Raw genomic sequence first — 54,542 nt, forward strand, 5'->3', positions numbered from 1 at the left:
TTTGCGGCCGTTGGCTTCGAGGATGTTCACATCGCCGGCGTCTTTGGATTTGAATTTGTTAATCATGTATAAGCTCCTCAAGTTGGTCAGACAGGCCATTATGGAAAATTATGGAAAGTTTTTGAACCTGTGTATGTAGGCAGGTTTCACTTCCTGGGGCCGTGGGGCTTTGCAGGTGCGGGCGCGGGGCGGGCCGCGCGGCTCAAGCAAAATAGCGGCCTATGTTCAATATCGCCACTGTCCCCAAGTCGGCCCGCCAGGCGCTCAGCCAGGACGGCCTGAGCCTGCTGAACCCGGCCGAGCTGACGGCCACGCTGGAACTGGGCGCGGCCTGGGCGCCGGCCTGGAATGCGCTGACGGCTTCCTGGGACAGGCTGCCGCCGGACGCCCACCTGAAGGACGGCGGGCATTACCGCAAGCGCCGGCATTCGTGTTTTGTGCAGGAGCTGGCCGCGGGCACGCTGGTGCAGACACCGCACCGCGCGCACTGGCAGCCGACGGATTACAACGCGCTGCACGGCGGCTTTGAGCGCTGGTTCGAGCCTGTGGAGCCTGCCGTGGCGGGCGCCACGGCGTGGACCGACCTGATAGCCGGCCTGGGCAAGCTGTTTGCCCAGGTGCAGCCGGCCGAGCGCTGGCACATCGAGGCTCACCAGTTCCGCATCGACACGGCGGGCGGCGTGGGCCGGCCGACGCCGGAGGGCGCGCACCGCGACGGCGTGGACTTTGTGGTGGTGATGATGGTGGCGCGCCACGGCGTGAAGGGCGGCGAGACCCGGGTGTTCGATGCCAACGGCCCGCACGGCGTGCGTTTTGTGATGCGGGAGCCGCTGACGGCGCTGCTGCTGGACGACGCGCGGGTGATCCACGAGACCACGCCGATACTGCCGGCCGACGACCAGCCCGATTCAGGCTACCGAGACACGCTAGTGCTCACTTACCGCGCGGCAGCCTTTCAGGCACCCTGAGCGCCGGGGCCGGGCTCCCGGTCCACCACTTGCCTTCCCGTCACAAAGTCTTGCAGGCCTTGCGGTAAAACCCGCTTGACGGATTTAGTTTAAACCTAAACAATTAAGGCAAGATTAATCCAGAGAGTACGCTTTCATGCACATTCTTTGCCTGGGCGGTGGTCCCGCAGGTTTGTATTTCGCCCTGCTGATGAAGCTGCAGAACCCGGCCCACCAGGTGACGGTGGTGGAGCGCAACCGGCCTTTCGACACCTTTGGCTGGGGCGTGGTGCTGTCGGACCAGACCCTGGGCAACCTGCGCATAGCCGACCCGGTCAGCGCGCAGCTGATCGGCGATGCCTTCAACCACTGGGATGACGTGGAGGTGTTCTTCAAGGGGCGATCCGTGCGCTCGGGCGGCCACGGCTTTTGCGGGATCGGGCGCAAGCGCCTGCTGAACATCCTGCAGGAGCGCTGCATCGCGCTGGGCGTGGACCTGGTGTTCGAGACCGACGTGCAGGACGACCAGGCGATCGCGGCGCAGTACAAGGCCGACGTGGTGATCGCGAGCGATGGCCTGAACAGCCGCATCCGCAACCGCTATGCGGAGACCTTCAAGCCCGACGTTGAGCTGCGCGCCTGCCGTTTTGTCTGGCTGGGCACGCACAAGACTTTCGACGCCTTCACCTTCGCGTTTGAGCAAACCGAGCACGGCTGGTTCGCCGCGCACGCCTACAAGTTTGACGAGAACACCTCGACCTTTATCGTGGAGACGCCGGAAGCGGTGTGGAAGGCCCACGGCCTGGACCAGATGAGCCAGGAGGACGGCATTGCTTTCTGCGAGCGCCTGTTCGCCAAGTACCTGGACGGCAACGCGCTGATGAACAACGCCACGCATGTGCGCGGCTCGGCGATCTGGATACGTTTTCCTCGCGTGGTGTGCGAGCGCTGGGTGCATGACGCCACCATCGATGGCAAACAAGTGCCGATTGTGTTGATGGGTGATGCGGCGCATACCGCGCATTTCTCGATCGGCAGTGGGACCAAGCTGGCCTTGGAAGATGCGATTGAATTGACCAACTGCTTTGCCCAGCACGGCGATGCCACGGCAGCGCTGCAGGCCTATGAAGCGCTGCGCTCGGTTGAGGTGCTGAAGATACAGAACGCGGCGCGCAACTCGACCGAATGGTTCGAGAACGTGGACCGCTACAGCGGCATGGAGGCCGAACAGTTCTTTTATTCGCTGCTGACGCGCTCGCAGCGCATCAGCCATGAGAACCTGCGCGTGCGCGATGCGGCCTGGCTGCAAGGCTATGAACAATGGCTGGCCAAGAGCAATGCTGCCCATGCGCCGCCACCCATGCTGCTGCCGCTGAAGGTGCGCGAACTCAACTTAAAAAACCGCATTGTCGTGTCGCCCATGGCCACCTACAGCGCGGTGGACGGCGTGCCGCAGGACTTCCACCTGGTGCACCTGGGTGCGCGGGCGCTGGGCGGCGCGGCGCTGGTGTTTGTGGAAATGACCTCGCCCTGCCCCGAAGGCCGCATCACGCCGGGCTGCCCGGGTTTGTGGAACGACACGCAGGCCACGGCCTTCAAGCGCATCGTGGATTTTGTGCATGCCTCCGGTGCGGGCGCGAAGATAGGCCTGCAGCTGGGCCACAGCGGGCCCAAGGGCTCGACGCAGGTCGGCTGGGAAGCGCCCGACGAGCCGCTGCCGACCGGCAACTGGCCGCTGCTGGCGGCAAGCGCTGTGGCGTATGGCCCGACCAACCAGGTCCCGCAGGCGATGACGCGTGCCGACATGGACCGCGTGAAGGCGGAGTTTGTGCAAGCTACGCGTTACGCCGCCGAGGCCGGCTTTGACTGGCTGGAGCTGCATTGCGCGCACGGCTACCTGCTGTCGAGCTTCATCACGCCGCTGACCAACCAGCGCACGGACGACTACGGCGGCAGCCTGGAGAACCGCTGCCGCTTTCCGCTCGAGGTGTTCAGCGCCATGCGCGAGGTGTGGCCGGCGCACCGGCCCATGAGCGTGCGGATCTCGGCGCACGACTGGGCGCCGGGCGGCAACACGGCGGACGACGCGGTGGCGATTGCGCGCACGTTCAAAGCCGCGGGCTGCGATTTCATTGACGTGTCCTCGGGCCAGACCACGCGCGCGGCCAAGCCGGTCTACGGCCGCATGTACCAGACGCCGTTTGCCGACCGTATACGCAACGAGGTGGGCATACAGACCATCGCCGTGGGCGCGATCTCGGAAGTGGACCACGTCAACAGCATCATCGCCGCGGGCCGCGCCGACCTGTGCGCGATCGCTCGCCCGCACCTGGCCGACCCGGCCTGGACGCTGCACGAAGCGGCCAAACTGCAAAGCCGCCACGTGAACTGGCCCCAGCCCTACCTGAGCGGGCGCGACCAGCTTTACCGCGAGATCGCCAAACAGAAAGAGATGGCCGTTCAGGCCGCTCAAGCCGAGCGCGGCCAGGCCACCGCCGGCAAATAGCAATAGACAACAGAGATAGCAGGCAAAAGCCAACACCCAGGAGACCCCCATGGACATGGAAGCACGAGGCCATAGCGAACACCCCGAAGCATTGCGGCTCTGGCTGCGCATGCTGACCTGCACGCAGCTGGTGGAAAAGCAGGTGCGCACCCAGCTGCGCGAACAGTTCGACACCACGCTGCCGCGTTTTGACCTGATGGCGCAACTCGAGCGCAGCCCCGAGGGCCTGAAGATGAACGAGCTGTCACGCCGCATGATGGTGACGGGCGGCAAYGTCACGGGCATCACCGACCAGCTGGTGGCCGAAGGGCTGGTGGAGCGCGTGGATGTCGAAGGCGACCGCCGCGCCTACCGCGTGCGCCTGACGCCGCGCGGGCGCAAGCTCTTCGACGAGATGGCGAGCGAGCACGAAGCCTGGATCGTCGCGGCTTTCGAGGCCCTGTCGCCGCGCGAAGTCGAATCACTGCACAAGCTGCTGGGCAAGGTCAAGCAGCACCACAACCAACTCGCCGACACCAAACTGGAGACGACATGAAACACTACATCGGCCTGGCCAACCCCATGCGCGCGCATTTCGACGCGATGGCCCATTACCAGGCGGAGCATTTCGCCTACTCCTTCGATGCCGGCGTCGCGACGCTGACGCTGAACCGGCCCGAGCGCAAGAACCCGCTGACCTTTGATTCCTATGCCGAGCTGCGCGACCTGTTCCGCACGCTGAACAGTGCGACCGACGTGAAGACGGTGGTGATCACCGGCGCGGGCGGCAACTTCTGCTCGGGCGGCGACGTGCACGAGATCATCGGGCCGCTGACCAAGATGACCATGCCGGAAATGCTGGAGTTCACGCGCATGACGGGTGACCTGATCAAGGCCATGCGCCTGTGCCCGCAACCCATCATTGCGGYGATTGACGGTATCTGCGCCGGCGCGGGCGCCATGATGGCGCTGGCGGCCGACATGCGCCTGGGCACGGCCCAGGCCAAGACGGCTTTCCTGTTCACGCGCGTGGGCCTGGCCGGGGCCGACATGGGCGCCTGCGCGCTGCTGCCGCGCCTGATAGGCCAGGGGCGCGCCTCGGAGCTGCTGTTCACCGGCAGGGCCATGAGCGCGCAGGAAGGCCTGGCATGGGGATTCTTCAATGCGCTGCATGAGCCGCAAGACGTGCTGGCGCAGGCACAAAAGCTCGCGCAGGAACTGGCCGAAGGCCCGACCTTCGCGCACGGCATGACCAAGACCATGCTGCACCAGGAATGGGCCATGACGCTGGACCAGGCGATCGAAGCCGAGGCGCAGGCGCAGGCCATCTGCATGCAGACGCAGGATTTCACGCGCGCCTACAAGGCGTTTTCAGCCAAGAAAAAACCTGTGTTCCAGGGTGATTGAACATGAAATCGACGACCGCCCACCTGGCGCTGCCTTTTTTTGACGAGGTTCACCGCGAGCTGGGTTCACGCTTGGCCGGGTGGATGCCCCAGCAGCACATCGACGAGAGCGACGACCGCAAGGCCTGCAAGGAGTGGGTGAGCCTGCTGGGCGCCGAGGGCTGGCTGCGCTACTGCGTGCCGGCGGGCAAAGACGGCGCGCTGGGCGGCGCGCTGGAAAAACTCGATTCACGTGCGCTGGTGATCCTGCGCGAGACGCTGGCCTTTCATTCGCCTTTGGCCGACTTCGCCTTTGCGATGCAAGGACTGGGCAGCGGCGCCATCACGCTGGCGGGCACGCCGTCGCAGCAGGCGGCGTATTTGCCCTTGGTGGCCAGCGGCAAAAAGATCGCGGCCTTTGCCTTGAGCGAACCCGATGCGGGATCTGACGCCGGCGCCATGGCGACCGCGGCCACGGAAACCGGCGAAGGCTGGGCGCTGAACGGCAGCAAGACCTGGATCAGCAACGGCGGCATCGCGGATTTTTACGTGACCTTCGCCAAGACCGACCCGCAGGCCGGCACGCGCGGCATCACGGCCTTTATCGTCGACGCCGACAGCACGGGCCTGGACAGCAGCGAGCACATCGCCGTGATGGCGCCGCACCCGCTGGCCACGCTGAAGTTCGCACACTGCAAGTTGCAGAAGGATGCGCAGCTGGGCGCGCTGCACGGCGGCTTCAAGCTGGCCATGCAGACGCTGGACATCTTCCGCGCCTCCGTGGCGGCCGCCGCGCTGGGCATGGCGCGCCGCGCACTGGCCGAGGCGGTGCGCTTCTCCAAAGAACGCAAGATGTTCGGCCAGACCCTGGCGGACTTCCAGCTCACGCAGGCCAAACTCGGCGAAATGGCGGCGCTGGTCGACGCGGCCGCGCTGCTGACCTACCGCGCCGCCTGGATGCGCGACGAGAGCGAGCGCCTGGGCAGCGGTGCGCGCATCACCGCCGAGCCGGCCATGGCCAAGATGACGGCCACCGAGAACGCGCAAAAAGTCATCGACATGGCGCTGCAGATGCACGGCGGCCTGGGCGTCAAGGTGGGCACCAAAGTGGAAAGCCTGTACCGCGACATCCGCTCGCTGCGCATTTACGAAGGCGCGACCGAAGTGCAGCAACTCATCATTGGAAAGGCCGTACTGCAATCATGAGCACCTCTGTCTTCGACCCCGAGCTTCCTTCCGCTGAAACGATGCCCGCGGCGCCCTCCGCGCAGGCGGACCGCTTTGTGCACGACCGCCTGCCGCCGCCTGAACAGCTGCCGCGCATGGTGTATGCACTGCCCGAGCTGCGCGTCCCGGCGCGGGCCAACCTCGTGCAACACCTGTTCGACAAGGCCTTTCGCGAGGGGCGCGCGGACAAGCCGCTGCTGCGCTCGGACAAGATCACGCTGACCTACACCGACGCGCTGGAGCGTGTGAACCGGATTGCGCAGGTGCTGACCGAAGACTTCGGCCTCAAGCCCGGCAACCGGGTGCTGCTGCGCGGCGGCAATTCGATAGGCATGGCGCTGGCCTGGTTGGGCGTGGTCCAGGCCGGGCTGGTCGCGGTGGCGACCATGCCGCTGCTGCGCGCCAAGGAGCTTGGCGAGATCATCGAAAAAGCCCGGCCCGCGCTGGCCTTGTGCGATGCCGGCCTGCTGGAGGAACTGCAGGCGGCGCAGGCGCCGGGCGCCACGCTGCCCACCATTGTCCCCTTCAATGTGATGGACGCGCCGGGATCGCTGGCCGTGCTGTCGGCGCAGAAAGACGGGAAGTTCACGCCCTGCCCGGTGGCGGCCGACGATATCGCGCTGATGGCCTTCACCTCGGGCACCACCGGCAAGCCCAAGGCCGCCGTGCACACGCACCGCGACGTGCTGGCTGCCTGCGAAGCCTGGCCGCGCCATGTGCTCAAGGCGAAGCCTGACGACATCGTGGTGGGCTCGCCGCCGCTGGCCTTTACCTTCGGCCTGGGCGGCATGCTGATTTTTCCGATGTGGGCGGGCGCCTCCGTGTATTACCCTTCGATTGGCTACACGCCGGAAGCCATGGTCAAGCTCATCAACCAGGTCGGCGCGACGGTCTGCTACACCGCGCCCACGTTTTACCGGCAGATGGCCCCCTTTGCCAAACAGCACGGCGTGCCCGGCCTGCGGCTGTGCGTGAGCGCCGGCGAGAGCCTGCCGGACGCCACGCGCCAGCTGTGGAAGGACGCCACCGGCATCGAGATGGTTGACGGCATAGGCGCGACCGAGATGTTCCACATCTTCATCTCAGCTGCCGGCGCCGAGGTGCGCCGCGGCGCCATCGGCAAGGTGGTGCCCGGCTATACCGCCAAGGTGGTAGACGAGACGGGCGCGGAAGTGCCGCGCGGCACCATCGGCAAGCTGGCCGTCGTGGGGCCGACCGGCTGCCGCTACCTGGACGACGCGCGCCAGGGCAACTATGTGAAGAACGGCTGGAACTACCCGGGCGATGCCTTCATGCAGGACGCCGATGGCTATTTCTTCTACCAGGCGCGCGCCGACGACATGATCATCACGGCCGGCTACAACGTGGCCGGGCCGGAGGTGGAAGACGCGCTGCTCAAGCACCCGGCCGTGGCCGAGTGCGGCGTGGTCGGCCTGCCCGATGAAGACCGCGGCATGGTGGTGAAGGCCTTCATCGTGCTCAAGCCCGGCGAGGCCGCCGGCGACACACTGGCCAAGGCTTTGCAAGACCACGTCAAGGCGACGCTGGCGCCTTTCAAGTACCCGCGCCAGGTCGAATTTGTGGACAAGCTGCCGCGCACCGAGACCGGCAAGCTGCAACGCTTCAAGCTGCGCCAGCCATGAAGTTCAGCGCTCCCAAGCTCGTCCGCTTCCACCACTGCGACCCGGCCGGCATCGTCTTTTACCCGCAGTTCTTTTACCTGCTGCATGAGGTGCAGGAAGACTTTCTGGCGCACATCGGTTTTCCGGAGCACAAGCTGATCGCCGGCGGCACCGGCGTGCCCATCGTGGATCTGAAGACCGAGTTCCTGGGCATGTGCCGCAACGGCGATGTGCTCACGATCACGCTGGAATTGACGCGCATCGGTAACTCGAGCCTGGGCATGCAGTACGAAGTCCACGGTGAGGCCGGCGACATCAGGCTCAGGGCGCATGGCGTGGTCGTCTATTCCGAAGTTCCCCACGGCAAGCCTGTGCGCATTCCCGAAGCGCTGCGCAGCGCGCTGCTGCCTTATCTGCAACAAACATCCCCTGGAGACGCATGATCAAGAAACTACAACCCCCCGGCTGGGCCGAACCCAAGGGCTACGCCAACGGCATGCTGGCGCGCGGCGCGCTGCTGTTCGTGGGCGGCCAGATCGGCTGGAATGCGAAGCAGGAGTTCGAGAGCGACGATTTCATCGCACAGACGAAGCAGGCGCTGCAGAACATCCTGGCGGTGCTCCAGGCCGGCGGCGCCGGGCCCGAACACATGGTGCGCATGACCTGGTACGTCGTCGACAAGGTGGAGTATGTCGCCAGGCTCAAGGAGCTGGGCGGAGCCTACCGCGAGGTCATGGGCAAGAATTTCCCGGCCATGACCTGCGTCGAAGTGGCGGGCCTGGTGGAAGACCGTGCGCAGGTGGAGATTGAAGTGACGGCGGTGGTGCCGGACTGAGTGTTCGGTCTTTCGAGTGGCGATGCCGGCATCGCCGTTCGGGGACCATGAATCACGGCACGCATGAATGCGGGCCGGAAAGCAAAACGCCTGCTGATGCAGGCGTTTTGCTGTGAGTCCGGAGACTCACGTGTTGGTTGCGCGGGCAAGATTTGAACTTACGACCTTTGGGTTATGAGCCCAACGAGCTACCAGGCTGCTCCACCGCGCGGTATATCTGTATTGTAGCTTACTCTGCCTTGGCCGCGTCAGCGGTAGTGTCTTCCGACACTTCAGGACGGTCCACCAGTTCGACCAAAGCCATGGGTGCATTGTCGCCAACGCGGAAACCCATCTTCAGGATGCGGGTGTAGCCGCCTGGACGAGCTTTGTAGCGCGGGCCGATTTCAGCGAACAGCTTGACGACCATGTCGCGGTCGCGCAGGCGGTCGAATGCCAGGCGCTTGTTGGCCAGCGTGGGTTCTTTGCCCAGGGTGATCATGGGTTCCACCACACGGCGCAATTCCTTGGCCTTTGGCAGGGTGGTCTTGATGACTTCGTGCTGCAGCAGCGAGTTCATCATGTTGCGCAGCATGGCGAGGCGGTGCTCGCTGGTGCGGTTGAGTTTACGTAGTCCGTGTCCGTGGCGCATGATGTGTTTCCTTTTTTAAAATCCAGGCAGCCGTATCAGGTACTGCCCGTGCGAGACCCCGTTCAGGGATCTTGTTTCAATTATCGCTTATCGAGGCCGGCGGGGGGCCAGCTTTCCAGGCGCATTCCGAGCGTCAGGCCGCGGGAGGCCAGCACTTCCTTGATCTCGTTGAGCGATTTACGTCCCAGATTGGGGGTCTTGAGCAGCTCGTTCTCAGTGCGCTGGATCAGATCGCCAATGTAGTAAATGTTTTCCGCCTTGAGGCAGTTCGCCGAGCGCACGGTGAGTTCGAGCTCGTCGACAGGACGCAGCAGGATGGGGTCGAACTGCTGCGAGCTGCGCTGAACGGGTGCGTCAAACGCGGCCAGTTCGTTGCCTTCGAGCTGCGCGAACACCGCCAGCTGCTCAACCAGGATCTTGGCCGAGGCACGGACAGCATCTTCAGCCGTCACGGCGCCGTTGGTCTCGATTTCCAGCACGAGCTTGTCGAGGTCGGTGCGCTGCTCGACGCGGGCGCTTTCCACGATGTAGCTCACGCGCTTGACGGGCGAGAACGACGCGTCCAGCACGATACGGCCGATGGACTTCGGCGACTCGTCGCCGTAGCGGCGCTGGTTGCCCGGCACATAGCCGCGGCCGTTTTCAACCTTGATCTGCATGTCGATCTTGCCGCCGTGCGACAGGTTCACGATCACGTGCTCAGGGTTGATGATTTCCACGTCGTGCGGCGTCTGGATGTCGGCGGCGGTCACGGGGCCTTCGCCGTCCTTGCGCAGGCTCAGCGTGACTTCGTCGCGGTTGTGGAGCTTGAACACCACACCCTTGAGGTTCAACAGGATGTTGACGACGTCTTCCTGCACACCGTCGATGGACGAGTACTCGTGCAGGACACCCGCGATGGTGACTTCAGTGGCGGCGTGGCCGACCATGGAAGACAACAGTACGCGGCGCAGCGCGTTGCCCAGCGTATGGCCGTAGCCACGCTCGAACGGCTCCAGAGTCACCTTGGCGCGGTTGGCGCCAAGCTGCTCGACATTGATGGTTTTTGGTTTCAACAAATTGGTCTGCATGCAGTCTTCCTCTCAATACCCTCGGTTCGTTACACCGATAAGGCCGGCGAAGCACACCCTGGCGATACGGTGCCCCGTATCGCAGGAACGAAAAATTAGCGTGAGTACAACTCGACGATCAACGATTCGTTGACGTCGGCGGCAAACTCGTCGCGGTCAGGAACCTTCTTGAAGGTGCCTTCGCCCTTGTCGGCGTTCACATCGACCCAGGCGGGCAAGCCGACCTGTTTTGCGAGCTCGAGGGCTTCGGTGATGCGGGTCTGCTTCTTCGACTTGTCGCGCACGGCGATGATGTCGCCGGCCTTGACCATGTACGAAGGAATGTTGACCGAACCGCCGTTGACCGTGATGGCCTTGTGCGACACCAGCTGGCGTGCTTCAGCGCGGGTCGAGCCGAAGCCCATGCGGTAGACCACGTTGTCCAGGCGGCATTCCAGGATGAACAATAGGTTGGCGCCGGTGTTGCCCTTGCGGCGATCGGCTTCTTCGAAGTAGCGGCGGAACTGCTTCTCGAGCACGCCGTACATGCGCTTGACTTTTTGCTTCTCGCGCAGTTGCAGGCCGAAGTCGGAGGTGCGGGTACCGGAGGTACGGCCGTGCTGGCCTGGCTTGGAGTCGAATTTGGCCTTGTCGCTGATGGCGCGGCGTGCGCTCTTCAGGAACAGGTCGGTGCCTTCACGGCGGGATAGTTTGGCCTTGGGGCCTAGGTAACGTGCCACTTGAGTGTCCTTTTGTCATCTGCTGCATTTACATGCAGGAGCCGGAGGTCGTGACCTGCCGGCGGTGGGCTTGGTAAAAATGCCTGGTATCTGACGGACTGGAAACAACCCGTCGGACAGCCAGGCACGGGGGATTAAATGCGGCGGCGTTTTTGCGGGCGGCAACCGTTGTGCGGAACCGGGGTCACGTCGGCGATCGAATTGATCCGGATGCCGAGTGCGCCCAAAGCGCGGACAGACGATTCGCGGCCGGGACCAGGACCCTTGATTTCAACGTCAAGGTTCTTGATGCCCTGTTCAATGGCGGCGCGGCCTGCCACTTCCGAAGCGACCTGCGCTGCGAAAGGGGTGGATTTGCGCGAACCCTTGAAGCCCTGGCCACCGGAGGAAGCCCAGGACAAAGCATTGCCCTGGCGATCCGTGATGGTGATGATCGTGTTGTTGAAAGAAGCGTGCACGTGGGCGATGCCATCGGCCACGTTCTTGCGAACTTTCTTGCGAACGCGCTGTGCGGCGTTATTGCTTGGTGATTTTGCCATGACGACCTCTCAATTATTTCTTCAAAGCTGCGGCGGCCTTGCGCGGACCCTTGCGGGTGCGGGCATTGGTCCGGGTGCGCTGGCCGCGCATGGGCAGGCCACGACGGTGGCGGAAGCCGCGGTAGCAGCCGATGTCCATCAGGCGCTTGATGTTCATCGTGGTTTCACGACGCAAGTCACCTTCGATGGTGAACAGGGCGATCTGCTCACGGATTTTTTCCAGGTCGCCATCGGTCAGGTCTTTGACCTTTTTGGCGTAGGCGATGTCGCATGCTTCGCAAATTTTGCGAGCGCGCGTGCGACCGATGCCAAAGATAGCAGTCAAGCCGATTTCGGCGTGCTGCTGCGGCGGAATATTGATACCAGCGATACGAGCCATGTTCGTCCTCTAAAACTCTTGAAATCAGCCTTGACGCTGTTTGTGGCGTGGGTCCGTGCAGATCACACGGACAACGCCCTTGCGACGGATAACCTTGCAATTGCGGCAAATCTTCTTGACCGAAGCTGAAACTCTCATTTCTATTACTCCTAAACTTTCACTCTGTGCTTACTTGGCACGGAAAACAATGCGTGCGCGCGATAAATCGTAAGGCGTCAATTCAACCGTTACCTTGTCACCGGGGAGGATGCGGATGTAGTGCATACGCATTTTTCCCGAGATGTGCCCCAGTACAACATGTCCATTTTCCAGCTTCACCCTGAAAGTCGCATTGGGGAGGTTTTCTACAACCTCGCCTTGCATCTGGATCACATCGTCTTTAGACATATCCCATCAAATATCCAGTTAACCGCCCAGTGACGTCTTGAAGTTCGCCTTTTTAAGCAACGACTCATACTGTTGCGACATCATGTAGTTCTGCACCTGGGCCATGAAATCCATGGTCACCACGACAATAATCATCAACGACGTGCCGCCGAAATAGAAAGGCACGTTGTATTTCAAAATCAGAAACTCCGGCAGCAAACACACGAACGTGATGTAAACCGCACCTGCCAGCGTCAAGCGCACCAGGATTTTGTCAATGTAGCGAGCCGTCTGGTCCCCTGGCCGGATGCCGGGAATGAAAGCGCCGCTCTTCTTCAGGTTGTCCGCCGTTTCACGGCTGTTGAACACCAGGGCCGTGTAGAAGAAGCAGAAAAACACAATCGCGCTGGCATACAGCATCACGTAGATCGGTTGGCCGGGCGTCAGCGTGCTGGCGATGTCTTTCAACCAGCGCATGCTGTCACCGGCGCTGAACCAGCCCACCACCGTCGCCGGCAGCAAGATGATCGACGAAGCGAAGATCGGAGGGATCACGCCCGCCATGTTCAGCTTCAGCGGCAAGTGCGACGACTGTCCGCCGTAGACCTTGTTGCCCACCTGGCGCCGCGCATAGTTCACAAGGATCTTGCGCTGGCCCCGCTCCACGAACACCACAAAATACGTTACCAGCACAACCACGGCGACGATCAGGATGGCGATCACGATGCTCATGGCGCCGGTTCGCACCAGCTCCAGCAAGCCGCCCATCGCATTCGGCAGGCCGGCCGCGATACCCGCAAAAATCAGGATCGAGATGCCGTTGCCCAAACCACGCTCGGTCATYTGCTCRCCCARCCACATCAAAAACATAGTGCCGGCCGTCAGGCTGAAAACCGCCGTCATACGGAAGCCGAAACCAGGCACCAGGACCAGGCCCGGAGAGCTTTCCAGTGCCACGGCAATACCCATGGACTGGAACAATGCCAAAGCCAGCGTGCCGTAGCGCGTGTACTGGGTGATCTTGCGGCGGCCGCTTTCACCCTCTTTTTTCATCTGCTCGAACGTCGGAACGACGTAAGTCATCAGTTGCATGATGATCGAGGCCGAGATGTACGGCATGATGCCCAAGGCAAACACCGTGAACCGCGACAGGGCACCACCCGAGAACATATTGAACAGGTTCAATATGCCGCCTTGCTGGCCCTTGAAAAGCTCTTTCAGCTGGCCAGGGTCAATCCCCGGCACCGGGATGTGCGCGCCGATGCGGTACACCACCAGGGCCAGCAGCAAAAACACAAGCCTGTTGCGCAGATCACCGTACTTGCCGGTTTTCGCAATTTGAGCCGAGTTGGTTGCCACTGATGTATCCAGTCAGGTATTAAGCGACGAAGCCGCCGGCGGCTTCGATCACGGCCTTGGCAGCCGCCGTGGCGGAAATGCCGTTCAGCTTGACAGCCTTGGTCAGTTCACCGGTCTTGATGACCTTGACGTTCTTGGCGAGCTGGCCCACCAGGCCGGCCGTCTTCAGTGCCAGCAGGTCCACTTCGGCCAGGCCGAGTTGTTCCAGCGCACCGAGAGTGACTTCGGCGTTGAACTTCAGCAGATGCGACTTGAAGCCACGCTTTGGCAAGCGGCGCTGCATAGGCATTTGACCGCCTTCAAAGCCCACCTTGTGGTAGCCGCCCGCGCGGGACTTCTGGCCCTTGTGGCCGCGGCCCGACGTTTTGCCCAGGCCGGAGCCGATGCCGCGACCGACACGGCGCTTGGCATGTTTGGCGCCTTGGCCAGGCTTGATTCCGTTCAATTCCATGATGAGTCTCCGCTCAGACAATCTTGACCAGATAGCTGATCTTGTTGATCATGCCGCGTACTGCGGGCGTGTCCTGCAGTTCGCTGACGCTGTTGACGCCACGAAGGCCCAGACCGCGCACGGTGGCGCGATGCGATTCCTTGGTGCCAATCGGGCTGCGAACCAGCTGGACTTTTACTTTGGTTTCTTTGGTCATTTCAATGCCGCCTTAGCCGAAGATTTCTTCGACTGATTTACCACGCTTGGCCGCAATTTCAGAAGCGGTCGTGGAGTTGTTCAGTGCATCCATGGTGGCGCGCACCATGTTGTAGGGATTGCTCGAACCATGGCTCTTGGCCACGATGTCGGTAATGCCCATGACTTCGAAAACAGCGCGCATCGGGCCGCCGGCAATGATGCCGGTACCCTTGGGAGCCGGCGCCATCATGACGCTGGCTGCACCGTGGTGGCCGAAAACATTGTGGTGGATCGTGCCGTTCTTCAACGAGACCTTGGTCATGTTGCGGCGCGCTTCTTCCATGGCCTTCTGCACGGCTGCCGGCACTTCTTTCGACTTGCCCTTGCCCATGCCGACGCGGCCGTCACCGTCACCAACCACCGTGAGTGCGGCGAAACCGAGGATACGGCCGCCCTTCACGACTTTGGTCACGCGGTTGACCGCGATCATTTTTTCCTTCAGACCATCGTCTGGAGCGTCGTTGTTCGATTTTGCTTGAAACTTAGCCATACTTAATTCCAGTCTGCTTAGAACTGCAAACCAGCTTCGCGAGCCGCATCAGCCAGCGCTTTGACGCGGCCGTGGTACGCAAAACCGGCGCGATCAAACGCCACTTTTTCAACACCTGCCGCTTTTGCCTTTTCGGCAATGCGCTTGCCAATGGCTTGCGCAGCAGCAACGTTTCCGCCCTTACCCGAGGCGCCGATGTCCTTGCGCACTTCGACTTCCGCGGTGGAAGCGGCAGCCAGCACCTTGGTGCCGTCGCCAGAGATAACCGTGGCGTAGATGTGCAAGTTGGTACGGTTGACGGTCAGACGGGCAACACCTTGCGTGGCAATGCGAATGCGGGTCTGGCGTGAACGACGAAGGCGCTGCTCTTTTTTGGTCAACATGATGCAGCTCCTTATTTCTTCTTGGTTTCTTTGATCGTGATTTTTTCATCCGAATAACGGATGCCCTTGCCCTTGTAAGGCTCGGGAGGACGGACGGCGCGCACTTCGGCGGCGATCTGTCCCACACGCTGGCGGTCGGAACCCTTGATGATGATTTCGGTCGGCGTAGGCGTTTCCACCTTGATACCGGCCGGCATGTCCATCACCACCGGGTGAGAGTAACCCACCGTCAGGTTCAGCTTGGCGCCTTGGGCCTGGGCTTTGTAACCCACGCCGATCAGGCTGAGCTTTTTCTCAAAGCCCTTGGTCACGCCGGTCACCATGTTGTTCACGAGCTGGCGCATCGTGCCGCTCATGGCATTGGCTTCACGCGAATCGTTGGCCGGCACAAAGGTCAGCTTGCCGGCATCGTTCTTGATGGTGACAAGCGCGTTTTGCGTCAGCGCCAGGGTGCCGAGGGTGCCCTTGACATTGATCTGGTCTTCTTTCATGGCCACGTCCACGCCCTGGGGCACGGTCACTGGCATTTTTCCTACACGAGACATTTCAGTTTCTCCTCAATGCCGCCGTTAGGCCACGTAGCAAAGCACTTCACCACCGATACCGGTAGCGCGGGCTTTACGATCAGTCATGACGCCTTGCGGGGTCGTGACAATTGCCACGCCAAGGCCGTTCATGACCTGGGGGATGGCGCCATGGCCTTTGTAGACACGGAGACCGGGGCGGCTGACGCGCTCGATGCGCTCAATCACGGGGCGGCCTGCGTAATACTTCAGGGCGATTTCCAGCTGGGACTTGCCTTCGTCGGTCTTGACGGAAAAGCCATCGATGTAGCCCTCATCCTTCAGTACCTGCGCGATGGCAACTTTGACTTTCGACGACGGCACCAGCACAACAGCTTTTTCAACCATTTGTGCATTGCGGATGCGGGTCAACATGTCGGCGATAGGATCACTCATGCTCATTTTGTGGTTCTCCTATGCTTACCAGCTTGCCTTGGTGATACCAGGGATATCACCAGCAAAAGCCAACTCGCGAATCTTGGCGCGAGCCAGGCCGAATTGACGGAACGTACCGCGTGGACGACCCGTGATCGCGCAGCGGTTGCGCTGGCGGGTGGGGTTGGCGTTGCGGGGCAACTTTTGCAGCTCGAGGCGGGCCAGAGCGCGTTCGTCGTCCGAGCGCTTGGCGTCGTTGGACGTCGCCTTGAGTTCAGCGTATTTTTTGGCGAACTTGGCGGCGAGTTTCTCGCGCTTCAGTTCACGTTGCAGTAAAGCTTGTTTTGCCATGTCCCGCCTCAGTTCTTGAACGGAAAACGGAAAGCGGTGAGAAGTGCCTTGCACTCTTCATCGGTCTTTGCCGTGGTGGTGATGCTGATATTGAGACCGCGCAGGGCGTCAACCTTGTCGTAYTCRATCTCAGGGAAAATGATCTGYTCTTTCACGCCGATGTTGTAGTTTCCGCGGCCGTCGAAGGCCCGGCCGGAAATACCGCGGAAGTCACGCACGCGGGGCAGGGCCACGGTGACGAAACGATCGAGGAACTCATACATCTTCACGCCGCGCAGGGTCACCATGCAGCCGATGGGCAGGTCTTCGCGGATCTTGAAACCGGCGATAGCCTTCTTGGCCTTGGTCACGACGGGCTTCTGGCCGGCAATCTTGGTCATGTCGCCGACGGCGTTGTCCATGACCTTCTTGTCGGCAACAGCCTCGCTCACACCCATGTTGAGCGTGATCTTGGTGATGCGGGGAACCTGCATAGGCGAGGTGTAGCCGAATTTTTCAATCAGGCCGGGGGCGATTTTTTCGCGGTACTGGGCCTGCAGGCGAGCCTGCGGAGCAGCTTGTTGTACAGGTGCGGTCTTTGCCATGTTATGCAGCCTTGATTTCTTCGCCGCTGGACTTGAAGACGCGCACTTTTTTGCCGTCTGCCAGAAGCTTGATGCCAACGCGATCCGCCTTGCCGGTTGCGGCATTGAAGATTGCCACGTTCGACTGGTGAATCGGCATGCTTTTTTCGACGATGCCGCCGGTGGTGCCCTTGAGAGGGTTGGGCTTGGTGTGTTTTTTCACCAGGTTGATCCCGTCCACCAGCACGTAGCTGTCGTCTTTGCGCAGCGAAATCTTGCCGCGCTTGCCTTTGTCGCGACCGGCGATCACGATGATCTCGTCGCCTTTACGGATTTTGTTCATGGCGAGTCCTTACAGAACTTCAGGAGCCAGGGACACGATCTTCATGAACTTTTCAGTGCGCAGTTCGCGCGTCACTGGTCCGAAGATGCGGGTGCCGATAGGCTCCAGCTTGGCGTTAAGCAACACTGCTGCGTTGCCGTCGAATTTGACGAGGGAGCCGTCACCGCGGCGGATGCCCTTGGCGGTGCGAACGACCACTGCGCTGTAAACCTCGCCTTTTTTGACGCGGCCACGCGGAGCGGCTTCTTTGATGCTCACCTTGATGACGTCACCAACGCTGGCGTACCGGCGCTTGGAGCCGCCCAGAACCTTGATGCACATCACGGACTTGGCACCCGTGTTGTCAGCAACATCGAGCTTGGATTGCGTTTGAATCATTTAAATGTGTTCCCAACTTGCACCGGAAGGCAACCCCTTGGGATCACCAGCCAATCAGTCTTGGGCCTGTCGTCCACACCGCAAACCACTTGCGATGCTTCCGTTAGGCAGAATTCCTCGCCTTTTTAGAGCGAAGCCCACGATTATCACTAAATCACCCGGTACTGTCAACCGGCTGTTGTGAAAATATTCCCTTGGCGTTTCGGCAAGCGGCTTGGCCGGCCCCAAAGGCTCTGGAATCAGCCTGGTACCGGGCGTGCGAGGGGTAATTTTTCAGACATCAAATCCAGGCCAATTCCAATATAGGCATGGACGAGCAGCTATAAAAAATAGAGCAGCGATTCTATCCCGGCAGCAGAGACCTGGGCTTTTGCCACGCGCTTCGCCGGCTGCAACCGGATCAGTCAGGCAGGCTCAAGTACTGGCCGCAGAGCGTCAAAAACGCGTCCAGCTGCGGATCCACTCCGTTTTCCTGCTGCAGCAGGGTCGCCACTTCCGGCGCCAGGGTCCTGGCCAGCGCGGCATCGAGGAACAGCAGGCGGGAGCGGCGCGCCAGCACGTCTTCCACCGTGCGAGCATATTCATGGCGGGCGGCAAAACGCACCATGGCTTCCGTCAGGCCGCCGCCCAGTTCGCGGGCCGCTCCAGGCAGGCCGTCCAGGGCCGGCGCCTCGCTGCCATATAGATGAGCCCCAGGCGCCTCACTGATCTTGCGGCTTGAGTTGTGAGCGCCAACTAACTTCAAATGCGTGGTGGCGCTTGCGGCCCGCGCCGGGAGCAAGGCCGCGCCAAAACATTTGTCCAACACGTCTTCGGCCATCGCGCGGTAGGTGGTCCATTTCCCGCCCGTCACCGTGACCAGGCCGCTTTTGCTGACCAGCACCGTGTGCTCGCGCGACAGCGCCTGGGTGCTGCCGGCATCGTCGTCCGGCGGCTTGACCAGGGGGCGCAGCCCTACCCAGATGCTCTTGATATCCGCCGGGCCCGGGGCCCGGCTCAGATAGCGCGCGGATTCGCGCAGGATGAAATCGACCTCTTCCCGGAAAGGCAGCGGCTCGCGCGCCAGGTCGTGGCGCGGCGTGTCGGTGGTGCCCAGGATGGTTTTGCCCAGCCAGGGCACGGCAAACAACACCCGGCCATCGGCCGTCTTGGGTACCAGCAGGGCATGGTCGGTGGGCAAAAACGAGCGGTCGACCACGATGTGCACGCCCTGGCTGGGCGCCACCATGGGTTTGGCGTCCCGGCCTATGGCCTGGCCGTCCTGCAGGCGCAGTTGATCCACCCAGACGCCGGCGGCATTCACCACGCAGCTCGCCCGGATCTCGAAGGCCTGCCCGGTTTCCTGGTCGCGCGCATGCAGGCCGACCAGCTTGCCGCCTTCATGGATCAGGCCGGTGGCCGGGCAATAGTTCACCAGCAGCGCGCCCTGGCGCGCCGCCGTGCGGGCCAGCGCCAGCGCCAGCCGCGCGTCGTCAAACTGGCCGTCCCAATATTTGACGCCACCCTTGAGGTCTTGCGGCTGCACGTTCGGCAGGTAAGCCAGAGTTTCCTGGCGGTTGAGAAATTCTGTCGCGCCCAGGCCCGCCTTGCCGGCCAGCGCGTCATACATCTTGAGCCCTATGCCGTAAAACGGCGCCTCCCAGAACTTGTAGGAAGGCATGACAAAAGGCAGCGGCTGCGCCAGGTGCGGCGCATTGGCCAGCAGCGTGGTGCGCTCGTGCAAGGCCTCGCGCACCAGTGAAATATTGCCCTGGGCCAGGTAGCGCACGCCGCCGTGCACCAGCTTGGTGGCGCGCGAGGAGGTGCCCTTGGCAAAGTCGTGCGATTCCACCAGCACCACGGAAAAGCCGCGCGCGGCGGCGTCCAGCGCCACGCCGAGTCCGGTGGCGCCACCGCCAATGATCGCGATGTCATAGTGGTGCGGCTCGGCGAGCCTGGCCATCAAGTCCTGGCGCCGCGTCGCCGCAGGCGCTGATCCAGTTGTCATGGGCTTTGATTCCCGTTCCATACAAACCCATTTTTTAAAGTGCGCCCGAGCTTACCCCAGCGCCATGGCAACAGCCCCATGGGTCGCCGCCTCCAGTTTCAGCAAAAAACAGGCCGTGGGGGGGGTCTCGCCCTTGGGCTTTTCATTGGCCAGCTTGGCCCACGGGGCGGACTTGTCGCTCAGCCATTTCGCCGGATCGCCCTTGGGGTTGAGCTTGGGCGCGCACTTGGCCATGCCGGCGCGCTCCAGGCGGCCCATCACGTCGTCCATCTCGCCGGCCAGCGTGTCCATGGCGGCCTGCGGCGTTTTTTCACCGGTCACCGCCTGTGCCACGTTCTTCCACCACAGCTGAGCCAGCTTGGGGTAATCGGGCACGTTGGTGCCGGTCGGCGACCAGGCCACGCGGGCGGGGCTGCGGTAGAACTCGACCAGGCCGCCCAGCTTGGGCGCCATGTCGGTCATGGCCTTGGACTGGATGTCCGACTCGCGAATCGGCGTGAGGCCGACGATGGTCTTTTTCAGCGACGTGGTCTTGGAGGTGATGAACTGCGCATACAGCCAGGCTGCCGCCGTGCGGTTCTCGTCATGCGCGGCAAAGAAGGTCCAGCTGCCCACGTCCTGGTAGCCGTTTTGCATGCCCTGCTTCCAGTAGGGGCCGTTGGGGCCGGGCGCCATGCGCCACTTGGGCGTGCCGTCGGCGTTCACGACCGGCAGGCCCTTCTTGGTCATGTCGGCGGTGAAGGCCGTGTACCAGAAGATCTGCTGGGCGATCTGCCCCTGGGCCGGCACAGGCCCGGCTTCGCCGAAGGTCATGCCGGTGGCTTCCTTGGGCGCGTATTTCTTCATCCAGTCCACATACTTGGTCAGTGCGTAGACAGCGGCCGGCGAGTTGGTCGCGCCGCCGCGCGCCACCGAGGCGCCCACGGGCGTGCACTTGTCGGCCGCCACGCGAATGCCCCATTCGTCGATCGGCAGGCCATTGGGCGTGCCGATGTCGGCGGTGCCGGCCATGGACAGCCAGGCGTCGGTGAAACGCCAGCCCAGCGACGGGTCCTTTTTGCCGTAGTCCATGTGGCCGTAGATGGGCTTGCCGTCTATGGTTTTCACGTCATTGGTGAAGAACTCGGCGATGTCCTCATAGGCGCTCCAGTTCAGCGGCACGCCCAGTTCGTAGCCGTACTTCGCCTTGAACTTGTCCTGCAGGTCCTTGCGCGCGAACAGGTCGGCGCGGAACCAGTAGAGGTTGGCGAACTGCTGGTCGGGCAGTTGGTACAGCTTGCCGTCCGGGCCGGTGGTGAACTTGGTGCCGATGAAATCCTTGAGGTCCAGGCCCGGGTTGGTGTATTCCTTGCCCTTGCCGGCCATGTAGTCGGTCAGGTTCATCACCTTGCCGTAGCGGTAGTGAGTGCCTATCAGGTCGGAATCGGAAATCCAGCCGTCGTAAATCGACTTGCCGGACTGCATGGAGGTCTGCAGCTTCTCGACCACGTCGCCTTCCTGGATCAGGTCGTGCTTGACCTTGATGCCGGTGATTTCCTCGAAGGCCTTGGCCAGCGTCTTCGATTCGTATTCGTGGGTGGTGATGGTCTCGGACACGACCGAGATTTCCTTCACGCCCTTGGCCTGCAGCTTCTTGGCCGCGTCGATAAACCACTTCATCTCGGCCTGCTGCTTGTCCTTGGCCAGGGTGGAGGGCTGGAATTCGCTGTCAATCCACTTCTTGGCCTCGGCTTCGCCAGCCCAGCCGGGGCTGGCCATGGCACACACTGCGGCCACCGCCAATGCCGTATATCGCATCTTCATGACTTGTCTCCTCATTGGTTCACTCCCCGTGGTTGAAGGTTTGTTCGGCTCCGGGGAATATGAGCCGGGTTCCTTTTTCTCCGAACTTCTCTTTTCTTCGTGCCCGCTTGCTACCCCTTGCGCATGATCCATGCGAGCAAGACCAGGGACAGCAGAAAACTGATCCAGATCGAGGGGTCGGCCTCCAGCCCCAGCCAGCCGGCCAGCTTGCCGCTGATGCCGACAAAAATCAGGTTCACATAGGCCGCGCTGAGCAGGCCGATGAAGAGCCGGTCGCCGCGCGTGGTTTCCAGCGGCAGGAAGCCGCGCCGCAGCGTCGTCGGCGACTTGAGCTCCCACACCGTCATGCCCACCAGCATCAGCACGATGCAGCTGAAAAAAATCGCCACCGGCGTGGTCCAGGCCATCCACTCAAACATGTTGCTTCCTTTCTAGACCCTGCCCATGGCAAAGCCCTTGGCGATGTAGTTGCGCACAAACCAGATCACGATCGCGCCCGGCACGATGGTCAGCACGCCGGCCGCGGCCAGCGTCGCCCAGTCCATGCCCGAAGCCGACACCGTGCGTGTCATGGTCGCGACGATGGGTTTGGCATTGACGCTCGTCAGCGTGCGCGCCAGCAGCAGCTCGACCCAGCTGAACATGAAGCAGAAAAACGCCGCTACGCCGACACCGGCCTTGATCAGCGGCAGAAAGATACGCACAAAAAAGCGCGGGAAGGAGTAGCCGTCGATGTAGGCGGTCTCGTCGATCTCACGCGGGATACCGCTCATGAAGCCTTCCAGGATCCACACCGCCAGGGGCACGTTGAACAGCAGGTGGGCCAGCGCCACCGCGATATGGGTGTCCATCAGCCCCACCGTGGTGTAAAGCTGGAAGAAAGGCAGCAGGAACACCGCAGGCGGCGTCATGCGGTTGGTCAGCAGCCAGAAGAACACATGTTTGTCGCCCAGGAAGCTGTAGCGCGAAAAGGCGTAGGCGGCGGGCAGGGCCACGGTGATGGAGATCACCGTGTTGATGGCGACGTAGATCAGGCTGTTGATGTAACCCGAATACCAGGACGGGTCGGTGAAGATGGTCTTGTAGTTGTTCCAGGTGAAGTCCTGGGGGAAGAAGGAAAAGCTCGACAGGATTTCGCTGTTCGTCTTGAAGCTCATGTTGACCATCCAGTAGATGGGCAGGAGCGCGAAGACGATGTAGGCGATCAGGAACAGCGTACGCGCCTGGAATTTCGGCTGGTTCATTCCACGCCCTCCTTCTCCTGCGTGCCCACGCGCTGCATCCAGTTGTAGAGGATGAAGCACAGCAGCAGGATGATCAAAAAGTAAATCAGCGAGAAAGCCGCCGCCGGACCCAGGTCGAACTGGCCGACGGCTTTTTGCGTGAGGTATTGCGACAGGAAAGTGGTGGCATTGCCCGGCCCGCCGCCCGTGAGCACAAAAGGCTCGGTGTAGATCATGAAGCTGTCCATGAATCGCAGCAGCACGGCGATCATCAGCACGCCGCGCATCTTGGGCAGCTGGATGTAGCGGAACACCGCGAACTTGCTCGCGCCGTCTATGCGCGCGGCCTGGTAATAGGCGTCCGGGATCGAGCGCAGGCCGGCATAGCACAGCAGCGCCACCAGCGGCGTCCAATGCCAGACGTCCATCATCAGCACCGTCACCCAGGCATGGGTGGCATTGCCGGTGTAGCTATAGTCAAAGCCCACCTTCTGCAGCATGGCGCCCAGCAGGCCGATGTCGGCCCGGCCATAGATCTGCCAGATGGTGCCCACCACGTTCCAGGGGATCAGCAGCGACAGCGCGACCAGCACCAGCACCAGCGAGGCCTTCCAGCCTTGCGCCGGCATGGACAGCGCCAGTGCGATGCCCAGCGGAATCTCGACCGCCAGCACCGCCAGCGAGAACGTGAGCTGGCGCCACAGCGCCGCATGCAGGTCTTCGTCGCGCATCACGGCGGCGAACCATTCCGTGCCGACAAACACGCGGCGCTCGGGCGAAATGATGTCCTGCACCGAGTAGTTGACCACCGTCATGAGCGGCAGGATGGCGGAAAACGCCACGCAGATGATGACCGGCAGCACCAGCAGCCAGGCCTTTTGATTGACCGGTTTTGTCGTCGTGCTCATGCTTCCACCAGTTCGTCGTTAAGGTAAAGGCAGGTGTGCGGCCCCATGACCTGCAGCCAGACTTCCTCGCCCACCTGGGGCGGTCTTGCGGCCGGGTTCAGCCGGGCTTTGAGCGTGTGTTCGCCGATCCGGGCCGTCAGCATCAGGTGGGTGCCTATGTCCTGCACCAGCATGGCGGTGAAGGGCAGCGCCGCCGGGTCGCCGGGCGCGGTCTTCACCACGTATTCGGGGCGCACACCCAGCTTGAGGTCGCCGTCGGGCATGGCGCGCCCGGGCGGCAGCGCCAGCGGCCGGTCCGCGACGCGCAAAGCGCCGGCCGTCACCGTGGCGGGCAAAAAGTTCATGCCGGGCGAACCAATGAAGTGGCCCACAAAGGTGTGGCGGGGCCGCTCGAACAGCGCATCGGCCGAACCGGTCTGCACCGCGCGGCCGCGCGTCATCACCACCACCTCTTCGGCAAAGGTCAGCGCCTCCACCTGGTCGTGCGTGACGTAGATCAGCGTGAGCTTGAGTTCGTGGTGGATCTGTTTGAGCTTGCGCCGCAGCTGCCATTTGAGGTGCGGGTCAATCACCGTGAGCGGCTCGTCGAACAGCACGGCCGACACGTCGGGCCGCACCAGGCCGCGGCCCAGCGAGATCTTCTGCTTGGCGTCCGCCGCGAGCCCGGCCGCGCGCTGGTTGAGCTGGCCGCTCATGTCCAGCATCTCGGCGATTTCGCCCACGCGTTTTTTGATCTGCTCTTCCGGCACCTTGCGGTTGCGCAGCGGGAAGGCCAGGTTTTCGGCCACCGTCATGGTGTCGTAGATCACCGGGAACTGGAAGACCTGCGCGATGTTGCGCTGCTGTGGCGTCGCGCGCGTCACGTCGACGCCGTCGAATTTGACCGTGCCCTGGGACGGCACCAGCAGGCCGGACATGATGTTGAGCATGGTGGTCTTGCCGCAGCCCGAGGGGCCCAGCAGCGCGTAGGCGCCGCCGTCGCGGAAGCTCATGGTCAGCGGCAGCAGCGCGTAGTCGCTGTCTTCGCGCGGATTGGGCCGATAGGCATGGGCCAGGTCCAGGTCAATGCGCGCCATAAGACCTCCGTGGCGCCAGCAGCAGTGCGCCATCCGCATCAAACACATAGACCTGCGCCGGATCCAGGTACAGGGTGACGGGCGCGCCCAGGTCAAAGTAGTGCACGCCGGTGAGCTGCGCCACCAGTTCACCCACAGGCGTCGCCACGTGGACAAAGGTGTCGGAGCCCGAAATTTCGGCCAGCTCGACCTTGCCCGGCAGCGCCACATCGCCTTCGCGCGCCGTGACGCGCAGCGCGCTGCCGCGAACCCCCGCGGTGAAAGACGCCAGGCGCTGGGCCGGCGCGTCGGGCAGCGCCAGGCTCAAGGCCGGGCCGCCCTTCAGTTGCAGGCCTTGCGCGGCAGGCAGTGCCGCCATCAGGTTCATGGGCGGGTCGCTGAAGGCGCGCGCCACGCGCAGCGACTGCGGCGCGTGGAAGACCTCGGCGGTGGGCCCGTACTGCAGCAGTTCGCCGCCATCCATCACGGCGGTGTAGCCGCCCAGCAGCAGGGCTTCGCCCGGCTCGGTGGTGGCATAGATCACCGTGGAGTCGCCGGCGGCGAACAGCTGGGTCAGCTCTTCGCGCAATTCCTCGCGCAGCTTGTAGTCAAGGTTGACCAGCGGCTCGTCCAGCAGCATCAGCGGCGCGCCCTTGGCCAGCGCGCGCGCCAGGGCCACACGCTGCTGCTGCCCGCCCGAGAGCTCGGCCGGGTAGCGGTCCAGGAACATGTCGATATGCAGGCGCGCGGCCAGGCTGCGCACTTTCTGCTCTATGTCTTTTTCGCCGCGCAGCTTGAGCGGCGAGGCGATGTTGTCGGCCACGCGCAGCGACGGGTAGTTGATGAACTGCTGGTAGACCATGGCGACATTGCGCTCGCGCACCGGCATGCCGGTCACGTCGGCCTCGTTGACCCGCACCTTGCCCTGCGTGGGAACATCCAGCCCCGCCATGATGCGCATCAGGCTGGTCTTGCCGGCCTGCGTGGCGCCCAGCAGCACCGTGACCTCCCCGCTGCGCGGCGCCAGGCTCATCTCGTAAAGCCACTGCTCGGCACCGACTTTTTTGCTGATCTGGTCCAGGGACAGCTGCATTACGCCGCTCCCCCGCCCGGCAGGGGCTGAAATAGGCAAGCCCGCGCCCCGGCGAGGGCTGCGACAGGCAAAGAACTTGAGACAGTCAACAAGAGGAAACTCCCGACGAATTTTTTGGAACGAAACTTTGACGAAGTTCGGTTTTTTTCTATTTTTCTTCCTTTGTGATTGTTTTATCTAATTGTTTTCCCTTATCTGTTTCCTTTTGTTTCGATATAAAGTTTCTTTCAGGCCTTTCCTCCGTCATCCTTTAAGTCCTTTTAACTCCCGACATCCCGAACCCGGATCCGCGTGAACTCCAATCCCAGGCAAATCAAGCTTCTTGACGTGGTCCGTGCCCACGGCTCGGCCTCCGTCGAGCAGCTTGCGGACAAGCTCGACGTGACCTTGCAGACCGTCAGGCGGGACGTGCAGCGCCTGTCCGAGGCCGGCTTGCTGACGCGCTTTCACGGCGGCGTGCGCATGCCCAGCTCCACCATTGAAAACATCGCGCACCGCCAGCGCGAAAGCCTTAACGCCGAAGGCAAGGCGCGCATCGCCCAGGCCGTCGCCAGGCGCATCCCCAATGACTGCTCGCTGATCCTCAACATCGGCACGACCACCGAAGCCATCGCCAAGGCCTTGCTGAGCCACAAGGGGCTGCGCGTCATCACCAACAACCTCAACGTGGCGGCCATCCTCTGCGGCAACACCGATTGCGAGGTCATCGTGGCCGGCGGCGTGGTGCGGGCGCGCGACCGCGGCATCGTGGGCGAGGCGGCGGTCGATTTCATGCGCCAGTTCCGCGTCGACATCGCCGTGATCGGCATTTCGGGCATAGAGCCCGACGGCTCGCTGCGCGACTTCGATTACCGCGAGGTCAAGGTCGCGCAGACCATCATCGAACACGCCCGCGAGGTCTGGCTGGCCGCCGACAGCAGCAAATTCAACCGCCCGGCCATGGTCGAACTGGCCAGGCTCTCGCAGATCGACCGTCTTTTCACCGACATGCCGCCGCCCGAACCCTTCCCGGCCCTGCTGGAGGAAGCGGACGTCAGCTGCGAGGTGGCCCATTCCTGAACGCCCGCGCAGTCGGGCAGTTTTCATACACTCCAGCGCATGACCTACCTCCTCGCCCTTGACCAGGGAACCTCCAGCTCCCGCAGCATCGTGTTCGACGAACACGGCCATATCGTGGCCCTGGCGCAGCAGGAGCTGCCGCAGATCTACCCCAAGCCCGGCTGGGTCGAGCACGACCTGATGGAAATCTGGCGCACCCAGCTGGCCACGGCGCGCGAGGTGCTGGCCAAGGCGAACATCAAGGCCGGCGACATCCGGGCGCTGGGCATCACCAACCAGCGCGAGACCACCGCGCTCTGGAACCGCAAGACCGGCCAGCCGGTCCACCACGCCATCGTCTGGCAGGACAGACGCGCCGAAGCCACCTGCGCCGCCTTGCGCGAGCAAGGCAAGGAGAGCCTGATCCAGTCCAAGACCGGCCTGCTGATCGACGCTTACTTTTCCGGCACCAAACTCAAATGGCTGCTCGACAACGTGCCCGGCGCGCGCGCGCAGGCCGAGCGCGGCGAGCTGGCCTTCGGCACCATCGACAGCTGGCTGATGTGGCAGCTCACCGGCGGCGCGCTGCATGCCACCGACGTCAGCAACGCCTCTCGCACCATGCTGTTCAATGTGCACACCAACCAGTGGGACGATGAACTGCTCGAACTGCTCGGCATCCCGGCCTCGCTGATGCCCAAGGTGTTGCCTTCGAGTGCGCATTACGGCGATGTGCGGCCTGAGCTGCTGGGCCATGCCATCGCCATCGGCGGTGTTGCCGGCGACCAGCAAAGCGCCCTCTTCGGCCAGGCCTGCTTCAAGGCCGGCATGGCTAAAAACACCTATGGCACGGGCTGCTTCATGCTGATGCACACGGGGAGCCAGTTCCAGACGTCGCACAACGGCTTGCTGACCACCAGTGCTGCACAGGCGACCACGCAAACCCAGTTCGCCATCGAAGGCAGCGTGTTCGTGGGCGGCGCCGTGGTGCAGTGGCTGCGCGACGGCCTGCACGCCATCAAGGGCAGCGCCGAAGTGCAGGCGCTGGCTGAAAGCGTGCCCGACTCGGGCGGCGTGATGATGGTGCCGGCCTTCACCGGCCTGGGCGCGCCCTACTGGAAACCGGATGCGCGCGGCACCATCACCGGCCTCACGCGCGGCACCACCGTCGCCCACATCGCGCGCGCCGCGCTGGAAAGCATTGCCTACCAGAGCGCCGCCCTGCTGCAGGCCATGAGCCGCGACGCGGTCAGCGCCGGCGCCGCGCCCGTGGCCGAGTTGCGCGTGGACGGCGGCGCCTGCGTCAACGATTTGCTGATGCAGTTCCAGGCGGATCTGCTGGGCATCCCGGTGATACGCCCGGCCGTGATCGAAACCACCGCGCTGGGCGCCGCCTACCTGGCGGGGCTGTCCAGCGGTGTCTACGGCAGCACCGACGAGCTGTCGGGCATGTGGCGCGCCGAGCGCAAGTTTTTGCCCACATTGGGTGCGGACCGGGCCGCCGAGCTGATGGCACGCTGGGAGCAGGCGGTGCGGCAGACCGTCTTGCAATAGCGAATAGGCGAATAGCGCGGGCGCTGTCACATTCCCCACAAGCGCGGCCGCTAGACTGGCGGCATGAAACCCCCTGCCACCTCTTTCTCCAGGCGCCGGCTGGTCCTGGGTGCCGGCGCCGCCGCCGTGCTCGGCCTGGCCGGCGGCAGGGCAGCGCAGCCCGCGGTCGCAGCGGCCCAGCCACTCCGCACACGCCTGCGCCTGATCGGCGAGTCCCGCTTTGCGCACCGCCTGCAATTCCAGGGCACCACGGTGGGTGGGCTCTCGGGCATTGACTACGACGCCGCCAGCGGCCTGTATTACCTGGTCAGCGACGATGGCTCCAACATCAACCCCGCGCGGTTTTACACCGCGCGCATCGCGCTGGACATGAACAGCCTGGGCCAGCCGGAATTGCTGGGCGTCACCCCCCTGCGCCCGGCCGATGACGGCACCTATGCGGCAGCCTTGCGGGGCCTCCAGGCTCCCGACCCGGAGGCGATTCGCTGGCGCCCCGGCAGCCAGACCTTGCTGTGGACCAGCGAGGGGCATTCCTTGACGGGCGTGGCACCGGAGCTGCGCGAAAGCCGTCTTGACGGCACGCTGGTTCGCGAATTTTCGCTGCCGGCCATGTTTGATTTTCATCTCACCCGGGGACCGCGCGTCAATCTGGCGCTGGAAGGCCTGGCGCTGACACCCGATGACAAGACAGCCTGGATCGCCATGGAAAACGCCTTCCGCCAGGATGGACCCGTACCCACGGTGAAAGCGAAGGGCGGTCCTTGCCGCTTCACCCAAATTGACCTTGCCAGTGGGAAAGCATTGCGGCAAATTGCGTATGTGCCCGACGCCATTCCGCGCGCACCTGTCGCGCCGGCCACCCAGGCCGACAACGGCGTGGTGGAAATCCTGATGCTCGATGCCGACCGCATGCTGGTGCTGGAGCGGGCTTATATGGCCGGCTGGGGCCCGCACGCCGGTAACTCGCTGCGCCTGTACCTCATCGACACGCGGCAGGGTTCCGACACCCTGGCAACGCCCGTCCTGCAGGCGGGCGCCTATCACGCGGTGGACAAAACGCTGATTGCCGACTTTTCAGCCTTCACCGGCCCGGGGCCCGGCCTCCGGCTGGAGCGCCTGGACAATACGGAGGGCATGGCCTGGGGGCCGATGCTGCCCAACGGAAACCGCAGCCTGGTCTTCATTAGCGACGACAATTTCAGTTCCCGGCAAATCAGCCAGTGGCTGGCCTTTGAATTTTTGGACTGACAACGCATGACTTCCACTTCCCGCGCAAACACCGAACACATCGCCTTCGTAGGCGGCGGCAACATGGCCAGCGCCATCATCGGCGGCCTGATCAAGCAGGGCTTGCCCGCCGGCCAGATCCAGGTGGCCGAACCTTTCGCCGAGCAGCGCGCCAAGCTCACGCAGCAGTTCGGCGTGCAGGTCCACGAAGGCCCGGGCGCCTGGCTGGCCGGCGCCGGCCTGGTCGTCTGGGCCGTCAAGCCGCAGGTCTTCAAGGAGGCGGCGCTGCAAACCCGCTTTCACACCAAAACCGCGCTGCACCTGAGCGTGGCGGCCGGCGTGCGCTCGGGCAGCATCGCGCACTGGCTGGGCACCGAGCGCGTGGTGCGCGCCATGCCCAACACGCCGGCGCTGGTCGGCAAGGGCATGACGGCCCTGTTCGCGCGCGAGGCCGCCACCGGCGCCGACAGGCTGGCGATTGAAAAAGTGCTCAAGCCCACGGGCGCCACCCTGTGGCTGGCCGAAGAAGCCCAGCTCGACGCGGTGACCGCGCTGTCCGGCTCGGGCCCGGCCTATGTGTTTTATTTCATCGAGGCCATGATCGAAGCCGGCACCGACATGGGCCTGCCCCCCGCGCAGGCACGCCAGCTCGCGATCGGCACGTTTGTGGGCGCCTCCGCGCTGGCGCAGGCCTCGGACGAACCCCCGCAGGAGCTGCGCGCGCGGGTCACCTCCAAAGGCGGCACCACTTACGCTGCGCTGACGTCCATGGAGCAGGACCGCGTCAAGATGCAGTTCATGCGCGCCATCCACGCCGCCCGGCAGCGTGCCGCCGAACTGGGCGACGAATTCGGCGGCGCCTGAGCGCGCACAGCCCCCGCGGGCGCGTCAACCGCCCGGCCGGGGCAAACGTTGAACACGGGCGTACGTGCAGCTTGTCTTGATCCACCCTGTGGGACACCCCGGCGGCATCCGCTTCACAACTTTTCCAACATCCGGAGCTTCACATGAACAAACTTCTGTCCACCCTCATCAGCGCAGCCGTCCTCGCCATGCCCCTGGCCGTGATTTCCACGTCCGCATCGGCCCAAGCCGCAGCTCCCGCCGCCGCCCCGTCGGCAGCTCCCGCAGCAGCTCCTGAGAAAAAGGCCGCCGCCCCAGCCAAGGCAAAGGCCAAGAAGACCAAGCGCAAGGCCAAGGCCAAAAAAGCCGCCGTCTGATCAGCCTCAGCTGACGCAAAAAAGCCCGCTTCAAGCGGGCTTTTTTATGGGCGCCTTCCGGACTTTGCGGGTCAGCGGCCCAGGTAAGACAGCACGATGCCCGCGAACACCGCGAAGCCCAGCCAGTGATTGAGGCGAAAAGCCTTGAAACAGTCCTCGCGCTCACGCTTGCGGATCAGCCAGCCGTGCCACAGGGCCTGAAGCAAGGCCGCAGCCATGGCGATCCAATAAACAGGCGACTGCGCCACGGCACCCGCCAAGGCCCAGGCCCAGATCGCCAGGTAAGCCAGGTAGCAGAACATCACGGCGGCGACGTCAAAACGGCCCAGCGTGATGGCCGAGGTTTTCATGCCTATCTTGAGGTCGTCGTCGCGGTCCACCATGGCGTATTCGGTGTCGTARGCCASCACCCAGAACAGGTTGCCCAGCAGCAGCACCCAGGCCAGCGGCGGCACACGCGACTGCACGGCGGCAAAAGCCATGGGAATGCCAAAACTGAAAGCCACGCCCAGCACCGCCTGCGGCATGGACACATAGCGCTTGGCAAATGGATAGGCCAGCGCGATGGCCAGCGCGGCAAACGACCAGGCGATGGTGGCGATATTCGTGGTCAGTACCAGGCCGAAGGCCAGCAGCGCCAGCACCGCGCCGACGATGAGCGCCTCGCGCACCGACACCGCGCCGCTGGTCACCGGCCGCTGCGCCGTGCGCTTGACGTGGCGGTCAAAGTCCCGGTCGGCCACGTCGTTGACGCAGCAGCCCGCGCTGCGCATCAGGATGGTTCCCAACGTGAACACCACCACCAGGTGCCAGCCCGGAAAGCCGTGCGAAGCCACCCACAGCGCCGACAGCGTGGGCCACAGCAGCAGCAGCCAGCCCGCCGGACGGTTCCAGCGGACAAGCTGAAGGTAGAGGGCGAGCTTATTCTTCAAGCAGGGAACGCAGCATCCATGCCGTCTGCTCGTGCACCGTCAGACGCTGCGTCAGCAAATCAGCCGTCGGCTCGTCGCTGGCCTTGTCGGCCAGCGGGAACAGTTCGCGTGCGGTGCGCGCCACGGCTTCATGGCCTTGCACCAGGATGCGCACCATCTCCAGCGCCTTGGGCGGCACCACCGGCACGTCGGGAATCGAGGCCAGCTTGCTGAACTGCGCATAAGAGCCCGGCGCGGGATGGCCCAGCGAGCGGATGCGCTCTGCCACCGGGTCGACCGCGGCCCAGAGTTCGGTGTACTGCGTCATGAACATCAGGTGCAACGTGTTGAACATGGGGCCCGTCACGTTCCAGTGGAAGTTGTGGGTCGTCAGGTAAAGCGTGTAGGTGTCGGCCAGCAGGCGGCTCAGGCCTTTGGCGATCGCCGCGCGGTCTTTTTCACTGATGCCGATGTTGATGGAAGGCGCGGATTTTCCGGCAGGTTTGGCGGATGGCTTGGCCATGGTGTTTCCTTTTTTAAATTCAGGGTTAACTTTAACGAGATCAGGACGATGGCCGCAACAGCCGCCGTCAATATCCGTCATAGCCGGGATTCAAGACAGGCGGATGACGCCGGGCAGCTCACAGGCGTAGATGGCATTGCGCAGCGCGGCGATGGCCTCATAGCGCGTGAAGCTGCGCCGCCAAGCCAGCACCACGCGCCGGCTGGGCACATCGCCGTCGAAGGGCAGGTATTTGATGAATGAAGGTTGCTCTGCCGCCACCTTGCCGCGGGCCGGGGCGGTTTTCCCCTTCACGGCCTTTTTGGCGGCGGCCTGCTCGGCCAGCGCTTCCTTGGGCACGCCCAAACGGGGCACCAGCGTAATACCCATGCCGGCCGCCACCATGTGTTTGATGGTCTCCAGCGAGGAGCCTTCAAAGCTTTTGCTGATGCCCTCCGCACTGCTGGAAAAGCGCGCAAATTCGGGGCAGACCTCGAGCACATGGTCGCGAAAGCAGTGGCCGGTACCCAGCAGAAGCATGGTTTCCTTTTTGAGCTCCTCGGCCGTCACGCCCTTGCGCGCGGCCAGCGGGTGCGCGCTGGGCACGGCCGCCATGAAAGGCTCGTCATACAGCGGCGCGATCGCCAGGTTGGCGTCGGGAAAGGGTTCGGCCAGGATGGCGCAGTCGATTTCGCCGGTGCGCAGCTCTTCGAGCAGCTTGACGGTGAAGTTTTCCTGCAGCATCAGCGGCATCTGCGGCGTTTTCGCAATGGCCTGGCGCACCAGGTCGGGCAGCAAATAGGGGCCTATCGTGTAAATGACGCCCAGCCGCAATGGGCCGGCCAGCGGGTCCTTGCCGCGCTTGGCGATTTCGCGGATGTTGTCGGCCTGCTCGAGCACGCTCTGCGCCTGGCGCACGATCTCCTCGCCCAGCGGCGTGACCGTGATTTCATTGGCATTGCGCTCGAAGAGCTTGACCTGCAGCTCTTCTTCGAGCTTCTTGATGGCCACGCTGAGCGTGGGCTGCGAAACGTGGCAGGCATCGGCGCCCTTGCCAAAGTGCTTTTCCCGGGCCACGGCGACGATGTATTTGAGTTCGGTCAGCGTCATGGGCTTATTGTGCTGCTTTTCTCAATCGCCGTGCCACGCAATGGCGCCCAGGCCCTCTCAGGCCTTCAGGTACTCGGCTTTGCCGCCCAGCCAGCGCAGGATGTGCCGGTGCGCGAGCTCCGCGTGCCGGTCCAGCATGGTGGGCGCCAGGCCGCGCGCCCAGGCCAGCAGCTCGGTGTCCGTCGCCAGGTCGGCAAAACGCAGCAAGGGCGCGCCCGACTGCCGCGCGCCCAGGAATTCACCCGGGCCGCGGATTTCGAGGTCGCGCCGGGCGATCTCGAAGCCGTCATTGGTCTGCGCCATGGCCTTGAGGCGCTCGCGCGCCATCTCGCCGAGCCGGGGCGCATCACCGGTCGAATACAGCAGCACGCAGGCCGAAGCCGCCGCCCCGCGCCCGACCCGGCCGCGCAGCTGGTGCAGCTGGCTCAGGCCGAAGCGCTCGGCGTGTTCGATCACCATCAGCGACGCATTGGGCACGTCCACGCCGACCTCGATTACCGTGGTGCTGACCAGTACACCCATAACCCCGCTGGTAAACAAGGTCATCACGGCCTTCTTTTCAGCCAGCGGCATGCGCGAATGCAACAGGCCCACCATCACACCGGGCAGGGCCGCGCTCAGCGCTTCGTGGGTCTGGGTCGCGTTGACCAGGTCTATGGATTCACTTTCTTCGATCAGCGGGCAGACCCAGTAGATTTGCCGGCCCTCGGCGAGCTGGCCACGTATGCGCGTGACCACCTCGTCGCGCCGCGCATCGCTGACCACCTTGGTCACGATGGGCGTGCGGCCGGGCGGCAACTCGTCGATGGTGGAGACGTCGAGGTCGGCGTAATAGCTCATGGCCAGGGTGCGCGGAATCGGCGTGGCGGTCATCATGAGCATATGTGGCTCTTCGCCGCCTTCGGTCATTTTGCTGCGCAGGGCCAGGCGCTGCGCCACGCCGAAGCGGTGCTGCTCGTCGATGATGGCCAGTGCSAGRTTYTTGAACTTSACCTTGTCCTGGATCACGGCGTGTGTACCCACCACCAGGCCGGCATCGCCGCTTTCGATCATGGCTAGCATCTCGCGCCGCTCCTTGGCCTTCTGGCTGCCGGTCAGCCAGGCGGTCTTGATGCCCAGGGGCTCCAGCCAGCCTATCAGCTTGCGGAAATGCTGCTCGGCCAGGATTTCGGTGGGCGCCATCAACGCGCATTGCCAGCCCGCGTCCATGCAGCGGGCCGCGGCCAGCGCCGCCACCACGGTCTTGCCGGCGCCCACGTCGCCTTGCAGCAGGCGGTGCATGGGGATGTTTTTCTTCAGGTCGGCTTCGATTTCGCCGCAAACGCGCTGCTGGGCGGCGGTGAGCCGGAAGGGCAGGCGCTCCAGCAGTTGCTCTTCCAGCGTGCATTGCGGCCCGCGCATGGCAGGGCCCGTGAGCGCCGGCGCGCGCATGGCCGCGCGTATGCGCCTGGCCTGCAGCTGCGACAGCTGCTGGGCCAGCAGTTCCTCGGCTTTCAGGCGCTGCCAAGCCGGGTGGCTGCGGTCTTCCAGGGTGGCCAGCGACACGTCGGGCGTCGGGTGGTGCAGGAACTGCAGCGCCTCGCGCAGGCTCCACAGGGGTTGCGGCAGGCTTTTGCCCACAACCTCCTCAGGAAGGGTCTCACGCAGGTCGGCGCGGAACAGCCCGCTGAGCACCGCTTTGCGCAGGTAGTTCTGCGGCAGGCCGGCCACGGTGGGGTAGACCGGCGTCAGCGCGCCCGGCAGTTCGCCTTCGGCCAGCCTGAAACTCGGGTGGATCATTTCGCGGCCCACAAAACCGCCGCGCATCTCGCCGCGCACGCGCACGCGCGCGCCCACGCTGAGCGTCTTCTGGTGGGCCGGGTAGAAATTGATAAAGCGCAGCACGCAGGTGTCGCTGCCGTCGTCCACCGTCACGCGCAGCTGGCGGCGTGGGCGAAAAGCGATGTCGCTGTGTGTCACCACGCCCTCGATCTGCACCAGGTCGCCGTCGCGGGCGTCTGCCAGGCGCACGATGCGGGTTTCGTCCTCATAACGCAGGGGCAGGTGAAGGGCCAGGTCAATGTCGCGGCGCAGGCCCAGCTTTTCGAGGGCTTTCTGGGCCGGCGATTTGGCCGGGGCTTTTTCAGCCCGAGGCTGGGGCGCGGCCTGCTCCCCGGCCGCGGCCTCTGGCGGGGCGGTTTTTCGGGCGGGAGCACCAGGTGGCGACATGGGACAATTGTGCCGTCAACCTAGAAGCCGCAGTTGACCGCTTGCCAACCTCTCAGAATCCGTTTGAATACCGTCGCCCCTCCCTTCGCTGGCACTCAGCTTGTGCATAACAACGCTATGCACCCGATTGCGCCACCCGCACGCCGCCATGCGGCGTTGCTCCGCCTTGTGGGCAACAGCCCACAGCGTTGTCGCGCCTTGCCTGGCACCGCGCGGGCAGCACACTCGGGCGCATCCAACTACGGTTTCTAGGTTTATGAAAACGCATTTCAGCCTCAGCGATTTTGATTTCACGCTGCCCGAAGAACTCATAGCCCAACACCCCGCCGCCCAGCGCAGCGCCTCGCGCCTGCTCGACGGCCTGGAAAGCGCACCGGTGGACCGGCGTTTCACCGAACTGCCCGGCCTGCTGCAGCCGGGCGACCTGCTGGTCTTCAACGACACCAAAGTCGTCAAGGCCCGCCTCTTCGGCCAGAAAGCCAGCGGCGGCAAGCTGGAGCTGCTGATTGAGCGGGTGCTGTCGCCGCACGCGGATGCAGGCCATGAAGTCGCCGCCCACATGAAGGTCAGCAAAAAACCCCTGCCGGGCGCGGTGCTGCAAATGGACGGCGGCTTTACCGCCACCTTGCTGGGCCGCTGGCCTGAAGAAAGCGGGCCGCTGTACCGCTTTCGCCTGAGCAGCGACCCTTATGCCCTGATGGCCCGGCACGGCCACGTGCCACTGCCGCCCTACATCACCCATACAGATTCCGCCGATGACGAGCAGCGCTACCAGACGGTGTTCGCCAAAAACCCCGGTGCCGTGGCGGCGCCCACGGCCGCGCTGCATTTTGACGAAGCCGTGCTGGCCGAGCTGGAGGCGCGCGGCATCCAGCGCGCCAGCGTGACCCTGCACGTGGGCGCGGGCACCTTCCAGCCCGTCAAGGCCGAGAACATCGCCGACCACACCATGCACTTTGAGCGCTTTGAGGTGCCCCCGGCCACGCGCGAGGCGATTGCCGCCTGCAAGGCGCGCGACGGCCGCGTGGTGGCCGTGGGCACCACCACCGTCCGCGCACTGGAGTCCCACGCCAAATTCGGCCCCGAGTGCAATGACACCAACATCTTCATCACACCGGGCTTTGAGTTCGCCGTGGTCGACCTGCTGCTGACCAACTTCCACCTGCCCAAAAGCACGCTGATGATGCTGGTCAGCGCGTTTTCGGGCTACGAACACATCATGGCGCTGTACCGGCATGCCATCGCCCAGCGCTACCGCTTTTTCAGCTATGGCGACGCCATGCTGCTGGCGCGCAAAACCCCTCTAATGTCCCTTTAATTACACCTGCGACAATCGCACGATGCTCGAATTTGAAGTTCTGAAAACCGACACCAGCCCGGACGACAAGGCCGGCGCCTACCTCGGTTCCTACGCCCGCCGCGGCAAGCTGACGCTCAACCACGGCATGGTGCAAACCCCCATCTTCATGCCGGTCGGCACCTATGGCACGGTCAAGGGCGTGATGCCGCAGTCGCTGCACGACATGGGCGCGCAAATCATCCTGGGCAACACCTTCCACCTCTGGATGCGGCCCGGCCTGGACGTGATGCAGCAGTTCGGCGGCCTGCACAAATTTGAAAGCTGGAACAAGCCCATCCTGACCGACAGCGGCGGCTTCCAGGTCTGGTCGCTGGGCGAAATGCGCAAGATTTCAGAAGAGGGCGTGAAGTTCGCCTCGCCCGTCAACGGCGACAAGCTGTTCCTGACGCCCGAGATCTCCATGCAGATCCAGACGGTGCTCAACAGCGACATCGTGATGCAGTTCGACGAATGCACGCCCTACGACACCAAGGGCCACATCACCACCGAAAGCGAAGCGCGCAGCTCCATGGAACTGAGCCTGCGCTGGGCGAGCCGCTGCATCGCCGAGTTCAACAAGCTGGAGAACCCGAACGCGCTGTTCGGCATCGTGCAGGGCGGCATGTTCGAAAACCTGCGCCAGGAATCGCTGGAAGCCCTGGTCGAGCTGGACCTGCCCGGCTACGCCATAGGCGGCGTCAGCGTGGGCGAGCCCAAGGAAGAAATGCAGCGCATCATGGCGCACACGCCGCACCGCCTGCCCACGCACAAGCCGCGCTACCTGATGGGCGTGGGCACGCCCGAAGACCTGGTTGAGGGCGTGGCCGCCGGTGTCGACATGTTCGACTGCGTGATGCCGACGCGCAATGCGCGCAACGGCCATATGTTCACGCGCTTCGGTGACCTGAAGATTCGCAACGCCCGCTACAAGACCGAAGACCAGCCGGTGGACGCGACCTGCAGCTGCTACACCTGCAAAAACTTCTCGCGCGCCTATATGCACCACCTGGACCGCTGCGGCGAAATGCTGGGCCCCATGCTCTCCAGCATCCACAACCTGCACTACTACCTGAACCTGATGCAGGAAGTGCGTGATGCGCTGGACGCCGGCCGCTTCGGTGAATTCACGGCGCAGTTCCGCGCCGACCGGCAACGAGGCGTCTGATGAATATCAACCTGCAACGCTGGATAGACCGCTGGGCCGGCATTCCGCTGTGCGCGGCGGTTTCGGCCGTGGACGCCGTGGCGCGGCGCTTTCGCAAGGATTCCGGCGCAGACACCGCGCCGCGCGCGATTGTCGTGATTTTGCTGTCGGAAATGGGCAGCCTGGTTCTGGCCCACGAGATGTTCGCGCGCCTCAAGCAGCGCTACCCCGATGCGCCGCTGCACGCGCTGCTGTTCGGCAAGAACCGCGAAATCCTCGACCTCATGCAGGTGGTGGACCCGGCCAATGTGCACACCGTGGACGACAAGTCGCTGGGCGGCCTGCTCTCCAGCCTGTGGAGGGCGATCGGCGAGCTGCGCCGCGCCCACGTCGACGTAGCCATCGACTGCGAGCTGTTCTCGCGCATCAGCAGCCTGCTCTCGTATGCCAGCGGAGCGCGCATCCGCGTGGGTTTTCACCGCCACACGCAGGAAGGCCTGTACCGCGGCTCGCACATCAATCGGCCCGTGCCCTACAACCCGTATCACCACATCAGCGCGCAGTTCCTGACGCTGGCGCGCGCGATTGATTCGACCGCTGTACCCAAGTCCAAGCTGCCGGCCAACCTGACGGCCGCAACCGTCAAGCCGCCGCCGCACGTGCGGCTGGAGCCGGCGCTGGTGCCAGGCATCCAGGCCCGCCTCGCGCAGGACTTTCCCGAGATCGCCGGCAAGCCCTTGGTGCTGGTCTACCCGGGCGGCGGCATTTTGCCGATACGCGCCTGGCCGCTGGATTCCTACACCGCGCTGTGCCAGGGCCTGGTGGCCGACGGCTGCGCCGTGGCCGTGATCGGCCTCAAGGACGACCAGGCGCTGGCGCGGCAATTGGTGGCCAATGTGCAGGCTGCCTTCCCGGCCGGCCCCGTCATAGACCTGACCGGCTACACGCGCTCGATTTCCGAGCTGCTGGCGCTGTTCCATGTCGCGCGCCTGCTGGTCACCAACGACGGCGGGCCGGGGCAGTTCGCGGCGCTCACGCCGATCTGGACGCTGATGCTGTTCGGCCCCGAAACCCCTGGCCTGTACGCGCCGCTCACGCCGCGGTGCCACTCCTTCTACAGCCAGTGGCCCTGCTCGCCCTGTCTGACGGCCTACAACCACCGCTCGTCCTACTGCGACGGCGACAACCAGTGCCTCAAAGTCATCGCGCCGGACACCGTATTGGCCAAGTCGCGCGAGTGCCTGGCAGCGCCCTGACCCCACACACACCCTGATGCCCACACTCCGATCTTTTGCCGAGGCCGTGATCCGGCGCCTGCCCGAGCGCCTGCAGCCTATGGTGCGCTGGCGCTTCATCAAGTTCGGCGTGGTGGGCGCCAGCGGCACGGTGGTCAACGTCGCGGTGCTGTACCTCGCGCAGGAGTTTTTGTTCAGCGGGATCGCGGATTTCCATGACCGACTCAACTATTCCATCGCGCTGGCGATAACCGTCGCCACCATCAGCAACTTCTACTGGAACCGGCGCCTGACCTGGCGCGACCGCAAGCACGAAGTCCACCATTCGGCGCTGTTCCTGTTTTCCAAGTACGTGATGGCCGCCGGCCTGGCCATCGTGCTGCAGTCGCTGCTGACCAAGTGGCTGGCCCTGCACATGCACTACCTGCTGGCCAACGTGCTGGCCATCGTGCTGTCCAGCGTCTGCAATTTTGTGGCCAACGACCGCATGACTTTCCGCCGCCGCCGCGCCAAAATCGAGGCCGATGCCGCCGCGCACCCACCGCCCAACGATGTCCATGACAAGCCCTGAGCCCCTGAAAACACGCCTTCCCGCCCACTGTATCTGGATAGGGCTGGCCATCCTGGTCGCCCTGGGTTACCTGTTCGGCCTGGGCGGCGACCATATACCGCGCAACGGCGACGAGCTGGTCTATGCCCACATCGCGCGCTTGACGGCGGAGACCGGAAAATGGCTGCCGCTGGTCAGTTCCTACGACTTCATGCGCAACACCAAGCCGCCCGTGCTGTTCTGGCAGGCCATGCTGGCCGGCGGCTGGGGCGAGCACTGGACGCTGCTCAACCTGCGCCTGCCCAGCATTGCCTACACCTGGGCCACCACCCTGATGACCGCGCTGCTGGCCTGGAAGATCGTCCAGGGCGAAACCGCACCGGCCGACCGCCGCCGCCACGCGCTGGCCATGGGCGCCATCGCGGCCATCGTCTACCTGTCTTTCTTCAGCACCTACCGCTACGGCCGGCCCTACCTGACCAGCGCGCCGGAAACCTTCTGGCTGTTCGGTGTGTTGTTCGCGGTTGCCTGGTCGCCGGCAAAACTGCTGGCCTCGCGCTGGGCGTTTCCGCTGCTGGCGGGCATCGCCATCGGTATAGGCTGCCTTTACAAGTCTTTTGTCATGGTGGTGCCGGTCGGCTTTGCGCTGGCGCTGTGCTACCAGGTGCTGGGTGCGCGCAAGGCGCCGTGGGATGTTTTCCGGCGCGGCATCGCAGTCGACGGCGTGAAGGTGGTCGCCATCTGCTTGCTGGCACTGGCGATTTTCGGCCTTTGGTTTGCCATAGACCCGCAGCCGGGCGAGGTCTGGCGCGAATTCGTCGTCGGCGAGAACGCCGGCAAGATGAATTCGTCAAAAGGCTATTTCGCCATCGCCTTCAGCGGCAGCAGCGGCATCCTGACCATCCTGACGGGCTACTACTCTAACGCGCTGTTCCTGTTGCCCGCTGCGGTCGGCTGCACCTGGGCCGCCTGGAAAGCCTGGCGCCAGCGCAAAGGCACCGGGCAAACCATCAGCGACACCGAAAAAGCCCTGTGGATCTGGCTGCTGGCCTTCGCGCTGGTGTTCATGGTGCCCACGCAGCGTTCCACGCGCTACCTGATCCCCGCCATGCCGGCGCTGGCCGTGCTGATCGCGCTGTACTGGGAGCGCATCGCGCGCATCTGGTTCAGCCTGACCCTGGTGATCTGCCTCATAGGCGCGCTGGCCATGGGCCTGATCGGCTACGGCGGCGTGCGGGCCACGCAGGACGCTTGGCTGTTCTCACCGCTGTACTGGCTCTTCCTGGGTGTGCTGGCCGTTGCTTGCATCGCGGGCATGTTCAAACCGGCATGGACGCGGCCGATTACCGCGCTCAGCAGTTTTGGCGTGCTGTTCGCGCTGGCCTGGGTCACGGCGCCGTTCAATGGCGACATGGGCCACTTCCGTGCGGAGACCGGCGCGCTGCTCAAGGGCCAGGCCGTGTCGGTGCCCAGCAATTTCAACGGGCATTTCGAGCGCTACGAGTTCATCATCCCCGGCGCCAAAATCGTTCCCTACTTCGCCGCGCAGCCTGTGGACTACCAGGACGTGGACGCGCTCTTCAAGAACACGCGCTACGCGCTGGTGCAGCGCCGCGCCGGGCAAAAACCCTGCGAGCAGTGCCGCGTCATCGACGAGCGCTGGGACCTGCGATCCCGTCAGGACGAAAAAGAAGGCACACTGGGCGCCTTCAAGTCGCCCGAAACCTTCTGGTACGCCAAAGAGTACCTGGTCGAGCGCGCGGCGCCTTGATCATTCCCCGATTCACCCCTGCAAACTTCACTGAGGAAACACCCATGCCCCGATTCCAGAGACTTGCAGGGACATTGGCCCTGGTGGCCATGCTGGCGTTGGGCGGCTGCGCCACGGCCATCAAGCCGCATGAAACCAGCGGCGCACCCACGCTGGGCTTCCAGAACATGGCGCTCAACCCCGGCAATGGCGGGGAGCTGGTCGCCGCCGACGCGCTGCTTCCGGGCGACATCATCCTCACGGCCGAAAACGGCCTGAATTCCGTCGGCATCCGCCTGATCACGCTGTCGCCCGTGAGCCATGCGGCGGTCTACATGGGCAACCGGCAGATCGCCGAAGCCGTGGGATCAGGCATACGCATCCGCAGCGTGGATGCCCTGTTGCAAGACGAAGCGACGGTGGTGGCGTTTCGCCACCCCGACCTCACGGCCGGGCAGGCCGTCAAGATCAACACCTTTGTGGCCAGCCACGAAGGCAAGAAATACAACTACGTCGGCGTGATGCTGCAGGCCCCGTTCGCTCTGGAGCGGCGCATGTGCGAGCTGCCGCTGATACCGTCCATGGTGCGCGACTTCTGCATACGCGGCATCGCGGCCGTGCAGCTGGGCCTGGGGCGCAACGACCAGTTCTTCTGCTCCCAGTTCATCCTGGAGGCCTATCGCAGCGCGGGCCTGCCACTCACCGACGCCGACCCGCGCCTGATCAACCCCGGCGACCTGCTGCACATGCGGGAGGGCGACGTGCCCTCCATCATGATTCACAAGCCGCTGCGGTATGTGGGCCACCTCAAGGCCGCTCCGCAGGTGGTGGCCGCGGAGCAGCTGGAGCGTTAACCGCCCACGTGCATGGTGAACTGCGCGCCGTTGGACAGCTTGCACTGCCCGGTGCCCATGGTGGACGAGTTCATCTGGTAGCGGCAGCTGATGTAGTTGCCGCGGCTGCCGGATCCGTTGGCGACGCCTTCGCGCACGGATGAACCCGCAATGCGCGTGGCTTCCCCATTGAAACTCTCACCGTTGATATTGGTGGTGAAGGTCCCGCGCCCGTTCATGTCGTTGGTCACCACCGCACCCACCATGCCGTAGGCTTGGGCGGCATCATTCGACGGATAGAGCCGCGCCGGGAAGGTGGTGCTGGCCGGCATGGCCGGCGTGACGTACACCGTGGAAGTGACCGGCGGATGGCCGGGCTGGACCGGCACAACATAGCAGCCCGTCAGGGCCGTAGCGCCCAGCACCGCGGCGGCCAGAGCCGTGCGGCGCGTCAGGCGTGACAAAAGGAACAGGGAAGAATTGATCTTCATACATAACCTGAAGGCCCAAGCACATGCTTGTGGCCGCAGTGTGTGGCGGCCGGCCCAAAAGGTTGCATTAAAAGATACAAGACTATTAAAAGTATACGAAAAGCATCAAAATCAGATACTTCATCGAAATTCCGAATACCAGACCCCGCCAAATAGCCGACGCACAGCGTAAAGATCCAGGCTCAGGCACCATCAAGCCATCCACCACTTTTCTGCCGCAAAGACCATGCAATACCGCCGCCTCGGAAACAGCAACCTCAAAGTCTCCGTCCTGTGCCTGGGCACCATGATGTTCGGCAAGCAGACGCCGCTTGAGGACGCGGCGCGCATCGTGGCATCGGCCCGTGAGCACGGGCTCAACTTCATCGACACGGCCGACGTCTACAACCAGGGACAGTCCGAGAAAGACGTGGGCAAGCTGCTGGCCGGCCAGCGGCAGCACTGGGTGCTGGCCAGCAAGCTGGGCAACGCGGTCAGCGAGAACATCAACGAAAGCCACTACTCGCGCCGCTGGCTGATCCAGCAGACCGACGCCATCCTGGCGCGGCTGCAGACCGATTACCTGGACATCCTCTACCTGCACCGCGACTACCACGAGGAAAACCTCGAGGAGGCGGTGCGCGCGCTCGGTGATTTGATACGCGCGGGCAAGCTGCGCAGCTTTGGGTTGTCCAACTTCCGCGGCTGGCGCATCGCCGAGGTGGTGCGACTGTGCAAAGAACTGGGCGTGCCGCAACCCGCCGTGTGCCAGCCTTATTACAACCTGCTCAATCGCAGCCCGGAAGTCGAGATCCTGCCGGCCTGCGGCCACTACGGCCTGGGTGTGGTGCCCTACAGCCCCTTGGCGCGCGGCGTGCTCACAGGCAAATACCCGCCCGGCCAGCCGCCGGCCGAAGGCACGCGTGCCGGCAGCGGCGACAAGCGCATCCTGGAAACCGAGTTCCGCGAAGAGTCCCTGGTGATCGCACAGAAGATCAAGGCGCGCTGCGAAGCCAGAGGCCAGGTCCCCGGCCAGTTCGCCGCGGCCTGGGTGCTGGCCAACCCGCTGGTCAGCTCCGTCATCGTGGGGCCGCGCACGCTGCCGCATCTGGAAGACGTGTACGGCGCGGTGGAACTGGTGCTGGACAAGGGCGACGAAGCCTTTGTCAACGAGCTGGTGGTGCCCGGCCACGCGTCCAGCCACGGCTACAACGACCCGGGTTACCCCTTCTTCGGCCGCGCGCTGCCCTGAGCCGGCATTGGCCTCAGATCCGGTACTGCGACCATAAGGTATTCGTGAACCGCGACGCCCCGATCTGTTGCCGCAGCGCGTTGAACCTGGGTGCCTGCGGGTAAGCACGAAGAAATTGTTCCTGCGTCGCATGCAGCTGGTACGGCAGGTAGTAGCTGCCTTCATGCGACAGTGCCATGTCGATCATTGAACGGGTCCATTGCCCGGCGTGTTGCTGCGCATGGAACGACACGCCCTGTTTATAGTAAATCACGAAGGAAAACACATCCTGCCTGGCCCAAGCCATCAACACCGCGCGGTCGGCCGGGGAGTGGCGTATTGAGACATTCACCGCGCCCGTGGGGGTCGATTGCAACAGGCTGGACATCTTTCGCGCGAAGCTTGCGAAGTGGCGCTCCGGGACAAAGTACTCCTGCAAAACATAGCTTGAAAAATCCCGGCTTGCGGGCTCAAGCTGCGCAACATCAAGGCTGGCCTCGTAGTTGCGCCACACCACGGCCGGCTTGTCCTCGATGGAAGCGGCTTTTTCGCGAAGCGAAGCCCCGCCAGGCAACTCCGTCATGGCCCAGAAGAAAAGTTTCTCTTTGATGTAGGGGCGGCCCGGCGGCGTCAACCTCTCAGCAACGGTCAAGGGCTTGTCGGTCCGTGACCATGTGACGCAATGCGGATGGTCAAACCGGTCCGGGAATAAATCGGCGTTGTGCAATAACGCATTCGGGTTGGACAGGACTTTTTCGCGAAACCAGTCCGGATAGTCCCCAATGGGAACGCGGCTCGTCGATCTTTCTATCCGAAAGTTTTCGTCGAGACTGAGCTCAACTTCCGTGATGACCCCGACTCCCCCGTACCCGCCCAGGGCGGCATGAAAAAGTTCTGAATGGGCTTGCCTGCTGGCCTCAATCACCTCGCCGTCAGGCAAGACGATCTGCAAGGCCCGAACGGAACGGCTGACAGACCCGTGCCCCACATAACGCCCATGGCAGTTCACCGACACCGAGCCTCCCACCGTGAAACTGGCGTAGCTCTGCATGGTCTGGATCGACAGCCCCTGCGGGTCGATGATCGCCTGCAGGTCGCGCCATCGCATTCCCGCCTGGACCCTGGCGATCCGTTTGGCGGAGTCGACTTTCACCACGCCGTTCATCGCGCGCATATCCAGCTGCAAACCGCCTTGAATGGCGGTCTGCCCTCCCATGCTGAACCTGCCGCCGCCAACGCTCACCTGGCCTTGCCATTTTTTCAAGGCCTGCCGGACGTCATCGGTTCCCTGGATTTCCGCGATTTCAGCCGTCTTCACCGAGCTGAGGTGGGTGACATTGCACACACTCAGCGGATCGGCCGGACACTTTGCCTCGGCGCTCAGTTGTGCCAGCGCCGCGCCGCCGGCAATAGCCGACAACGCCCTCCTGCGCGATGGATCGAAGCGCATCTAGCCGGCACCGCAAGCGTGGCAGAACCTGGCGAAGGCGCTCTTGCGCGTCGAGCACTTCGCACAATGGTCAAACAGGCCGATGCCGCAGTGCGGACAAAAATCGATCTCCGGATTTTTCAGGTCCACAACCCGCTCGCAGCCCGGGCACACGCTTTTTGACAGCCGCGTGAGCGCCGTGTCGTAGCTCAGTTCCTCGCGGCGCTGCGCATCGGGCAGCTGTTCGGCGAGTTTTTGCTTTTCGAGGTAGCGGTTCAGCGCGATGATGRCCTGCCGGCCCACCAGCGCCGTGACGGTAATGCCCACGATGTAACGCACATAACCGCCGTAGCTGGGCAGGTAAGGCACCAGTTCCACAAAAAAAGCGAACAGCGCGAAGAAGATAAAGCCCCAGACGAAAGGCCAATAGGCGCTTTTTCGCTTTTTCGCGAACAGCCAGCCGGCCGCCACCAGCAACGGAAGCGTCAGCGCCAGGCGATACAGAAAGACGCGCAGTTCCACGCGCCGGTATTCCGCGTTGAGCAGCACTTGCGCGGCCTCTTCCATCTCCCTGAGCTTGCGGCGCTCGCGCGCCGCGCCCTGGCGCGCATCGAGCGCGGCCTGCTGCTGGGCCTCGACGGCGGCGCCGGCCGCGCGCTCACGGTCCTTCAGCGTATCCAGCGCCCGGGTGCGCGACAGCAGTTCCGGGTCCTGGTCGGCCAGTTGCGTGGCGTGCCGTGTGGACAGCCAGTTGTTAAAGGTCTCACGCGCCGCGCCCGAATCGGCCTGCGCCACCCGGCGCTTGAGCTGGGCCTGTTCCAGCGCCGTCTGGGCATCCTGCCCGGCGCGATCAGCAGCCTTGATGGCGTTGCGCAGCGCGGTGCTGGCGTTCGCATCCATGTAGTCGTCGAGCGAGAGTTGCCTCTCGACCTTGGGCAGGTCGCCGACCACCGTGCCGCCCAGCCCTGTCAGGAAGCCGGCGAACACAAAGGCCACCAGCCAGAGGCCTCGGCGGAACCACTTCTCGGACAGTCGCAAGGATTTACTCATGGTATTTCTCCTCAAGGCAGGCAAATAACTTCTTCACAGGGACCTCTTCAAGCGCTTGAACACAGCGCAAGTCTGCGATCGGCGCGCGCAGCAAGCACCGGCTTTCTGCGCAGTGGCGCGCAATGCGGCTGGCCGGTACTATTTCCCGATACCTGCAGCTCAGCGATACTACAAACTGATCAATTCAAAAAGAGGAGAGGGACATGAACAGAGAACCCATCATGCGCGCGCTGCAACGCCCCACCGGAGCCTTCATCGGGGCGTCCTGGCTGGCCTTGTTCATCGGCTCCCTCACTTACCTGAGCGGCCTGTGGAATTCGGGAATGCAGCTCAACGAAAAGGGCTACTACTTCACCTTGCTCATGTACGGCCTTTTTTCGGCCGTCTCGCTGCAGAAGTCGGTGCGCGACCGGCTGGAGAACATCCCGGTCACCGGCATCTATTTCGGCCTGTGCTGGGTTTCGCTTTCCCTGGCCGTGCTGCTGCTGTCCATCGGCTTGTGGAACTCGTCGCTCTCTTCCAGCGAGCAGGGCTTCTTCGCCATGTCCTTCCTGCTGAGCCTGTTCGCCGCCGTGACGGTGCAAAAGAACGTGCGCGACGTCGCCCTGTTTGACGCCGCGCAGCCCGACGCGCCAGACACAGCGCCGGGCCAGCCCTGAACGCCTAGAGCCTGACCACCGTCACGGGCTTGCCGTCCGTCATGCGGGCCCGTTGCAGCCAGTCGAAGACCGAGTCCACCGTGACGGTTTCAATGCGGTCGGAAAAGCGCTTGCTGTCGGGGTGGTCGTCAAAGGCGACATTGGCGGCGGTGATGCGGCCACCCAGCCGGGTCAAGGGACCGAGCTTGAGCGTCGTGGGCTCGTAGCCCTTGAACTGCAGCCAGGCTTGCGCTTTCTCGCGCGTCGTCACGCCAGGCTCAGCGGCGGCGGCCATGGTTTCAATGGCCCACTGGTTGGACTGCTGGTATTTGCGGCCCCAGGCATAACTCACGATGCTGTAGGGTTTGTGGTGCATGGCCGTGAGCCGGGCCGGGTCCTGCAGCAGCGCCAGCAGCTGGGCCTGCGCTTGCGGGGAAGGCGCGACCCAGGCGGCCTCAAAGCGCCACAGGTCGTCGAGGAAAAACTCACCCAGCCCCTGGCGGTAGATCGCCGAGTCGCTGGTGCCGCAGCTGTTGAGCTTGTGCACCACGCGCCAGGTCATGCCGCCCTGCCCGTCGGGCAGCTGGTAGGCCAATCCCAGGTGCGAATAGCGCACGCCGTATTTGCCGAGGTCTTGCCCGGCGCGTGCCAGCAGCACGACTTTCTCGCCGCTGGCGTTGAGCGAGGCCAGGGTTTTTTCGGCCAGCACCATGGCGCGCTCCACGGTCTGGGGCGTGGTCTTGCGGGCTTCGCAGGAACGCCCGGCATGGGCGGCAGGCGCCGCGCCGAAGACAGCAGCCGCGAGCAATAACGGCAAAAGGGATTTGAAGATTTTCATGGTGTGGCGCCGTTTACTGCGTCAGGCGTTCGTTGTGCAACAAAGCACGGCCAAGAGAATTGGGGATAAAGGCGATCGCCTCCCCCGCTGCCGACAGCACCACACCCGCACCCACCACACTGACCACCACCACCGTCCCGGCCACCATGGACACGCCCGCCACACCCCTGCCCACCACCTCGATGCTGGCACGCGCACCGTCGGAAGCGCGCTCCAGCACGTACAGGGTTCCGCGGGCCGTGCTTTCCACGGCCTTGACCACCAGCACCGTGCCCGCCGTGGACAACACGACCGGGATGGCCACCACGGCGCCCGCGGTGGCGCTGGCGCCGACCACGACAGAGGCCACCGGCAAGGCCGACACGGCGCTCAGGGCCGAGGCCTCGGATTGAGCCTGTACATTGAATGAGGCTGCGGTTCCCGCCAGGGAAAATGCAGCAATCAAGTAAGCGGCAAGTCGGTTTTTCATGATGATTCCTTGTTCCGTGTGCTGGATTTATTCATTGGCCGCGTGGCTGCGGGCGGCACGGCCCAGGCGAGCCTCGCTGAGATCGGCCTCATGGCGGTCGCGCAGGGTCTTGGCCAGCGTGAAGCTGCAGGTGATCAGGTAAAGCCAGCTCACGCCCAGAAAGGCCTTGTAGGTTTCATTGATCTCCATGCGCCACAGGCCCCAGCCGGTCAGCGACATGGCGAGGAAAAAGCCGCCCCACACCACCAGCTTGAACATGGGCGTATCAGCCAGCTTGCCTTCGGCCCTGCTTTGCTCCTGGTCACGCACATACTTGGCCAGCACAAAGGCGGCCGACAGGCAGAAGAAATAACCCATGACCATGAAGGCGCGGTCCAGGTCCTTGCCGGGCAGCCACGACAGGCCCACGGCACAGAGGAAAACGGCGATCAGGAAAGAGGCCCAGACCTGCAATTGCCAGGGCTTGGAGTCACGGTGTATCAGCGTCTGCATAAAAACCTTGCGGTTGTTGAGGTGTCGCCACTGTGCGGCCCGCACCCCGGAAATCATGCAAGCAACAATACAGTCCTCAAAAATTAGCCCGAAGGGTATTGGATTTCGATACTTATTTGCCGCCCTGGGGCCGCTTCAGTACCTCGGCCATGCGCAGATTGAACAGGGCCGGATCCTCGATTTGCGGAATATGCCCGACACCGGGAAGGACCAGCAGCCTTGAGCCGGAGACCAGTTGCTGCAGGGCTAGCGCCTGGGAAAGCGGCGTAATCGTGTCCTCCTGCCCCCAGACCAGTGTCAGCGGCACAGACAATTTGCGAAAGCCTTCGGGCCTCTCGCTCATGGACTTTCCGCTTTCACCGCCGAACTGCTCGGCCCAGTCGCCCAGGCTGGCGCTGAAGCCGTCCAGGACAAAAGGCCGGCGATAAATCGCCGTGCGCGAGGGCGTGACGACTTCCTTGCGCGCCACGAACTTGCGCAGCCAGAACTCGCTGAACAGCGGTTGGGTTCCCACCGTGGCAATGAGCGCCGTGCGCAGCGGGCGGATGCCGAAAAGGCTCGCCGCCGCGCCGCCGCTTTTCGCCGGCGCGGGATGCTCCACCAGGCCGATCGCCGCATCGACAAGGATGAGATGGCGCACGCGGTCGGGCTGCAGCATGGCGGCTTCAGCCGCGGGCCCGCCGCCATAGGAGTGGCCCAGCAGCGTCACCGGGCCGAGCTTCAACGCGTCGATCAGGCCGATGATCCGGCGCGCCTGCGCSCCGCGGCTGTAATCGCGCGCGGCAGGCCGCGTGCTGAACCCGAACGGCGGCAGGTCCACCGCAATGACGCGGTAGCCGGCGGCGGCCATGGCCTGCACGTTCTGGTCCCAGGTGCCGCTCCAGGCGCCGGTGCCATGGGTCAGGACCAGCGGCGGCGCGGCCGGGTCGCCGAACTCCTGCACGTAAAGCTCGACATCATGGGCATGCAGCCAGCGCCCTTGCGCGGGTGCGGCCTGGCGCGGGCTGCGCTCCTCGACCCACAACATGCGCGCCCAGGAAAAAGCCACGACCAGCAACAGGCAGGCCAGCAGCACAACAAAAGCGCGCCAGGGGTAAAAAAACCAGCGGCGCGCCGGCTTCGGCTCGCGCCGCCTAGTAGTCAAAAATGTGCTCCACCTGCAGTTTGCCGGCTTGCCACCGGCGCAGCGACTCGGCCAGCTGCGCCACGGGCACCGTTAACACCACCCGCTGGATGCCGGGCCGCGTGAGGATGGGTTGCCTCAGCAGCGGCACGGCCGGGCTGGCGGGTTCCCAGTCGCCGGGCGCCAGCAGGCTGACCAGGATAAATGAATCATTGCCCGCGATCTCGCTGAAATTGACACCTTGCGCCGCCATCGCCTGCGCATAGCCCATGAAAGCCTCATAGCGGGGGACGGTCAGTAAAGCTGAGCCGTCGGGTTTCGGCGACAGCACCTTGAGCTCCGGCAGCGCGGCGTCGGCCTGCGGCACGGGTTTTGCCACCACGGCCGTGACCGGCAAGGGCGCGTCGTAAATCGTCTGCGTGCCCAGCTTGATCAGCCGGGCATAAGCCGCCTTGACAGCGTATTCGGTCGTGAGCGCGAAGCGGCGCTCCCACTTGCGGACCATGTCCGGCCCCGTGAGCGGCACATCGCGCCAGAGAACCGCCAGCGCCTTGTCGAAGTCATACAGGTACCAGGGATCCACACGGATGAACCTTACATAATCCTGCGCAACGCCGGCCGCATGCCTGTCCTCGGGCGTGGACCGGCCGGCCAGCGATTCGGCGAGCCGCCCGATAAGCGTTTCATATGCCGACTTGATCGCATACTCCACCGTCGTGCTGGTGCCTATCACCATGATCATCAGGTGGTAGCCGGCGTTGAGCTCAAGCCTCCGGCGGCGCGTCTCGTCAAAGACGGCCTTGTAGCTTTCCCAGAACTGGCCGATATGGCCGTAAAAAGGAAAGCGGCTGGGTGCGCCGGCGCCTATGAACTCGCCGTATTCGTAAGGGCTGAAGACCAGAAACCACTCGGGGTAAGTGAGCAGCGTCTGCTCGACGCCGCGCACGTGCTCGGCCCCCGCTACCGGCGCCGGGCCGGCGGCCGGCGCCACACCGGCCAGCGCGAAGGCTCCCGCTAGCGCGAGATTGCGCAGCCAGCGCCTCATGCGCCGGCCCCGCCGGTTTTGGTGAACGCCAGCAGCACGTTGTCGGAAGGATCATGGGCCTGCAGCTCGCGCTTGCCGCTGTCCCGCAAGCCGCGTTCGCCGAGGTAAGCCACCCACTCGGCGACCGGCCGGAAGTAGCGCAATTCACGCTGGTTGGCCTCCCATGCGCCGTTCAAACCGGCATTGAAGACGGTGTGCACCAGCGASACAAAGGTAAACATTTCGGGTGTCGTCACGTCATGGTCGCGCAGGATGAACATGCCGCCGGGTTTAAGCACACGCACGATGGAGCCGACAAATGCATCGAGCTTGTCCAGCGGGCAGTGGTGCAGGCCGATGTAGCAGGTCACCAGGTCCACGCTGGCATCGGGAAGGCTCGCCGGCAGCGGGTCATAGTCGTTCATCGGCACGAAACCACCGATCTTGAACAGCCCCCCGCGCTCGGCGATGTCAACCGGCGAGTTGGTGGGCGCCTCGTCATTGACCAGGGTAATGGGGCCGCTCACCTTGATCCGCTTTTTCAGTTCACTGATATAGCGGCCGGTGGAGCCGATCTCCACATAACCGTCAATCTGCTTTTTCTCGCCCAGCAGCCGCTGGGTCTGGTCGGCCATTTCCTTCTTCTGCTTGAAGAGCGCGGGCAGCGCCAGGGTCAGGTCCGCCATGAAGGGCTTGATCTTCGGCAACTCGCGCTGGAGCCTGCGGTAAATGGCCTCATCGTTGTCGAGTTCGGCCGAGGTGTTCTTGATCAGCGTGTGAAACCGGTCCTCGGGATAAAGGCGGTAGATGTTCTGCAGGAACTTGTAAAAACCGTCGTGCCAGCGAGTGGCGCTGAAAACGGCGCGGAATTCCGAGGCGGGTGGTGTGGTGATCATGGCGGTCCCGTCGTTCAGGTGTTGGAGTCGTTCAATGTGGGGTTCAAGGTGGGCGCGTAGTATTTGTCCCAGAGCACATTGCGCAGGCGGAACTGCGGATCGAGCTTGCGTTTCAGCGCGAACAGCTCCTTTGCCCGCGGATAGGCGGCATGGAACTGCTCAGCCGTTGCATGCGGCTGGTAGGGCAGGTAGTAACTGCCGCCGACGCCGATGGCCGCATCAATCAGCTCGCGTGTCCAGACCGAGACGCGGTTGATCGCGCTGTCCCGGGTGCGCTGCTTGTAATAAAGAACAAAGGCAAAGGTCTCGCCCCTGGCCCACGCCAGCAAGGTCCCAGGATCGGGCCGCGCATGCCGTACCGACACGTTGAGCGCGTTGACACGATAGCGCTGCAGGATTTCCGCCATCATCGGCACGAAGTCGTCAAAACGTTCCACCGGGATGAAGTACTCCTGCAGCACATAGGTGGTGTGCTTGCGCGAAGCCGGTTCAAGCTCCGCCACGTCGTAGCCCGCCTCGAAATTGCGCCAGTGCACCTTGCGGAAAAGGTAAAGGAGGGGATCGACCAGGTATTCGCGGCGCCATTTACCCAGGGGGGTTTCGGTCACGGCCCACACGAAATAGCGGTTCACGGGATAGGTTTCGCCGCCTTGCTGCAAACGCCTGGGCTCGGTGGCGGCTTCGTCGGTACGCGCCCAAGTGACCGAACGCACCTTGCGGTAGTGGGGAGGGTAGAGGTCGGCATTGTGAAAAACCGCGTCCTGGAAATACCTGACCTTGGCCTTGAAATGGCTGATGTATTCGGCCGCGCTCATCTTGCGGGCCAGGCGCTTGACCTTGGTGTTGTCCGCGAGGTCCAGCTCGGCCTCGACGATCACGGCCACACCGCCGTRGCCGCCGATCACGGCATAAAAGAGTTCGGGGTTGACGGAAGGCGAGGCATCCTGCACGCTGCCGTCGGCCAGCACCACCCGAATCTCCCGCACCGACATCACCACCGCGCCCAGGCCCATATAGCGGCCATGGCAGTTCACGCTAAGCGCGCCGCCGACCGTAAAGTTGGCATAGGTCTGCATGATCTTCACGGCCAGGTCGTGCGGATCGACGAAGCGCTGGATGTCGCACCAGCGAATGCCGGCCTGCACGCGAATGACCTTGTCCTGCGGAAAGAAGGCGATCACCTGGTTCATGTCCCGCATGTCGAGGTGCAGGCTACCCGGGCTGGCGGTCTGGCCGCCCATGCTGAAATGCCCGCCGCCCACGGAAAGCGGCCCGTCTGTACGGCGGATGGCGTCGGCCACATCGGCCACGGTTTTTGGCTTGCTGATGGCCCACACCGCCACCGGGTTCAAGCCGGTGACGTCGTTGACGATCAATGTGTTTTGCTGCATCCCCCGCTCCCTTTTTTCTTGAACCCTAGCGCACCACCAGGTAGTCGCCGCGTGCCTGCAGTGGGTCCGGTCCCCAGCGGTTGTCATCGGGAACACCGCGCCTGAGCGCCAGCTGCCAGACCAGCCAAAGCGCCCCCAGCACGGGAACGGCAACCAGCAACAGCCACCAGCCGGCGTAATTGCGGTCATGCAGCCGCCGGATGCAAATGAGCACCAGTGCCGCCAGCACCGGCAGGTTGATGACCCAGGTCAGGACACTCCCCGAGGAATTGCCGAGCGCACTCCACACCAGGTAGAACACGCCCCAGGCGATGAGGCCGTGAAGCCAGAAGCCCCCGCGGGACAAACGCCCCCCTGCCTTGAAGAATTGCAGTGATTTCATGTATTTCCCTGATGCAGAAGTTGTGCCACCTGAGCCTGCAGGTCCTCGGGCGTCACTTTTCCAGCAGCCACAGGGGCGCCGACGTTAAGCCCCACCCGGTTGAACAGTCCGCGGCGAAAAGGCTTGGCCATCGCGGTCCCGCTTTCAACGCGGCTGAAAAACGATCCCCAGAGATTGGTCAGCGCCATGGGCACGACGGGCACCTGCAGCCCGTCGCGCTCGGCGTTTTCCAGGATCTTCATGATGCCGCCCTTGAAGGCCTGGAGTTCGCCGTTTTTGGTGATGCCGCCTTCCGGGAAGATGGCCAGCAGGTCGCCGTCGCGCAGAACTTTGGCGGCCGCCTCGAAGGCCGCTTCGTACAGCGCCGGGTCTTCGGTGCGCGGCGCGATGGGGATGGCCTTGGCCAGGCGGAACAGCCAGCCGAGCACCGGCATTTTGAAGATGCGGTGGTCCATCACGAAGTAGATGGGGCGCGGGCTGGCGGCCATCAGCAGCACCGGGTCGACAAAACTCACGTGGTTGCAGGTCAGCACGGCCGCGCCCTGCGCGGGGATGTTGTCGTCGCCGGTGATCTTGAAACGGTAAACCAGGCGCGAGGCGATGAGCGCGATGAAGCGCAGCAGGTACTCGGGCACCAGCATGAAGATGTAAAAGGCCACCACGGCGTTGGCCAGGCCCACGAACAGGAAAATTTGCGGAATGCTGAAGCCGGCCTTGAGCA

At 63.6% G+C, this 54,542-nt stretch carries 62 protein-coding genes and 1 tRNA gene (1 of these 63 running past the window's edge); 21 read left to right on the forward strand and 42 right to left on the reverse strand.

Annotation, left to right across the window (positions count from 1 at the left end; genetic code table 11):
• Positions 1-221: 221 nt before the first annotated feature.
• The 8 genes from AC1D1Y_RS12240 (at position 222) to AC1D1Y_RS12275 (ending at position 8,501) form a co-directional block, all read left to right on the forward strand.
• Complete coding sequence (locus AC1D1Y_RS12240) at positions 222-968, forward strand: 2OG-Fe dioxygenase family protein (protein WP_477682586.1); 747 nt, start codon at positions 222-224, stop codon at positions 966-968.
• A gap of 136 nt (positions 969-1,104) precedes the next feature.
• Entirely contained in the window at positions 1,105-3,453 is a 2,349-nt protein-coding gene (locus AC1D1Y_RS12245) for a bifunctional salicylyl-CoA 5-hydroxylase/oxidoreductase (RefSeq protein ID WP_477682587.1), read from the forward strand.
• A 49-nt stretch (positions 3,454-3,502) separates the two neighbouring features.
• On the forward strand, positions 3,503-3,988 hold the full coding sequence (locus AC1D1Y_RS12250; RefSeq protein ID WP_436156926.1) for a MarR family winged helix-turn-helix transcriptional regulator: 486 nt from the start codon (positions 3,503-3,505) through the stop codon (positions 3,986-3,988).
• Complete coding sequence (locus AC1D1Y_RS12255; protein ID WP_477682588.1) at positions 3,985-4,839, forward strand: enoyl-CoA hydratase family protein; 855 nt, start codon at positions 3,985-3,987, stop codon at positions 4,837-4,839. Before AC1D1Y_RS12250 ends, AC1D1Y_RS12255 begins: the two co-directional genes overlap by 4 nt.
• Before the next feature lie 2 nt (positions 4,840-4,841).
• Positions 4,842-6,023, forward strand: a complete 1,182-nt coding sequence (locus AC1D1Y_RS12260) for an acyl-CoA dehydrogenase family protein (RefSeq protein WP_477682589.1) — start codon at positions 4,842-4,844, stop codon at positions 6,021-6,023.
• Positions 6,020-7,687, forward strand: a complete 1,668-nt coding sequence (locus tag AC1D1Y_RS12265; protein ID WP_477682590.1) for a benzoate-CoA ligase family protein — start codon at positions 6,020-6,022, stop codon at positions 7,685-7,687. The genes AC1D1Y_RS12260 and AC1D1Y_RS12265 overlap by 4 nt, the downstream gene beginning before the upstream one ends.
• Entirely contained in the window at positions 7,684-8,109 is a 426-nt protein-coding gene (locus AC1D1Y_RS12270) for an acyl-CoA thioesterase (RefSeq protein WP_477682591.1), read from the forward strand. Before AC1D1Y_RS12265 ends, AC1D1Y_RS12270 begins: the two co-directional genes overlap by 4 nt.
• Positions 8,106-8,501: a RidA family protein gene (locus tag AC1D1Y_RS12275; protein ID WP_477682592.1), complete on the forward strand. Its 396-nt coding sequence runs from the start codon at positions 8,106-8,108 to the stop codon at positions 8,499-8,501. Before AC1D1Y_RS12270 ends, AC1D1Y_RS12275 begins: the two co-directional genes overlap by 4 nt.
• 134 nt (positions 8,502-8,635) lie before the next feature.
• On the opposite strand, the gene AC1D1Y_RS12280 is transcribed toward AC1D1Y_RS12275, so the two are convergent.
• The 26 genes from AC1D1Y_RS12280 to AC1D1Y_RS12405 all read right to left on the reverse strand — a co-directional run bounded on the left by AC1D1Y_RS12280 (position 8,636) and on the right by AC1D1Y_RS12405 (position 25,767).
• A tRNA-Met gene (locus tag AC1D1Y_RS12280) sits at positions 8,636-8,712 on the reverse strand.
• An 18-nt stretch (positions 8,713-8,730) separates the two neighbouring features.
• Entirely contained in the window at positions 8,731-9,132 is a 402-nt protein-coding gene (gene rplQ, locus AC1D1Y_RS12285; protein WP_007869297.1) for a 50S ribosomal protein L17, read from the reverse strand.
• 80 nt (positions 9,133-9,212) lie between these two features.
• Positions 9,213-10,202: a DNA-directed RNA polymerase subunit alpha gene (locus AC1D1Y_RS12290; RefSeq protein WP_122954336.1), complete on the reverse strand. Its 990-nt coding sequence runs from the start codon at positions 10,200-10,202 to the stop codon at positions 9,213-9,215.
• A 95-nt stretch (positions 10,203-10,297) separates the two neighbouring features.
• Complete coding sequence (rpsD, locus tag AC1D1Y_RS12295; RefSeq protein ID WP_348045240.1) at positions 10,298-10,921, reverse strand: 30S ribosomal protein S4; 624 nt, start codon at positions 10,919-10,921, stop codon at positions 10,298-10,300.
• 134 nt (positions 10,922-11,055) lie between these two features.
• Positions 11,056-11,460: a 30S ribosomal protein S11 gene (rpsK, locus tag AC1D1Y_RS12300; RefSeq protein ID WP_007869288.1), complete on the reverse strand. Its 405-nt coding sequence runs from the start codon at positions 11,458-11,460 to the stop codon at positions 11,056-11,058.
• 13 nt (positions 11,461-11,473) lie between these two features.
• On the reverse strand, positions 11,474-11,839 hold the full coding sequence (rpsM, locus tag AC1D1Y_RS12305; protein ID WP_074579313.1) for a 30S ribosomal protein S13: 366 nt from the start codon (positions 11,837-11,839) through the stop codon (positions 11,474-11,476).
• A gap of 24 nt (positions 11,840-11,863) precedes the next feature.
• Complete coding sequence (rpmJ, locus tag AC1D1Y_RS12310) at positions 11,864-11,977, reverse strand: 50S ribosomal protein L36 (protein WP_028820150.1); 114 nt, start codon at positions 11,975-11,977, stop codon at positions 11,864-11,866.
• A gap of 30 nt (positions 11,978-12,007) precedes the next feature.
• Positions 12,008-12,226, reverse strand: a complete 219-nt coding sequence (gene infA, locus AC1D1Y_RS12315; RefSeq protein WP_007869286.1) for a translation initiation factor IF-1 — start codon at positions 12,224-12,226, stop codon at positions 12,008-12,010.
• An 18-nt stretch (positions 12,227-12,244) separates the two neighbouring features.
• On the reverse strand, positions 12,245-13,564 hold the full coding sequence (gene secY, locus AC1D1Y_RS12320; protein ID WP_477682593.1) for a preprotein translocase subunit SecY: 1,320 nt from the start codon (positions 13,562-13,564) through the stop codon (positions 12,245-12,247).
• A gap of 19 nt (positions 13,565-13,583) precedes the next feature.
• Positions 13,584-14,015 carry a 50S ribosomal protein L15 gene (rplO, locus tag AC1D1Y_RS12325; protein WP_477682594.1) on the reverse strand — a complete coding sequence of 144 codons (432 nt, stop codon included), beginning with the start codon at positions 14,013-14,015 and terminating at the stop codon, positions 13,584-13,586.
• A 13-nt stretch (positions 14,016-14,028) separates the two neighbouring features.
• Positions 14,029-14,211 carry a 50S ribosomal protein L30 gene (gene rpmD, locus AC1D1Y_RS12330; protein WP_122954340.1) on the reverse strand — a complete coding sequence of 61 codons (183 nt, stop codon included), beginning with the start codon at positions 14,209-14,211 and terminating at the stop codon, positions 14,029-14,031.
• A 12-nt stretch (positions 14,212-14,223) separates the two neighbouring features.
• Positions 14,224-14,742, reverse strand: a complete 519-nt coding sequence (rpsE, locus tag AC1D1Y_RS12335) for a 30S ribosomal protein S5 (protein WP_092130234.1) — start codon at positions 14,740-14,742, stop codon at positions 14,224-14,226.
• A 17-nt stretch (positions 14,743-14,759) separates the two neighbouring features.
• Positions 14,760-15,125 carry a 50S ribosomal protein L18 gene (gene rplR / locus AC1D1Y_RS12340; RefSeq protein WP_411884579.1) on the reverse strand — a complete coding sequence of 122 codons (366 nt, stop codon included), beginning with the start codon at positions 15,123-15,125 and terminating at the stop codon, positions 14,760-14,762.
• A gap of 11 nt (positions 15,126-15,136) precedes the next feature.
• Positions 15,137-15,670: a 50S ribosomal protein L6 gene (gene rplF, locus AC1D1Y_RS12345; RefSeq protein ID WP_477682595.1), complete on the reverse strand. Its 534-nt coding sequence runs from the start codon at positions 15,668-15,670 to the stop codon at positions 15,137-15,139.
• A gap of 24 nt (positions 15,671-15,694) precedes the next feature.
• Entirely contained in the window at positions 15,695-16,090 is a 396-nt protein-coding gene (gene rpsH / locus AC1D1Y_RS12350) for a 30S ribosomal protein S8 (RefSeq protein ID WP_122954342.1), read from the reverse strand.
• Positions 16,091-16,108: 18 nt separating this feature from the next.
• Positions 16,109-16,414, reverse strand: a complete 306-nt coding sequence (rpsN, locus tag AC1D1Y_RS12355; protein WP_411878484.1) for a 30S ribosomal protein S14 — start codon at positions 16,412-16,414, stop codon at positions 16,109-16,111.
• An 8-nt stretch (positions 16,415-16,422) separates the two neighbouring features.
• The gene (gene rplE, locus AC1D1Y_RS12360; RefSeq protein WP_477653824.1) at positions 16,423-16,998 is read right to left on the reverse strand and encodes a 50S ribosomal protein L5; all 576 of its coding nucleotides are present in this window, start codon (positions 16,996-16,998) and stop codon (positions 16,423-16,425) included.
• Between the two features lies 1 nt (position 16,999).
• Positions 17,000-17,320, reverse strand: a complete 321-nt coding sequence (gene rplX, locus AC1D1Y_RS12365; protein WP_122954344.1) for a 50S ribosomal protein L24 — start codon at positions 17,318-17,320, stop codon at positions 17,000-17,002.
• 9 nt (positions 17,321-17,329) lie between these two features.
• Positions 17,330-17,698 (reverse strand): 50S ribosomal protein L14, encoded by a 369-nt coding sequence (gene rplN, locus AC1D1Y_RS12370; RefSeq protein ID WP_007869247.1) that lies wholly within the window; start codon positions 17,696-17,698, stop codon positions 17,330-17,332.
• Between the two features lie 400 nt (positions 17,699-18,098).
• A complete protein-coding gene (locus AC1D1Y_RS12375) occupies positions 18,099-19,685 on the reverse strand; it encodes a glycerol-3-phosphate dehydrogenase/oxidase (protein ID WP_477682596.1) in 1,587 nt (528 codons plus the stop codon).
• A gap of 51 nt (positions 19,686-19,736) precedes the next feature.
• Positions 19,737-21,488 (reverse strand): ABC transporter substrate-binding protein, encoded by a 1,752-nt coding sequence (locus tag AC1D1Y_RS12380; RefSeq protein ID WP_477682597.1) that lies wholly within the window; start codon positions 21,486-21,488, stop codon positions 19,737-19,739.
• A 110-nt stretch (positions 21,489-21,598) separates the two neighbouring features.
• The gene (locus tag AC1D1Y_RS12385) at positions 21,599-21,907 is read right to left on the reverse strand and encodes a DUF2160 domain-containing protein (protein ID WP_436156939.1); all 309 of its coding nucleotides are present in this window, start codon (positions 21,905-21,907) and stop codon (positions 21,599-21,601) included.
• A gap of 12 nt (positions 21,908-21,919) precedes the next feature.
• Complete coding sequence (locus AC1D1Y_RS12390; protein ID WP_477653827.1) at positions 21,920-22,732, reverse strand: carbohydrate ABC transporter permease; 813 nt, start codon at positions 22,730-22,732, stop codon at positions 21,920-21,922.
• Positions 22,729-23,619 (reverse strand): carbohydrate ABC transporter permease, encoded by an 891-nt coding sequence (locus tag AC1D1Y_RS12395; protein ID WP_477682598.1) that lies wholly within the window; start codon positions 23,617-23,619, stop codon positions 22,729-22,731. Before AC1D1Y_RS12395 ends, AC1D1Y_RS12390 begins: the two co-directional genes overlap by 4 nt.
• Entirely contained in the window at positions 23,616-24,695 is a 1,080-nt protein-coding gene (locus AC1D1Y_RS12400) for an ABC transporter ATP-binding protein (RefSeq protein ID WP_477682599.1), read from the reverse strand. The genes AC1D1Y_RS12395 and AC1D1Y_RS12400 overlap by 4 nt, the downstream gene beginning before the upstream one ends.
• Positions 24,682-25,767 carry an ABC transporter ATP-binding protein gene (locus tag AC1D1Y_RS12405; RefSeq protein ID WP_477682600.1) on the reverse strand — a complete coding sequence of 362 codons (1,086 nt, stop codon included), beginning with the start codon at positions 25,765-25,767 and terminating at the stop codon, positions 24,682-24,684. The genes AC1D1Y_RS12400 and AC1D1Y_RS12405 overlap by 14 nt, the downstream gene beginning before the upstream one ends.
• Before the next feature lie 291 nt (positions 25,768-26,058).
• Between AC1D1Y_RS12405 and AC1D1Y_RS12410 the strand changes: the two genes are divergently transcribed.
• The 5 genes from AC1D1Y_RS12410 to AC1D1Y_RS12430 all read left to right on the forward strand — a co-directional run bounded on the left by AC1D1Y_RS12410 (position 26,059) and on the right by AC1D1Y_RS12430 (position 30,806).
• Positions 26,059-26,826, forward strand: a complete 768-nt coding sequence (locus AC1D1Y_RS12410; protein ID WP_477682601.1) for a DeoR/GlpR family DNA-binding transcription regulator — start codon at positions 26,059-26,061, stop codon at positions 26,824-26,826.
• Positions 26,827-26,865: 39 nt separating this feature from the next.
• A complete protein-coding gene (glpK, locus tag AC1D1Y_RS12415; protein WP_477682602.1) occupies positions 26,866-28,359 on the forward strand; it encodes a glycerol kinase GlpK in 1,494 nt (497 codons plus the stop codon).
• Positions 28,360-28,422: 63 nt separating this feature from the next.
• Positions 28,423-29,607 (forward strand): esterase-like activity of phytase family protein, encoded by a 1,185-nt coding sequence (locus AC1D1Y_RS12420; protein ID WP_477682603.1) that lies wholly within the window; start codon positions 28,423-28,425, stop codon positions 29,605-29,607.
• A 6-nt stretch (positions 29,608-29,613) separates the two neighbouring features.
• A complete protein-coding gene (gene proC / locus AC1D1Y_RS12425) occupies positions 29,614-30,450 on the forward strand; it encodes a pyrroline-5-carboxylate reductase (RefSeq protein ID WP_477675546.1) in 837 nt (278 codons plus the stop codon).
• 143 nt (positions 30,451-30,593) lie between these two features.
• The gene (locus AC1D1Y_RS12430) at positions 30,594-30,806 is read left to right on the forward strand and encodes a hypothetical protein (protein ID WP_436156946.1); all 213 of its coding nucleotides are present in this window, start codon (positions 30,594-30,596) and stop codon (positions 30,804-30,806) included.
• 71 nt (positions 30,807-30,877) lie between these two features.
• Here the strand turns inward: AC1D1Y_RS12430 and ubiA are convergent, their stop codons facing one another.
• The 4 genes from ubiA to recG all read right to left on the reverse strand — a co-directional run bounded on the left by ubiA (position 30,878) and on the right by recG (position 35,537).
• Complete coding sequence (ubiA, locus tag AC1D1Y_RS12435; protein ID WP_477682604.1) at positions 30,878-31,738, reverse strand: 4-hydroxybenzoate octaprenyltransferase; 861 nt, start codon at positions 31,736-31,738, stop codon at positions 30,878-30,880.
• Positions 31,728-32,240 (reverse strand): Dps family protein, encoded by a 513-nt coding sequence (locus tag AC1D1Y_RS12440; RefSeq protein WP_477682605.1) that lies wholly within the window; start codon positions 32,238-32,240, stop codon positions 31,728-31,730. The genes ubiA and AC1D1Y_RS12440 overlap by 11 nt, the downstream gene beginning before the upstream one ends.
• 90 nt (positions 32,241-32,330) lie before the next feature.
• Positions 32,331-33,329, reverse strand: a complete 999-nt coding sequence (locus AC1D1Y_RS12445; RefSeq protein ID WP_477653838.1) for a hydrogen peroxide-inducible genes activator — start codon at positions 33,327-33,329, stop codon at positions 32,331-32,333.
• Positions 33,330-33,386: 57 nt separating this feature from the next.
• Positions 33,387-35,537, reverse strand: coding sequence for an ATP-dependent DNA helicase RecG (gene recG, locus AC1D1Y_RS12450; RefSeq protein ID WP_477682606.1), 2,151 nt, complete (start codon positions 35,535-35,537; stop codon positions 33,387-33,389).
• Between the two features lie 256 nt (positions 35,538-35,793).
• Here recG and queA point away from each other — a divergent pair, with 256 nt between their 5' ends.
• The 6 genes from queA to AC1D1Y_RS12480 are packed head-to-tail and all read left to right on the forward strand — an operon-like array spanning position 35,794 to position 42,409.
• Positions 35,794-36,855, forward strand: a complete 1,062-nt coding sequence (gene queA / locus AC1D1Y_RS12455; RefSeq protein ID WP_477682607.1) for a tRNA preQ1(34) S-adenosylmethionine ribosyltransferase-isomerase QueA — start codon at positions 35,794-35,796, stop codon at positions 36,853-36,855.
• 22 nt (positions 36,856-36,877) lie between these two features.
• Positions 36,878-38,041, forward strand: coding sequence for a tRNA guanosine(34) transglycosylase Tgt (gene tgt / locus AC1D1Y_RS12460; RefSeq protein WP_477682608.1), 1,164 nt, complete (start codon positions 36,878-36,880; stop codon positions 38,039-38,041).
• A complete protein-coding gene (locus tag AC1D1Y_RS12465; RefSeq protein WP_477682609.1) occupies positions 38,041-39,276 on the forward strand; it encodes a glycosyltransferase family 9 protein in 1,236 nt (411 codons plus the stop codon). Before tgt ends, AC1D1Y_RS12465 begins: the two co-directional genes overlap by 1 nt.
• Positions 39,277-39,292: 16 nt before the next feature.
• Positions 39,293-39,826: a GtrA family protein gene (locus AC1D1Y_RS12470; protein WP_477675539.1), complete on the forward strand. Its 534-nt coding sequence runs from the start codon at positions 39,293-39,295 to the stop codon at positions 39,824-39,826.
• Entirely contained in the window at positions 39,813-41,576 is a 1,764-nt protein-coding gene (locus tag AC1D1Y_RS12475; RefSeq protein WP_477682610.1) for an ArnT family glycosyltransferase, read from the forward strand. The genes AC1D1Y_RS12470 and AC1D1Y_RS12475 overlap by 14 nt, the downstream gene beginning before the upstream one ends.
• A 44-nt stretch (positions 41,577-41,620) precedes the next feature.
• The gene (locus tag AC1D1Y_RS12480) at positions 41,621-42,409 is read left to right on the forward strand and encodes a C40 family peptidase (RefSeq protein WP_477682611.1); all 789 of its coding nucleotides are present in this window, start codon (positions 41,621-41,623) and stop codon (positions 42,407-42,409) included.
• Here AC1D1Y_RS12480 and AC1D1Y_RS12485 read toward each other — a convergent pair.
• Positions 42,406-42,879 carry a hypothetical protein gene (locus AC1D1Y_RS12485; protein WP_477682612.1) on the reverse strand — a complete coding sequence of 158 codons (474 nt, stop codon included), beginning with the start codon at positions 42,877-42,879 and terminating at the stop codon, positions 42,406-42,408. The two genes, AC1D1Y_RS12480 and AC1D1Y_RS12485, sit on opposite strands and share 4 nt — an antisense overlap.
• 226 nt (positions 42,880-43,105) lie before the next feature.
• On the opposite strand from AC1D1Y_RS12485, the gene AC1D1Y_RS12490 reads away from it, so the two are divergent.
• Entirely contained in the window at positions 43,106-44,110 is a 1,005-nt protein-coding gene (locus AC1D1Y_RS12490; RefSeq protein WP_477682613.1) for an aldo/keto reductase, read from the forward strand.
• Between the two features lie 13 nt (positions 44,111-44,123).
• Here the strand turns inward: AC1D1Y_RS12490 and AC1D1Y_RS12495 are convergent, their stop codons facing one another.
• Together AC1D1Y_RS12495 and AC1D1Y_RS12500 are read right to left on the reverse strand one after the other, a co-directional pair.
• Complete coding sequence (locus AC1D1Y_RS12495; RefSeq protein ID WP_477682614.1) at positions 44,124-45,539, reverse strand: FAD-binding oxidoreductase; 1,416 nt, start codon at positions 45,537-45,539, stop codon at positions 44,124-44,126.
• Positions 45,540-46,568, reverse strand: coding sequence for a serine endopeptidase (locus AC1D1Y_RS12500; protein ID WP_477682615.1), 1,029 nt, complete (start codon positions 46,566-46,568; stop codon positions 45,540-45,542). It lies immediately after the preceding gene.
• A gap of 203 nt (positions 46,569-46,771) precedes the next feature.
• On the opposite strand from AC1D1Y_RS12500, the gene yiaA reads away from it, so the two are divergent.
• Positions 46,772-47,227, forward strand: a complete 456-nt coding sequence (gene yiaA / locus AC1D1Y_RS12505; protein ID WP_477682616.1) for an inner membrane protein YiaA — start codon at positions 46,772-46,774, stop codon at positions 47,225-47,227.
• A 4-nt stretch (positions 47,228-47,231) separates the two neighbouring features.
• Here the strand turns inward: yiaA and AC1D1Y_RS12510 are convergent, their stop codons facing one another.
• From AC1D1Y_RS12510 to AC1D1Y_RS12550, 9 genes are all read right to left on the reverse strand, one after another.
• Complete coding sequence (locus tag AC1D1Y_RS12510) at positions 47,232-48,044, reverse strand: DUF2145 domain-containing protein (RefSeq protein ID WP_477682617.1); 813 nt, start codon at positions 48,042-48,044, stop codon at positions 47,232-47,234.
• 13 nt (positions 48,045-48,057) lie between these two features.
• Positions 48,058-48,513, reverse strand: coding sequence for a hypothetical protein (locus tag AC1D1Y_RS12515; protein ID WP_477682618.1), 456 nt, complete (start codon positions 48,511-48,513; stop codon positions 48,058-48,060).
• A 27-nt stretch (positions 48,514-48,540) separates the two neighbouring features.
• Positions 48,541-49,005: a YiaA/YiaB family inner membrane protein gene (locus tag AC1D1Y_RS12520; protein WP_477653852.1), complete on the reverse strand. Its 465-nt coding sequence runs from the start codon at positions 49,003-49,005 to the stop codon at positions 48,541-48,543.
• Positions 49,006-49,117: 112 nt separating this feature from the next.
• Complete coding sequence (locus AC1D1Y_RS12525) at positions 49,118-50,149, reverse strand: alpha/beta fold hydrolase (protein ID WP_477682619.1); 1,032 nt, start codon at positions 50,147-50,149, stop codon at positions 49,118-49,120.
• Entirely contained in the window at positions 50,139-51,173 is a 1,035-nt protein-coding gene (locus tag AC1D1Y_RS12530; protein WP_477682620.1) for a hypothetical protein, read from the reverse strand. The genes AC1D1Y_RS12525 and AC1D1Y_RS12530 overlap by 11 nt, the downstream gene beginning before the upstream one ends.
• Positions 51,170-52,048, reverse strand: a complete 879-nt coding sequence (locus AC1D1Y_RS12535; protein WP_477682621.1) for a methyltransferase domain-containing protein — start codon at positions 52,046-52,048, stop codon at positions 51,170-51,172. Before AC1D1Y_RS12535 ends, AC1D1Y_RS12530 begins: the two co-directional genes overlap by 4 nt.
• A 14-nt stretch (positions 52,049-52,062) precedes the next feature.
• A complete protein-coding gene (locus AC1D1Y_RS12540) occupies positions 52,063-53,439 on the reverse strand; it encodes an FAD-binding oxidoreductase (RefSeq protein ID WP_477682622.1) in 1,377 nt (458 codons plus the stop codon).
• Between the two features lie 25 nt (positions 53,440-53,464).
• Positions 53,465-53,821: a DUF805 domain-containing protein gene (locus AC1D1Y_RS12545; RefSeq protein ID WP_477682623.1), complete on the reverse strand. Its 357-nt coding sequence runs from the start codon at positions 53,819-53,821 to the stop codon at positions 53,465-53,467.
• A protein-coding gene (locus tag AC1D1Y_RS12550) for an MFS transporter (protein WP_477682624.1) crosses the window boundary here: on the reverse strand, positions 53,818-54,542 show its 3' portion. Its footprint extends 1,234 nt past the window's final position; only the last 725 of its 1,959 coding nucleotides appear in the window; its start codon lies off the right edge, out of view; its stop codon occupies positions 53,818-53,820. Before AC1D1Y_RS12550 ends, AC1D1Y_RS12545 begins: the two co-directional genes overlap by 4 nt.

The sequence above is a fragment of the Polaromonas sp. P1_G1 genome (assembly GCF_056405595.1).

Excerpts from the sequence above, each read along its gene's own strand:
- AC1D1Y_RS12405 (WP_477682600.1), bottom strand. The coding sequence starts at position 25,767 with ATGCAGCTGTCCCTGGACCAGATCAGCAAAAAAGTCGGTGCCGAGCAG.
- AC1D1Y_RS12465 (WP_477682609.1), top strand. The coding sequence starts at position 38,041 with ATGAATATCAACCTGCAACGCTGGATAGACCGCTGGGCCGGCATTCCG.
- infA (WP_007869286.1), bottom strand. The coding sequence starts at position 12,226 with ATGTCTAAAGACGATGTGATCCAGATGCAAGGCGAGGTTGTAGAAAAC.
- AC1D1Y_RS12375 (WP_477682596.1), bottom strand. The coding sequence starts at position 19,685 with ATGACAACTGGATCAGCGCCTGCGGCGACGCGGCGCCAGGACTTGATG.
- AC1D1Y_RS12520 (WP_477653852.1), bottom strand. The coding sequence starts at position 49,005 with ATGCAGACGCTGATACACCGTGACTCCAAGCCCTGGCAATTGCAGGTC.
- rplF (WP_477682595.1), bottom strand. The coding sequence starts at position 15,670 with ATGTCTCGTGTAGGAAAAATGCCAGTGACCGTGCCCCAGGGCGTGGAC.
- rpsK (WP_007869288.1), bottom strand. The coding sequence starts at position 11,460 with ATGGCAAAATCACCAAGCAATAACGCCGCACAGCGCGTTCGCAAGAAA.
- AC1D1Y_RS12445 (WP_477653838.1), bottom strand. The coding sequence starts at position 33,329 with ATGACGCTGACCGAACTCAAATACATCGTCGCCGTGGCCCGGGAAAAG.
- glpK (WP_477682602.1), top strand. The coding sequence starts at position 26,866 with ATGACCTACCTCCTCGCCCTTGACCAGGGAACCTCCAGCTCCCGCAGC.
- AC1D1Y_RS12475 (WP_477682610.1), top strand. The coding sequence starts at position 39,813 with ATGACAAGCCCTGAGCCCCTGAAAACACGCCTTCCCGCCCACTGTATC.
- AC1D1Y_RS12440 (WP_477682605.1), bottom strand. The coding sequence starts at position 32,240 with ATGGCCAAGCCATCCGCCAAACCTGCCGGAAAATCCGCGCCTTCCATC.
- AC1D1Y_RS12530 (WP_477682620.1), bottom strand. The coding sequence starts at position 51,173 with ATGAGGCGCTGGCTGCGCAATCTCGCGCTAGCGGGAGCCTTCGCGCTG.
- AC1D1Y_RS12240 (WP_477682586.1), top strand. The coding sequence starts at position 222 with ATGTTCAATATCGCCACTGTCCCCAAGTCGGCCCGCCAGGCGCTCAGC.
- AC1D1Y_RS12470 (WP_477675539.1), top strand. The coding sequence starts at position 39,293 with ATGCCCACACTCCGATCTTTTGCCGAGGCCGTGATCCGGCGCCTGCCC.
- rpmD (WP_122954340.1), bottom strand. The coding sequence starts at position 14,211 with ATGACCAAAGAAACCAAAGTAAAAGTCCAGCTGGTTCGCAGCCCGATT.
- rpsE (WP_092130234.1), bottom strand. The coding sequence starts at position 14,742 with ATGGCTAAGTTTCAAGCAAAATCGAACAACGACGCTCCAGACGATGGT.
- tgt (WP_477682608.1), top strand. The coding sequence starts at position 36,878 with ATGCTCGAATTTGAAGTTCTGAAAACCGACACCAGCCCGGACGACAAG.
- AC1D1Y_RS12545 (WP_477682623.1), bottom strand. The coding sequence starts at position 53,821 with ATGAAATCACTGCAATTCTTCAAGGCAGGGGGGCGTTTGTCCCGCGGG.
- rpsM (WP_074579313.1), bottom strand. The coding sequence starts at position 11,839 with ATGGCTCGTATCGCTGGTATCAATATTCCGCCGCAGCAGCACGCCGAA.
- AC1D1Y_RS12400 (WP_477682599.1), bottom strand. The coding sequence starts at position 24,695 with ATGGCGCGCATTGACCTGGACCTGGCCCATGCCTATCGGCCCAATCCG.
- AC1D1Y_RS12485 (WP_477682612.1), bottom strand. The coding sequence starts at position 42,879 with ATGAAGATCAATTCTTCCCTGTTCCTTTTGTCACGCCTGACGCGCCGC.
- AC1D1Y_RS12265 (WP_477682590.1), top strand. The coding sequence starts at position 6,020 with ATGAGCACCTCTGTCTTCGACCCCGAGCTTCCTTCCGCTGAAACGATG.
- rplQ (WP_007869297.1), bottom strand. The coding sequence starts at position 9,132 with ATGCGCCACGGACACGGACTACGTAAACTCAACCGCACCAGCGAGCAC.
- AC1D1Y_RS12430 (WP_436156946.1), top strand. The coding sequence starts at position 30,594 with ATGAACAAACTTCTGTCCACCCTCATCAGCGCAGCCGTCCTCGCCATG.
- AC1D1Y_RS12380 (WP_477682597.1), bottom strand. The coding sequence starts at position 21,488 with ATGAAGATGCGATATACGGCATTGGCGGTGGCCGCAGTGTGTGCCATG.
- rpsH (WP_122954342.1), bottom strand. The coding sequence starts at position 16,090 with ATGAGCATGAGTGATCCTATCGCCGACATGTTGACCCGCATCCGCAAT.
- rplN (WP_007869247.1), bottom strand. The coding sequence starts at position 17,698 with ATGATTCAAACGCAATCCAAGCTCGATGTTGCTGACAACACGGGTGCC.
- AC1D1Y_RS12290 (WP_122954336.1), bottom strand. The coding sequence starts at position 10,202 with ATGCAGACCAATTTGTTGAAACCAAAAACCATCAATGTCGAGCAGCTT.
- AC1D1Y_RS12385 (WP_436156939.1), bottom strand. The coding sequence starts at position 21,907 with ATGTTTGAGTGGATGGCCTGGACCACGCCGGTGGCGATTTTTTTCAGC.
- rpsN (WP_411878484.1), bottom strand. The coding sequence starts at position 16,414 with ATGGCAAAACAAGCTTTACTGCAACGTGAACTGAAGCGCGAGAAACTC.
- AC1D1Y_RS12480 (WP_477682611.1), top strand. The coding sequence starts at position 41,621 with ATGCCCCGATTCCAGAGACTTGCAGGGACATTGGCCCTGGTGGCCATG.
- rplO (WP_477682594.1), bottom strand. The coding sequence starts at position 14,015 with ATGGAATTGAACGGAATCAAGCCTGGCCAAGGCGCCAAACATGCCAAG.
- rpmJ (WP_028820150.1), bottom strand. The coding sequence starts at position 11,977 with ATGAGAGTTTCAGCTTCGGTCAAGAAGATTTGCCGCAATTGCAAGGTT.
- AC1D1Y_RS12395 (WP_477682598.1), bottom strand. The coding sequence starts at position 23,619 with ATGAGCACGACGACAAAACCGGTCAATCAAAAGGCCTGGCTGCTGGTG.
- AC1D1Y_RS12390 (WP_477653827.1), bottom strand. The coding sequence starts at position 22,732 with ATGAACCAGCCGAAATTCCAGGCGCGTACGCTGTTCCTGATCGCCTAC.
- AC1D1Y_RS12245 (WP_477682587.1), top strand. The coding sequence starts at position 1,105 with ATGCACATTCTTTGCCTGGGCGGTGGTCCCGCAGGTTTGTATTTCGCC.
- rplR (WP_411884579.1), bottom strand. The coding sequence starts at position 15,125 with ATGTTGACCAAAAAAGAGCAGCGCCTTCGTCGTTCACGCCAGACCCGC.
- AC1D1Y_RS12260 (WP_477682589.1), top strand. The coding sequence starts at position 4,842 with ATGAAATCGACGACCGCCCACCTGGCGCTGCCTTTTTTTGACGAGGTT.
- AC1D1Y_RS12495 (WP_477682614.1), bottom strand. The coding sequence starts at position 45,539 with ATGCGCTTCGATCCATCGCGCAGGAGGGCGTTGTCGGCTATTGCCGGC.
- AC1D1Y_RS12515 (WP_477682618.1), bottom strand. The coding sequence starts at position 48,513 with ATGAAAAACCGACTTGCCGCTTACTTGATTGCTGCATTTTCCCTGGCG.
- queA (WP_477682607.1), top strand. The coding sequence starts at position 35,794 with ATGAAAACGCATTTCAGCCTCAGCGATTTTGATTTCACGCTGCCCGAA.
- AC1D1Y_RS12490 (WP_477682613.1), top strand. The coding sequence starts at position 43,106 with ATGCAATACCGCCGCCTCGGAAACAGCAACCTCAAAGTCTCCGTCCTG.
- AC1D1Y_RS12270 (WP_477682591.1), top strand. The coding sequence starts at position 7,684 with ATGAAGTTCAGCGCTCCCAAGCTCGTCCGCTTCCACCACTGCGACCCG.
- rplX (WP_122954344.1), bottom strand. The coding sequence starts at position 17,320 with ATGAACAAAATCCGTAAAGGCGACGAGATCATCGTGATCGCCGGTCGC.
- AC1D1Y_RS12275 (WP_477682592.1), top strand. The coding sequence starts at position 8,106 with ATGATCAAGAAACTACAACCCCCCGGCTGGGCCGAACCCAAGGGCTAC.
- AC1D1Y_RS12510 (WP_477682617.1), bottom strand. The coding sequence starts at position 48,044 with ATGAAAATCTTCAAATCCCTTTTGCCGTTATTGCTCGCGGCTGCTGTC.
- AC1D1Y_RS12420 (WP_477682603.1), top strand. The coding sequence starts at position 28,423 with ATGAAACCCCCTGCCACCTCTTTCTCCAGGCGCCGGCTGGTCCTGGGT.
- proC (WP_477675546.1), top strand. The coding sequence starts at position 29,614 with ATGACTTCCACTTCCCGCGCAAACACCGAACACATCGCCTTCGTAGGC.
- yiaA (WP_477682616.1), top strand. The coding sequence starts at position 46,772 with ATGAACAGAGAACCCATCATGCGCGCGCTGCAACGCCCCACCGGAGCC.